Source organism: Desulfolithobacter sp. (genome assembly GCF_054025815.1).
On the sequence record NZ_JBPMMS010000034.1, the window covers coordinates 1 to 57,197 of the forward strand.

Here is a 57,197-nt window from a genome sequence, read left to right on the forward strand (position 1 = left end):
CCTACGATGACCTGATCGAGAACAACCGCCGCCGAGTCCGATTGCTGGAGCAATCGGCGCGGCTGCTCTACAAGGAATGGTTCGTCCACCTCCGCTTCCCCGGCCACGAACACGTCAAGATCACCGACGGCGTGCCGGTGGGGTGGGAGAAGAAACCGCTGGGAGAGGTCGCGCCGCTCAAGTACGGAAAGGCGCTGAAGCAGGACGACCGAATACCCGGCCCGTTCCCCGTATACGGGTCCAGTGGTGTTGTCGGAACCCACGAGAAAGCACTCGTTCCGGGACCAGCCATCATTGTCGGGCGCAAGGGGAATGTTGGCAGCGTGTACTGGTGCGAGGACGATTTCCATCCGATTGATACGGTTTACTTCATCGACCGGGAGAATTGCAGCCTCCTCCTCTACTACTCGTTACTCCATACGTCTTTCATCAGCACCGATGTGGCGGTCCCTGGATTAAATCGGGATTTTGCCCATAGCCGTAAGATCCTGATCCCGGAGGCCAAGATTCAACGGGTATTCGAGGAGACAGTCGCGCCAATTCACAAGCAGATTCATGGATTGCACAAATACAACCATGCGTTGGCCGAGGCCCGCGACCTCCTGCTGCCACGCTTGATGAACGGGGAGATAGCGGTATGAATAGCACACGGCCGCTGCCAACGCCGCCAGATCCCTCTGCACCGTCCGCCGACACGGTCGTGAGCGGTCCGCCGATTGCCCCGATTGACCGTATCCGACTATTCAGCCCTTCTGCGTGGGAAGATTTTGTCTTGGAATGGGCTCAATCACTGAAAGGTCAGTATGCTCGCGTCGAACGGTGCGGTGGTGCTGGTGACATGGGGCGGGATGTCATCGGGATTCTCGACGAAACAAATCCGACAGTATGGGACAATTACCAATGCAAGCACTATGACCACCCTCTAATGCCTTCGGACATTTGGTTAGAGCTCGGGAAGCTTGTGTACTACACCTTCCGGGGTGAGTTCACATATACTCGTCGATATTACTTTGTCGCTCCACAGGGCGTTGGAACGACGCTCGGGAAGCTCCTAAGCAAGCCAGAGGAGCTGAAAGCGAGTCTCATCGAAAAGTGGGAGAGTAAGTGTAAGAATTCGATCACGAGCACGGATGAAGTACCGCTGGAGGGTGCCCTTCGCAGCCATCTCGACGCCCTCGATTTCTCCGTGATCGGATATGTCCCACCTTTGACGCTCTTGGAACAGCATCGTAAAACACCATGGCATGTCGCACGATTTGACGGCGGCTTGCCAGCGCGCCCAACGACGCCTGAGCCTCCGGACACACCGACCGACCTTGAGACTGTCTACTTGCGGAAGCTCTTCGATGCTTACGCAGACGCTCGGGGACGTCCAGTCGCCAGCCTTGATGACATACGAGAAGATCTTGAGCTCAAGGGTCACTACGGCGACGCCCGCTTGGAGTTCTACAGTGCCGAGTCGCTACGGAGTTTCTCTCGGGACACTCTGCCCGAGGGCTCTTTTGAAGCGCTTCAGGATGAGATCCACGCTGGCATCCGCGACATTATTCGGGGGGACCATGAGAACGGTTATCGCCGATTGCTTGCGGTTGTACAGATGGCCCGAACGTTACAACTCACTGCCCATCCGCTTATTCCGCGGATGCACATGAGGGACCGCGGTGGCGTGTGCCACCAACTCGCTAACGATCGTGACGACGTAACATGGGTGACACCATGAGCAGAGACGAATTACACAGTCCTTCCCCGTTCAACGGCCCTGTTGAGAGCGGGCTCCGTGCTGCGGTGCTCCTTTACGCGATTCACCCAGAGTTTGCTTCTCTGCAGCGGCTGGTTGTCTTCGATTACTTGCTCATCCATTCGGACGATATCCCGGGGGGGCCGGCTGGCTTGCATCCAAAGACGCCGTACCGCAGCGGCGAGTTGCTCGTACGGCGAGACACTTTGCGTCGAGGCATGCTGCTCTATATGAGCCGTGGTTTGATCAGTAATCACTATCGTGAGTCCGGGATCGAGTACAGCGCCACAGAGCGCACCGGCGCCTTTCTGGATGCTTTGGCGTCAGAGTATACTCGCGCATTGTGTGAAAGGGCAGAATGGGTCGCTGAGAGGTTCGGCAGCAACTCCGATCAGGATCTAGACATGTTAGTCAAAGAGCACCTTGGCGAATGGGGCGCTGAGTTCGAGATGGACTCTGTTCTGTGGTCGGAGGATGCGTCATGAGCGAGCTCGGATTCCATCTCGCTAGGCTTGCTCTCACTGGCCCTGACGTTGAGGATGCAGAGGTACGTTTTGGTCCGGGCCTTAACGTCATCACCGGCCCGTCCGATACCGGGAAGACGTATATTTTGCAGTGCATCGACTTCTTGCTCGGCGCGCGAGACGCTCCGGAAGAGATACCCGAGGCGAGCAACTACGAAATAGCAATCCTCGATATTGTAGCGCTAGCTGACAACGCTACCTACACGTTGTCGCGCTCGCTCCGCGGCGGCGCGTTCGCGCTTCGCCTCCCAGATGGATCTGAAAAGGTGTTGGCGGAGAAGCACGCAGCGGATCGGGAGGACACTGTATCGCATTTCTTGCTCGACATGGTCGGGCTGACAGGTAAGCGCATTCGCAAGAATGCTCGAGGTGAGACACGGTCTCTGAGCTTCAGAGACCTCGCACACTTGGTCGTCATTTCCGAAGAGGACATTATCCGGCAACGATCACCGCTATTGTCCGGACAATACACTACGCAGACAGCTGAGAAATCGGTGTTTCGACTACTTCTATCAGGCATAGATGATTCGTCCGTGGTCGCCAGTGAGGAGCCGCGTGTATCGCGAGCCAGGGTTGATGCGAAAGAGGAAGTACTTCAGGAACTGGCCGAGCGTGCAGGCAATCAGCTCGCGGAGCTTGCCATTGGAACCGACGCCTCTGAGCTTCGGGAGAAGCACACTCGAATCGAAGCAGCATACGCGGATGCCGAGGCCCGATTGTCTGAATTGGGCGCGTCTGTCTCAGATGTCGAAGCCCGTCGGCGGACCTCGTGGAGGAAGTTGCGACAGGTTGAATCGCGCTTAGAAGTTCTTCGAGGTCTCTCTGAGCGATTCACGCTCCTTCGGACTCAGTACACATCGGATCTGCAGCGATTGGACGCAATCGCCGAAGCTGGTACTCGACTTAGCGATCTTGGCGTCGAGCGTTGTCCGGTGTGCGGCGCTCTTCCGGAGCATCATGACGAGGAGCATCGCTCTGAACAAGTGGACCCAACCATTGTGGCCGACGCGTCAAGAAATGAGGCACTGCGGATTCGCTCGCTTATGTCGGGTCTCGATGAAACGCGACGTGAAGTATCCGAAGAAACGTCAGCGTTAACCGCAGAACGCTCAGCACTTCAAAGCGAGTTGACGGACCTGGGCTCAACTCTTGCGGCAAGTTTGCGCCCGCAGGCTGCCGAGCTGACGGAAGTGCTTCGCAATACACGTGACGAGCGTGATCGGATTCATCAGGCACTGGAGCTAATTCGGCAACTTGAGGAGCTGGAGGCGATAGCCGAGGGCTTGGATGTCGGCACGCCCGCTTCTCGATTGCCATCTTCGATAGAAGTATCCGCGAGGGATTTGGAGGCGTTCGCACAAGAAACCGAACAGCGGCTACGAGCATGGAACTTCCCAAGGCTCGGCCGAGTCACGTTCAGCGAACAAGATTGGGACATTGTGATATCGGGTCAACGACGTGCTAGTCATGGCAAAGGCGTTCGAGCTGTCACCCACGCGGCATTTACAACAGCTCTGCTTGCCTATTGCGAGCGACAGGTCCTTCCTCATCCTGGATTTGTTCTGTTGGACTCCCCTCTCGTCGTCTATAAAGAGCCTGATGCAAATGATCCAGAGTTTGCGGCGAACGTGAAGAATTCCTTTTTTCGAGATCTTGCTGCAACGTTCGCTCGCCGCCAAGTCATCGTGCTGGAAAATGAACTGCCGCCTGATGATGTGATCGAAGGCGGCGCACTGACCTTGATTCGTTTTACGAAGACGAGCACTGGCCGGTATGGGTTTATTCCCAACGGAGGTGGCGAATGAGCCCAAGCGATTATACCGAGGACACACTTGTGCAACAAACCACTGCCGAGTACCTGGAAAAGGAACTCGGCTGGGGCTCGGTGTATGCCTACAACAACGAGGATTTCGGCCCGGACAGCCTGCTGGGGCGGCAATCAGACCGTGAAGTGGTCTTAACTCGGTATTTACGGCAAAAGCTTTGTGAACTGAATCCCGGCCTGCCCGAGGCTGCCTATGACGACGCGGTGCGCCGGATTACGGCGACGGTCGCAACGCAGACCATGCTGGCCACGAACCGTGAAAAGTACGCCCTGCTGAGAGACGGCGTGCAGGTCACCTTCCGCAACGATCATGGTGAGCGGGTGCGGGATCGGCTGCGCGTGTTCGATTTCACCGAGCCGGAAAACAACCATTTCCTCTGCGTCCGGGAACTATGGGTACGCGGCGACCTCTACCGCCGCCGGGCGGACATCATCGGCTTTGTGAACGGCCTGCCGCTGCTCTTTATCGAATGCAAGAACATTCATAAGAATCTGCGGACCGCATTCGACAAGAATCTCTCGGACTACAAGGACACGATCCCGCATCTCTTCCACCACAACGCCGTGGTCATGCTCGGCAACGGCGACAAGGCCCGCATCGGTTCCATTTCGAGCCGTTGGGGGCATTTTCACGAGTGGAAGCGTCTTGCCGAGGAAGAGCCGGGCGTGGTGGACATGGAGACCATGCTCAAAGGCGTCTGCTCCAAGCGGAACTTCCTGGACCTGTTGGAGAATTTCATCGTCTTCGACGACTCGTCCGGGGAGCCGCGCAAGATTCTGGCCCGCAACCACCAGTTCCTGGGCGTCAACCGGGCCATCGAGGCGGTGCGCGAGCGCAAGGCGCGCCAAGGCAAGCTGGGCGTGTTCTGGCACACGCAGGGCGCCGGCAAGAGTTACTCGATGGTGTTCTTCACCCGCAAGGTCCACCGAAAGCTCGGCGGGAACTTCACCTTCGTGATCCTTACCGACCGCGAAGACCTGGATACTCAGATATACAAGACCTTTGCCGGTTGCGGCGTCGTGGACAACGACCGCGATCCGTGCCGCGCCTCCGGCGGCAAGCATCTGGGGAAGCTGCTCGCCCAGCACAAGGCGTATGTCTTCTCCCTGATCCAGAAATTCAATCAGGATGTGGACCCCAACGAAGGATACACCAAGCGCGACGATATCATCGTACTGACCGACGAAGCGCACCGGTCACAATACGGCACGCTGGCGCTCAACATGCGGAATGCGCTGCCGAACGCCAGCTACATCGGCTTCACCGGAACGCCGCTCTTCAAGGAAGACGAAATCACTCGCCGGGTCTTCGGCGACTACGTTTCGACCTACGACTTCCAGCGGGCGGTGGAGGACGAGGCCACCGTGCCGCTCTACTACGATGCGCGAGGCGACAAGCTCGGCGTCGCAATCGGCAATCTGAACGAGCGGATCGCCGCCAGGCTGGAGGAGATCGAAACGGATGACGTGGATGTGGAACAGCGTCTTGAGAAGGAGCTGAAACGCGACTATCACATCATCACCGCCGGCAAGCGTCTGGATCAGATCGCCCGCAATTTCGTGCGGCATTATTCAAAGGCGTGGGAAAGCGGCAAGGCGATGCTGGTCTGCATCGACAAGATCACCTGCGTGAGGATGCATAAGCTCATTGAGTTTTACTGGCAAGAGCGCATCACGGAGCTGGAAACCGAGTTGAAGGCGGTAACCGACGAGCAGGAAGAAGTCTATCGTCGCCGACAGATCGAATGGATGCGCGAAACCCGGATGGCTGTTGTAATCAGCGAAGAACAGGGGGAGGTGGAAAAATTCCGGAAGTGGGACCTGGACATCCAGCCCCACCGGAAGCTCATCAAGGAAGGCATGGACCTGCCTCCCTCCATGCGGGAGAAGCCGCAGTTCCGAAACATGCAGCGCATGGACCTGGATGAGGCCTTCAAGGAAGAGGAGCATCCTTTCCGCATAGCCATAGTCTGCGCAATGTGGCTGACCGGATTCGACGTGCCCAGCCTATCGACGCTGTATCTCGACAAGCCGCTCAAGGCACACACACTCATGCAGGCCATCGCCCGCGCCAATCGCGTCAACGAAGGCAAGAACAACGGGCTCATCGTTGATTATTGCGGCATTCTCAAGAATCTCCGTAAGGCTCTGGCCACGTTTGCGGGCCAAGCCGACGGTGGCCATGGCGGCAAAGGTGGAGAGCGGGAACCGGCGAGGCCTGAAGGGGAACTCCTGGCGGAGTTGAAGGAAGCCATCTCCCTTGTACGGACGTTCCTGGCCGACCGGGGTGCTTCCCTGGACGACATCATCGCGAAGACTGGCTTCGACCGTAACGCTGCCATCGTGGCCGCAAAGGAAGCGGCAAACGAGAACGACGAAACGAGGAAGAGATTCGAGGTGATGTGCCGGGAAGTCTTCAAGAAGTTCAAGGCGTGCATCAACGTCAAGGGCGTGAACGCGCATCGAAAGGAATACGACGCGGTCAACATCATCTACAAGAGCCTCCAGCAAGACCGCGAGCGTGCAGACATCACCGACATCATCCGCAAGCTTCACCAAGTGGTCGATGAAGCCATAGTAACGCAGCCCAACATGGTGGCAGAAGAGCAGGCTCCCTATGACATCAGCAAGATCGACTTTGAGCGGCTGCGGAAAGAGTTCGAGCGGAGCCCTGCAAAGCGGACAACAGTCCAGAATCTGAAGCAGGCCATCGAGAACCGGCTTCGGCGGCTCCTGGAACAGAATCCGCTGCGCACGGACTTTCAGCGACACTACGAGGAAATCGTGGCCGAGTACAACCGGGAGAAGGACCGGGTGACCATCGAGAAGACCTTCGAGGCCCTCCTGAAGTTCGTCCAGGAACTGGATGAGGAAGACAGCCGTGCTGTCCGCGAGGGGCTGGATGAGGAATCCTTGGCCATCTTTGATCTACTGAAGAAGCCCGAACTCAAAGCCGCCGACATCAAGCGAATCAAGAAGGTGGCTGTTGATCTCCTTGAAATCCTGAAGGCCAAGAAACTCAAGGTTGACCAGTGGCGTGAAAAGGAAGCGACCCGTGACGCTGTGCGTGTCACCATCCGTGATTTCTTGTGGAGCGATAAGACCGGGCTGCCCGTGGACGCCTACACCGAAGAAGAGGTCGGCACCGTCGCCGAAGAGGTCTTTCGGCACGTGTACCGTGCTTATCCGACCGTGCCGTCTCCGTACTATTCAGAACCCGCATGTGCATAGGGATCAGGACAGAATATGACTGGTCTTCCAATTGACTGGAGCAAAATCAGACCCATAAAGGGATCACAAGCGGCCGGATTTGAGGAGCTATGCGCCCAGCTCGCCCGGTTGTTGCCTGCAGGATTCATATTCCTGCAGAATGCGCAGCTTGTAGGCGGCCGTAAAGCGCCGTCCGGGCTTTTTCCCGGTCACTTCCTGGTCTGGGGGAGAAAAGGTACTGGATACCGATGGACCTCCAGTCGCCCTGCGGGCTCCTTCCGTTCCATCGGTATCCAGGGTGCACTGTTCAGGCATTGACTCTGACTGTATTTGAATCGTTTTCATAGTGATAACTCCTACCCGCCCTACACTAATTTAGCAAGGGGTAGATGTCTCACTCTCATTGACATAGAGGGCATACAGATACTCGAACACGACTTGCGGTTGATCAAACGAGTCTCTAACCCCTTGTGATGTGGAGAACGGTTATGAAGAGGGTTGCAGGTGGGGAGCCAGATAAAACCATCCTTATGATGTTTGTATAAAGAAAGCCCGAGGAGATTTCTCTCGGGCTTTTGTCTTTTTTGTCCTCTATAAGCCGGTTTTTTTACTCGTCTGTCTCTCCTTTGGTTTTTTCCCTCCCTGTTTTTCCATCTCTTTTACCCCATAATCGCTTTGCAGGTCCATCAGGCCCCTGAGAATGATCCGGCTGATGATCTCCTGGTATTCCCCGGTCTCAAGTACTCCTTCCTGCTCCGGCCGGACCTGCTCCATCACCGGGGCAAAAAGGAAGCGGGAGGCCATCATGGAGGTCAGGATGGGTCCGATGACCACGGGTGAGATTCGTTCGCCGGTGTGGGTCGAGAGGTGGCGGCAGACCTCCTTTTCCATTATCTCCATGATCTGCCGGCCCCAGGTGGCTTTGTATTCGATGATTTCCGGATCGTCGTGGGGCAGCTCAGTGATGGTGACCAGCAGGTAGTCCCGGTGGCTGGCAAAGTAGGTTACCGCACTGCGGACAAACCGGTCCAGTCTGACTTCCAGTTCTTCGTTGCCTGTCAGTTCCCGACGGGCCAGATCCAGGTATCCAGCCAGGAAGGTATCGAGAATTTCTTTGAGAAGTTCCTTCTTGGAGCCAAAAAAATAGTTGATCATGGCCAGGTTGACACCGGCTGCCGAGGCCAGTTCGCGCAGGCCGGTACCGGCGAATCCGTGTCGGGCAAAAAGTTGAACCGCTGCCTTGACAATCCGCTCCCTGGAGGAACTTTTGCTCTGTTTACTGTTGACTTTTTTTTTCACGCCATTACTCTTGATTAAACGTTTGTTTAAGGCTGGGGTCTATTCAAGCAGAACTTCATTTATATGTCAAAGAAATTGTTATGAACCTGTTCAAGTTTGGTCTCTCGCTCTGTATCGTTGCCCAGATACTCTGCGCGGTTACACCCATTCAAGGCCAGGCCCTGACGCTTGATGCATGCATCAGTCTGGCCCTGAAAAATAATCCGGACCTGCAGAAACAACGCCTCGGGCTCAAGCTGGCCGACCAGGATGTTGTCGAGCAGAAAGCGCAGAATTTCGGCCGGCTGGATGTGGTTTCCTCCTACACCCACTACAACCTGCCCCGGACCCTCACCCCCATGATCCCGGCCACCATTGCCTCGACCGGGACCGGAGGAATACCCACCACCGAAGACCTGTTTTTCTCCGGGGTGGTCTACGAGGTGCCCCTCTTCACCGGCTTCGCCCGGACCAGGGCGGTGGAGATTGCTGCCCTGCAGAAGGAAGTGGCCGCGGCCACCCTGAAGTTGAACCGGGAGCAGCTGATCTACAATGTCAGGACGCTCTATATAAACATTTTGTCGCAAATGGCGCAAAAAGAGGCCCGGGAAGGGTATGTCCGGGCGCTGGCCCACCTGCACGACAAGATTGGCCGCGAGCTTGATGTGGGAACCAGAGCGAAAATTGACCTGCTCAAGGCCAGGGCGGACCTGCAGAACGCACGGGACCAGGTGGAGCAGCTCGGTGGCAACATCGCCATCCTGAAGGCCGGACTGGCTGCTCTGCTGGGCGTGGATGAGCTCGATACCCTGGAAAAGCTGCCTCCCTCCGAGCGGTCGGAGGTCGTTCTCCAGGACAAACCTTTCGGGGATCTCGACACTCTGGAGCGTCTGCGCGCGGCTCGGCTGGCGGTGGAGAAAAACGCACGACAGGCGGAAAAAACCAGCAGCGGTTTCTACCCCCAGCTGGTTCTCAATACCTCCTATGGCTGGAACTACGGTCCCAATGATTCCACCAATCCCGACAGCGGCGACTGGGAGAATCAGGAGGTGTGGCAGGTGGGGCTGAACATGAAGTGGACAGTTTTTGATTTCGGTACCATCCGGGCCAGGGTGCGCAAGGCAAAAACCATGGAACGCCAGAGTCGCTACGAACTCACCCGAACCAGGCTGGAGCTCCGGCGGGCCCTGCAGGAGGCTGTCGCCAAAATCAATATCGCCGTATCCAGCTACCACAGCGCCCGTGAGGAACTTGCCCTGACCCGGGAAACCGAAAAGATAGAACAGGTGCGTTACGATAAGGGGGCGGCGGACATCAATGATCTGCTCTATGCCAAGGCCCGCCGTCAGCTGGCGGAAAGCCGCCTCATAGAAGCCTCGTACAACTATACCTCAGCCAGGTTCTATCTTGATTATCTGCTTGAGAAGGGAGAAAACCGATGAAGAAAATAGTCCTTGTCCTTGTGCTTGTCGCCCTGGTGGCCGGCGGGGTCAAACTTGTCAAGAAACGGAAAGAGGCTATGGTCAAGACTCCGCTGCCGGCCCCGGTTACCTATCGGGTTCGCACTGTCCATCCGGAATCCCGCACCGTTGAGCAGGCGGATACGTTTCTCGCCCAGCTGGAATCGCGCCGCAGCATCGGGATCGCCTCCAAGCTGAGTGGGCGGATCAGCCAGCTGTCGGTCCGGGAAAAGCAGGCCGTTCACAAGGGTGATCTTCTCGTTCGGCTGGACGACCGGGAAATCCAGGCGTCCATTGCCGGACTGACGGCAACCCTCGGTTCGGCCCGGTCGCAGCGGGACTATGCCCAAAAGCAGCTTGACCGCAACAGGGACCTTTTTGAGGCCGGCGGCCTGGCCCGGGAAAAACTCGAGGCCTCGGAAGTGGCCTGGGCCACGGCTGTGGCCACGGTCGAGGACCTGGCACAGAAGATCCAGGGGCTTGAGAATCAGCTCAGCTACAGCCGCATCACGGCCCCGTTCGACGCCGTCGTCGGGACGGTTTTTCTGCACCAGGGCGATCTGGCCACCCCCGGGCGTCCCATCCTGCGCCTGAACTCCCTGCCGCAGAAACTCACCTTTTCCTTTGTGCCTGGTCCGGACAAGGTCCAGGCCGGCCAGGATGTTTTGTCGGGCGGTCAAAAAATCGGCACCGTGTCCCTGGTCTATGACGATGCCAGGAATGGTCTGTGGGTGGCCGAAGTGGCCCTGGACAGACGGCTTGGTCAGCCAGCGGGCAGTTACCTGACCATCGATGTGGTGACCAGGCGTGGCTCGGGCTGCAGTGTGCCGGTCCGGGCCCTGCTGCACCGGCCGGACGGGGAGAGTGTGATGCTCCATGAGAAGGGGCGGTTCCAGGAGCGCGCGGTGACAGTGCTGGCCCGTGACGCGCGTTACGCCCTGATCGAACCTTGTGTCGAAGGAGCGGTGGCCGTGGCCTCTGAAGCCAAATTGAGCCTGCTGCCCACCTCGGGTGTCCAGGTGCTTGCCGGGGAGACCAATGAATAAGAGCTGGATTGAGAGGCTGCTCGGGCGGCCCTATTTCATCTATTCGTTTCTGACCCTGTTCCTTTTCCTGGGGGTCCTGGGCTACAACCGTATCGACCGGAAACTCTTTCCCGATTCCAACTATCCCGAGATTGCCGTGGTTATCGTCCAGCCGGGCGGCTCGGCCAAGACCATTGCCGCCAACATTGCCGTGCCGGTGGAAGAGGAACTCTATACCCTGGACAAGGTTCGCCGGGTCTACTCCACAACCATCGACGAGGTCAGCGTGATCCGGGCCGAGTTCGAATACTCCAAGAACCTGGAGATGGCGGCCAGCGACGTGACCACGGCGATTGGCAAGATACGCTCCTCCCTGCCGGCCGATATCCTGGAACCGCAGATCCATAAGATATCCTCGGCCACCGCGCCGGTGGTGGTGATTGCCATAAGCCCGGAGAATGGTTCCATTCCGTTCGAGGATATCCGCCAGCTGGCGGAAAACACCTTCAAACAGGAGCTGATAAAGCTTCCCGGGGTGGCCAACGTGGATGTCTTTGGCGGTTATAAAAAGGAAATCCAGGTCATTGTCGACAAGGAAAAACTGGACCGCTATGGTCTGGGAATCGGCCAGGTGCTGGCCATCCTCCAGGCCAATAATCGGGATTACGCCATCGGCTTTCTGATCAACGAGTCCACTCGCTACCTGCTGAAATCCTCCGGGAGGGCCGACAGTATCGAGGATATCCGTGCTCTGCGCCTGACCCCGGATGTGATCCTGGCCGATGTGGCCCGGGTCTATTTCGGCCATTACGAGAACTCCGCCTCCTATTTCGGCAATGGCCGGGAGGCCATCGCCCTGGCCGTGCAAAGGGGGCTTGACGCCGACGTTGTCCGGACCATCAACCAGGTGGAGGCCGAGCTTGGAAAACTCCGGGCCCGCTATCCCGGCCTGCACTTTGAAATAACCGATACCCAGAAGGACACCATTGTCCAGTCCACCCAGAACATGTTCGAGTCGTTGCGCGACGCGATCCTGATGTCTATCATCGTGGTGTTTTTCTTTCTGGCCAGCTTTCGGCAGGTCCTGGTGGTTCTGTTTACCATCCCATTGGTCTATGCCGCCACCGTGGCCCTGATGTGGCTGGTGGGCATTGAGTTCAACGTGGTCACCCTGACCGGTATCATCCTGGCCCTCGGTCTGCTGCTCGACGACGCGGTGGTGGTCATGGAAAACATCGAACGCCATTACCGTGAACTCGGTTCGGAAATCCGCAAGGCCGTCATCGAGGGGACCAGAGAGATCATGTTTGCCGACCTCTCCGGCACGGTGACCACCATGATCGCCCTGGCGCCGATTCTCTTTGTCGGTGGCTATCCGCAGACCGTGTTCCGCCCCCTGACTTCGACCCTGCTCCTGGCACTGGCAGCCTCTTACGTGATTTCCATCACTGCAGTGCCGCTGCTGTCGCTGGCCATCCTCAGGCTGAATTATCCGTGGCTGCTCAAGGTCGAGGCCCTGTTCCACCGGCTGACCAGCCGGGTCAATGGCGCAATCCAGCAGTTTTTTGCCTCGGCCGTGGACCTGGCGCTGCGCCGCAGGGTGGTGGCAGTGCTCTATTTTGTTTTGCTGATCGGCCTGTTCGTGGTCAGTGTCCGGGGGGTCATGCCCATTGTCGGCCGGGAGCTGATGCCGCCCATGGATACCGGTGGAGTGCAGATCAAGGTGACCACTGATCCCAACCTGCCCATTGAGAAGAGTATCCAGGTGGCCCGGGAGGTGAGTCGGATCGTGGAGAAAAACGGTAAGCTGGACCGGCTCTCGGCGGCCATCGGCAGCGAGGCCGGGGTGCTGAGTATCGGCAGTGGCTCGGGTACCGATCATATTGCGGTGACCGCCACCTACGTCAATCGCTACGAGCGTGACGAGTCCGTCTGGGAGATCGAGCGACGGCTGCGCAAGCAGCTGGCCGGGATCGAAAACGTCAAGCGGATCGATGTGGCCGATTACGGAGCCACCGCGCTCTCCAGTATCCGGGCCAATATCGATATCATGCTTTCGGCCCCGGACTTCGAGGACCTGGTCCAGGCCGGAGATCTGGTGGAGAAGGTGCTCTACAGGACCCGGGGCGTGGTGTCGGTGGCCAGAACCTGGGATATCGACAAGACGGTCTACAACCTGGAGATCGACCGGGAGCGGGCGGCCCTCTACGGCCTGCGTAACTCCGACATCACCGGTCAGCTCCAGGCCCTGCTCCGCGGCTCCCTGGTGTCCAGCTTCCCGGCCGCCAACAGCAGAGATTTCGGGGTTCGGGTCTGGCTGCCCGCAAGCCAGCGGGACCGGCTTGAGCTGCTCTCCACCATCCTGATCGATACCCCCGGGGGCGAGAAGATTCCCCTGGCCGCCCTGGCGACCATAACCCGGGACTATGAACCCGGGGTGATCAACCGGGAGGGGCTCAACTACACCTTGAACGTCTACGGATACCGGGAGAAGGCGGCCATATCCCATATAATGGACAATTTCGAGAAGAATTTCGCCGGTACGGTCCTGCCCGCATCGGTGACCATGGAGCAGGTGGGCGATATCAAGGAGTTCAGGAACTCGGCCGGGCGCATGGTCACGGCCATTGGTTTTGCTGTGATCCTGATCTTTTTCACCCTGATCACCTTCTTCGACTCGGTCAAGGTGTCGCTGATGATCATACTCTCCATTCCTCTGACCATCATCGGCGCGGCCTGGACCCTGCTCCTGCTCAACTACCATGTCTCCATGCCGGCCATGATGGGTTTTATCCTCCTGTCCGGTATCATCGTCAACAACGCCATCCTCCTGATCCATTTTGCCCAGGAGAGGATGGACGAGGGCATGGACAAGCGGGTCGCCATGCTGGAGAGTATCCGTATCCGCACCCGGCCGGTCCTGATGACTGCCTTTGCGGTGGCAGTGGGCATGATTCCCATTGCCCTTGGCTCAGCCATCGGCCTGGAGCGGCTGGCCCCCCTCGGAGCGGTGGCCATCGGCGGACTCCTGGTGGGCACCTTTCTCACCCTGCTCTTTATTCCGCTGATTTTTATCTGGACCACCCGGGAGAGCGCGGCAAAGGGTACGTCTGTTTGACAACCGTGGCCGGATGCTCTCCGGTTCCAGGTCGATTGGGCGGCGCGGATCGGTCCAGGAGGGACTCGAGCAGGTTGATGAACGCCGGGCCTGTCCGGGAGAGCGGCTGGGAGTTGTCAAAGCAGATCAGGTTCCGGGCATGCACCGGGAGCGTGGCCCGGGCCAGCCGGTTGTCAATCTCAGCCGGTTCTTCCCTACCCCTCACGCGCAGCCGCCTGCTGAGTGTATCCGGGTCGGCCTGGACCTGGATGGTGACAGCCCGGGGATAGTGCGTTTCAAAATCTGCTATCGCTGTGCGGGAAATCGAGACCAGGGCCAGTCCGCCAGAAGGTACCTGCCGCAGATGGTCCCGGGCGACGCCGTAGCGGTGGCCGTGGGCCTGCCAGTGACTGATGAAAAAGTCGCCAGCCAGCAGATGTTCAAAGGCGCCCGGATCAAGGAAGTAGTTGGTTTCGTGGATGTCCGGGGGGCGGGTGATATAGCGCTGGAGGAAGCATATTCTGCGATTGCGGGCAAAGTAGCGACCGGCGGTCCTGAGCAGGGTGTCCTTGCCGGTGCCGCTGGCGCCGACGATGAGGGCGATATTCATAGTGGTTGTTCCGAAGAGAGGTGATCGTTCCATCCCGCTGACGGTGCATCCAGGCTCCGGTGGGCCGACGGCCAGTGACAGGGCCGGGAACTGTAGACCACCTCGCCATCCTTCAGGGTGGTGACCACCCTGGGGACATCCCGGTCGTCCACCACGGTCAGGTCGGCCAGCAGGCCCGGGGCGATACGGCCCCGATCGGTCAGGCCGGCGATGTCCGCCGGAATGGAACTGACCATGGCCATGGCTTTCGCAAAATCGAGACCCATTTCCCGGTGCAGAACAAAGGTTGCCTGGAGCAGGGAGCTGGGATGGTAGTCTGAGCAGAGAAAATCGCAGCATTTCTCCACAATCAGTTCCCGGGCGGACATGTTGCCGCTCTGGCTTTTTCCCCGCACCACATTTGGCGCTCCCATACCGGTGGAGATGCCCTGATCCCGCGCATAAACGGCCACGTCCACATCCAGAGGAAATTCCGAGACCGTGATTCCCATCTCCCGGATCAGGTCGATCTTGCAGGGGCGGTCGTCATCATGGGAAAGGAGAACCAGTCCATGCCGGCGGCCAAAGTCCAGCAGACTGCGGACACGGTTGTAGGCCAATTCCTGGTCGGCCCGTTTTTTTCTGATGATTGCGTCGGCCCGGGACTCGGAGAGATCGTAGGTGGGCAGGTGAAACCGTTTCCAGGTCTCGATTGATTTGAACTGCCCCTGGCCGGGAGTGTGATCCATGATAGAGAGCATGTGGACATGCCCCCTGGCGATCAACTCCATGATGACGGGTACCGATGAAAACGAGGTGATCTCGAAGCGGGCGTGGATGAAGTTGTCGATTCCGAGCAGGCTCTGGTTGGCATCACAGGTTTTGCGGATGATCGCTGCCGCCATTTCCGTGCCCCGGCTGCTGGTAATGGATTCATCATTGAAGGCCACGGCATGGAACATGGTGGTTATGCCGGCCATGGCCAGTTTTTTGTCCAGTTCGATCAGGCTTGTGCGGATGGGGAACGTGGCTCCTGGGCGGGGCTCGATCTCCTTTTCCACCGCATCGGAATGCAGGTCCACCAATCCTGGCAGGACAAGCAGCGTTCCCAGGTCAATGACTTCTCCCGTGAACGTGCCCCAGGGTGCCACTTCGTGAATATGCCTGCCTGCAAGAACGATATCTGCCGCCTTGACTGCATTCCCAACCAAGACCCTGGTTGAGCGGAATATTGTTGCCTGCATCAGGTCTCCTGTCCGACATGGTATTCGTTGTCCGCGACCTGGACCATGCGTTTCCGGTCGTGGAAGATGGCGATCATGCAGATTTTACGCCGTTTCATCTCCTGGAGCAGTTGCAGGACTCTGGAGGCGGACTGTTCGTCCAGGGAGGCCGTGGGTTCGTCCAGGAGAAGGAGCTTTTTGGGGGCAATGACTCCCCGGGCTATGTTGATACGCTGCTGCTCGCCGCCGGAAAAGGTCAGAGGGGAAATCGAAAAGAGTTCCTCCCTGATGTGCAGGGACCGGAGCATTGCAGCGGCCCGTTCCCTGGCCTCTTTTTTTCCGGTTCCGGTTTCGATGAGCGGGGCAGCCACCACATCCAGGGCCGGTATGCGGGGCAGGATCTTGAGAAACTGCGTGACAAAGCCGATGTGACGACGTCGATAGCCAAGAATTTCGCTTTCGCTGCAACAGGCCAGGTCCACAATCTTGCTCTGGTCCAGGTGCAGCCAGATGGTCCCGCTGCTTGGGGTGTAGGTCCGATATATGGTTTTCAGTATCGAGGATTTGCCGGCTCCGCTTGGTCCGGTCAGGGCCAGTAACTCTCCGGGCCGGGCCGAGAAGGAGACCCCGGAAAAACCGTTGATCTGCATACCGTCCCGGTTGTGGAGGGTGAACTCCTTGGCCAGGTTATTGACCTGCAGGAGAGGTGGATTTTCAACCTGGATATTCATGCGATGCTCAGAGAATGGAGGAGACCAGAAGCTGGGTATAGCCATGCTGCGGATCTTCCAGAATCTGGTCAGTGAGGCCATATTCGACAATGGATCCATGCCGCATGACAACAGTGATATCGGTAAGATGCCTGATGATGCCCAGGTCGTGGGAAACAACGATCATGGAAAAACCCATTTCCTGCTGCAGATTCTTGATCATATCAAGGATCCTGGCCTGCACCGAGACATCGAGTCCGGTGGTTGGTTCATCGAGCAGGAGAAGCCTGGGCGAACTGGACAGGGCCTTGGCGATCTGGATACGCTGCTGCTGGCCGCCGGAAAAGGTTTCCGGGTACTCGTCGATGCGGGAGACAGGCAGTTCGATCTTGTCGATAAAATGGCAGGCCTGGCTTCGGATGGTTTGATAACTCAGTTCTCCCGAGCCGAGGATCTTCTCGGCAATGTTTCCTCCGGCGGAAAAGAGAAAGTTCAGGCCCAGGCGCGGGTTCTGGTAGATCATCGACATCAGTTCGCTGCGCATCCGCGTGGTTTCCGGCAGGCTCAGTTCAAGAATGTTGACGGGTACGCCGCAACCGTCTTTCATATCCCTGAAAAACACCTTGCCCGAAGTGGCTTCGATATCCCGGTACACCAGTTGAAGAAGGGTGGATTTACCCGAGCCGGATTCGCCGACAATACCCAGGACCTCGTCCTCTCCGATTTGCAGATTGACCCGGTTGACCGCCACCACAGCCCCGCAGCTGGGACAGATGGAGCGGCCATGGTCGTCGCCGGTCAGGTCCAGGCACTGGCCGCACGAGGGGCCGTAGATTTTGCAAAGTGACTGGATATCAAGCAGCATTCTGTTTTCTCTTGAGCATGGAGTCGCAGTTATCTGTGTCGCTGCAATAGTAATGGGTTCCGTCTTCGCGCTGGACCTGGTCAAAGAAAACACCGCTGGTTCCGCATCGCTCACAGCAGATACCGGGAAAGGTTTCGATCCGGAACGGCCGGTCGCTGAAGACGAGTGGGGAGACAGAGGTAAAGGGTGGAATGGCATAGATCCTTTTCTCCCGCCCGGCGCCAAAGAGCAGTAGAGCGGGGTTGTTATGGAGCCGGGGAATGTCGTAACGGGGAATGGGGGATGGATCCATGACATAGTGGTCATGGACTGCGACCGGATACCTGCTGGAGATTCTCGAATCTCCGAATTGGGCCGTATCCTCGTAGAGCAGAACCCAGAGCCTGGAGTAGTCCCGGTGGGCGTGCATGTTTTTCTGTCGACCGGTGTCCGGTTCCACTGTGGTAAGAACCTCGGGCACAGGTACCTGTAGAACCAGGATCTGGTTTTCGGTAAGGGGCTGTTCCGGGATCCGGTGGCGGGTCTGGATCACTGTCGCATCGCTGGTGTGACAGGTGGTCCGGACTCCGGTGGTGGCAACGATGAAATCGCGGATATTCACCGCGTTGACCGAGCCGTCGCAACCCTGGTCGATGACCTTGAGGACGTCGTCTTCGCCGATAAGACTCAGGGTTATCTGCAACCCACCAGTGCCCCAACCGCGGGCAATGGGCATCTCGCGGGAGGCAAAGGGGACGGTATAGCCGGGCAGAGAGATCGCCTTGAGCAGGGCGCGGCGGATCTCTTTTTTGGTATCTTCGTCAAAAAAACCAAAGGTTGGCTCAGTCATGGTGTTTTTTGTCTTTTGCCTTGTTGAAGGTATGGAGGTCTGCCTGGAAGGTGACGTAGTGGGGCATTTTGAAGTGGTTGGTGAAGCCCATTGATTCGATACCGTCGATGTGATGCATGATCATCTCCGGGCTTGTCGCCACTCCGTTTTCGCCGATGGAGAAGCTGGGCCAGGTCATGGCCAGGTCAAGGATGGACATGGCGATGGCCTTGGTCTCGTTGAACCCGAAACAGAAGCCAAAACCGGTCGCCAGCCGCAGTTTGCCGTCCCGGGGATCTTTTTTGAAGCTGCCTACGCTTTCCACAGCTGTGACTCTGATCTCGCCCACGGTGACCCGGTTGTTGGTGAAAGGATGGGTGGTTTGCAGGGCCACCATGCCAAGACGCAGTTCGCCGATGGTCGGGTGGACGTCGCCGTAGCCGCGCAGGGAGGTGTAGGCAAAGGCGAGCATGGAGCCGGTTTCACCCCGGGCCATCATCTGCATGAGGCTTGACCGGGGATAGGGTGGCAGCGGTGTTGCCCTGGTGATGTCAAAGGGTTCTTCCCGATCCACCTCGAGTTTCAGGATTTTGTCCTGACGCCGCAGTTCATCCAGGGCCCCTGCCACCTTGTCCCTGGCTGTGTTCCCGGGAATTGTCGACGGTGCTGGAGCAGGTTCTTTTTCTGTCAGTAGCTTGAACAGGTAATCGCTGGAAGGGCCGAGGAGCTGGCCGCCGGGGATCTCCTTGAAAGCAGAGGAAATTCTGCGAACCAGCCTGATATCTTCGGTTCTGACGGTCTCGGCTGTCCCGGCCCGACGGCAGGTGGAGCGGTGGGCCCGGAGGTAAAAGGCTGCTTCAAGCAGGTCGCAGCCGGAATATTCGATGGCCCGGGAGCCCATTTGCTGCGAATAGAGGGCACCTTCGCTCATGATTCTGTCCAGGCCGAAGAGGAGCTGGCTCTGCTCGCCGCTGGTTTCCAGGAACTGTCCGGCAAGCATTTTTTTGTAGAGGGCTTTTGAGGCCGTTATGGCTTCGGTGCCGCCTTTGATAGCCACATAACTCATTGGATGATCTCCAACATGGTTGTGCGGGCAAGACCGGTCATTTTTCCGTCCCGGTCGAGGAAGAAACAGTCGACTCCAAGCGGAAAAGCCGAGTTTTTTTCCTGGAGCAGGGACAAAAATGCGCCTGACACCGGCAGGCTCCCTGCCAGGCTCCCATTGATACCGGGGCCGCTCAGCAGGACCCGGGTTGCCTCAGCTTTTCCGGCACCGGCCTGGATAAAGAGGGTGGCGGACTGTTCAGGATCCATCAGGGTGCCGGTTTTGGCACCAGTGAGGATTGTTGTTTCGTCCTGGTCGCAGAAGATGTAATCGGCCCGGTCGGGGGGTGCTTCGGGAGAACCGGTCAAGGCCCGGAGCTGATGTTGATCGCCCGGGGCGTAAAAACAGCTTGTGACTTCCGGATAGAGCAGGCAGTAGGCCAGGGCCAGCAGATGGCTGCCGCAGATTGGGAGGATCGTGCCTGTGGTCCCCGGCCGGGCAAGAGTTTCCAGGCAGACCCTGAAATTTCGGCGGTTGGTCTGCTCAAGCTGAATTTCCCGGCTGATCATGTCCTCTCTCCTGTTACTGAAATCTTTTTCATGCCTGTTACAGGAGATCAAAGTTCACCTCGGTCGCCGCCACCTCGTTTTGCTGCCGTTTACGGGCGAGGGTCCGGGTTCGGATTCCCTGCTGTATCAGGCGGGCAATGTCTTCCCTGAAGATCACTGCGCCCCAGGCTCCGTCTATGATCGCGCAGGCCAGGGCAAGTTCCGGCTGGTCATCCATGACCATGGACCAGCCATTGCAGCCATTCACCTGGACCACAGCCGAGGTGACCAGGGCTTCGCCACTGTAGAACCGGGACTGGCTTACCGGGTCGAACACTGGAACCAGCAGGGTATGCTGGGTGGGATGCTGGAGGATATGGATAACAGTGTTCCGGCTGATGTGATCAGCCAGATGCTGCACATCTTCCCGGGCGACTTCCTGCAAGAGATCGTTGAGGTCTTCTCGCTTGATTTGCATTTTTACTGCACCTCGCATGTCTCGATTTTTTCAAAACTTTCTGCGGTTACCACGGGCCCTGCGCTGGTGTGAATAAAGATATATCGCTTTGGCCCGGAAAGACCCTGGTGCCGGGACCTGCCTGCGGGCAGGTTTTCACTGCCTTCGCGAGAGTTGGTCGACTTGATCATTTTCTGAATTTCGTATGTGCTTTCTGGACGTACTAAATGAATTTTTCCCTGATAAAGGCGCTTAGTTTGTCGATCAGCCAGACTGTGACCACGATGATGATGATAATTGTGGTTACGTCGCTGTTTTCAAAGGACCTGACCTTGTCAAAGAGGTAGAAACCAATGCCTCCGGCCCCGACAAAACCAAGGATGGATGCGGACCGGACGTCGGATTCAAAGCGGTAGAGGACCATGGAGATAAAATGGGGCATGGTCTGCGGGACAACCGCAAAGGTGATGATCTTGAGAAAGCCGGCGCCCGTGGCGCTCAGGGCCTCCACCGGCCCGGGATCAATGGATTCGTTGCCTTCGGCCAGCAGTTTGCTCAGCACTCCCGACGTATGAACCGCCAGGGCAAGAATTCCGGCCATCGGGCCCAGGCCAACGGCAGAGACAAAAAACAGGGCCCAGACGATTTCATTGATGGAGCGAAAGACATTGGCCACGAGCGATGCCGCCAGATAGATCCCGGTCCGCAGGGTACGGGTGAGCAGAGAATGGCCGGGGAGCAGAATTCTGATGATGTTGCGTGAGGCGAAGAGCGACAGGGGAACCGCCACCATGATGGAAAAGAACAGGGCAACCACCGCCATCTCCAGGGTTTCCATCATGGCCATCACGTAGACCCGGATATCAGAGGGAATCAGGGCCGGCGGAAAAAAAGCAGAACCACTGATCTCCGGGTTGCCGACCAGGTAGTCCCGCATGAAACCAGCCCCGCCCAGCAGCGAGCCGATACTCATTTCAGTGTCGAACCAGCTGATCAGGAAGACTGCAGCGAGGATGGCGGCGACGAATAACGTCTGCCAGCGGAATGGGGTCGAGCCCCTTTTCAGCTCTGTAACCGCCAGGTCAGCAGAGGTGGATGCCTGGATGCTTGACATGATATCTCCTGAAACGGTTCGCGCGGGTTCAGGGAAAGGGTCTGTTTCGCCCGGATGGGTGGACGAAACAGACCGCTGGCAATCTTTCCTGAAAGTTCCAGCCTGTTGCCTGCCCTGTGACTGGCAGGCACAGACCGGTTATACTCCGCTGGAGGTCAGCTACTGCTTGGCGACCTTTGCCTTTTTCTTCAGTTCATTTTTCATGGCGATCAACTCGCGCACTCCATCGTACATGGAGTCGTTACCCGGGATGTAGCCGGCAATCTTCAGCTTCTCCAGTCCTTTCCTGTCATTGTAGGAGATGAAGGCTCCCTTGATGGCCATTTTCAGGGAAGATGGAAGGTCGCTGCGGACAGCGATGGGCGAGCCGGGTATCAGGTCGGATTTCCAGATGATGTTGAAGTCTTTTTCCTGCCAGTTTCTGCCAAGGCCGCGGGCAAAGTCCAGGTTGTTTGTCGAGGCTGCCGCAACCTTGCCCGATTTTACGGCCAGGATGGAGGCCTCGTGGCTTCCAGAATAGATCACCTTGGAGAAGTATTTATGCGGGTCGATGCCTGTCTCGTTGAAATAGATGGTCGGCACCAGGGTTCCGGAAGTGGACTGGGGATCCGTGAAGGCCCAGGTTTTGCCCCTGAGGGAGCTGAGGTTCGTCAGGCCGGAGTCTGCCCTGGTGATGATATAACCATAATAGCCGGCGGTTCCGTCCTGGCCGACCTCAACCGCTACCGCCTCGGCCCCGGCCCGCCTGGCGGCTTCGCAGTACGATTTTGGGCCAAGGTAGGCCACATCTACGTGCTTGTGCTGCATGCCGGTTATCACTGCGGCATAATCTCCAGCCACCTGCAGTTTGACCTTGATACCGAGTTGTTTCTGCAGGTAGCCGGTCAGGTCGCCAAAGGAGTCGCTCATCTCCCGTGACGAAGCCACCGGAATCACCCCGAAGGTTATCTCTTCGGGCCACTGCTGGGCCGCCAGGGCCTGGGACAGACTTACGGTCAGGGCGACACTGAGAACGACCAGTGCCAGAATCATCTTTTTCATCGTTTCTCTCCTTTCATGTGTATGAAGTTGCAAAACCCCGCTGTCAGGCAACATCCGAAATCGTTCAGATGGTTGCCGCCTCTTTCACGGGGACCAGGATATTCTTGTTGAACCGGGGACAGGACGGTGTCTCTCCGATGGACAACGGACTGTCGGCTTCTGCCATGTTTTCTTCAGGCCGAACATTACCTGTGTCGTGGTATATTCGTTCCAGGTGATCCTGAACCAGCTCTGCAGGGCTGCCGTCAAAGACGATTTTGCCCTGGGCAATGCCGATGATTCGGGAGCAGTACTCCCTGGCAAAGCTGAGGTGGTGCAGGTTGGTGATGATGGTGACACCGTAGCGGGAATTGATGGTGTTAAGGATGTCCATGATCCTTGCCGCGCTTCTGGGATCCAGGGCAGCTACGGGCTCATCGGCCAGCAGGATGTCAGGCTCCTGGGCCAGGGCTCGTGCGATGGCCACCCGCTGGCGCTGGCCTCCGGAGAGGGCGTCACAGCGCTGATGCGCGACATCGACCAGGCCCACGGTCTGCATGTATTCATAGGCCCTGGACAGGGAGGCCCGGTCGTAGCACTTGATCAGGGCTCTTGAAAGTGGCATCCGGCCGAGCATGCCACTCATGATGTTATGCAGGACACTCAGTCTGTCCACCAGGTTGTAGCCCTGAAAAATGAAGCCGATCCGGGAGCGCAGTTCCTTGAGCTGTTTTTTGGATATGTTATCCATCAGATATTCGCCCACCCGGTAGTGCCCGGCCAGGATATCGATACTGCCGATCAGCGACATGAGGAGGGTGGATTTCCCGGCCCCGGACAGGCCGATGATCCCGACAAACTCCCCTTGTTCCAGGTGGAGGTTTACGTTGTTCAAGACTGGTTTGCCATTATAGCCAAGCGTTACGTTTTTCAGACTGATCATGTATATTTCTCCCTGGCACGAGGGAGAGCCGGACCTGGTAACCGGTCCGGCTCTGGTAGGAGGAGTGGATGTTCTCCACTGGAGACATCATCCGTGCAACAAGCGGGAGACTACAGGGCCTTTGTTAGGTGCTGATTACGGGGTGGTTAGGGACGTGTGATTTCTCTGTTAGTGAAAGATTGTGTAAGTTCGGGGGGATGAGGTGGCCTGATCCTAATAGTCCTGTAATGGATTGGTAACCGTGCTGTAACAGGAACAGGATATTGAGAGCCCAGGATTTGTGGAGCAAACAGAGGGCCCTGGCCGGGACAGGGATCTACGGCGGCCAAAACAATGGTGTTTGGGTCTCAGAGGAATAATCCTGGGAAAAGAAACAAGAGAGGAAGCATGATGAAACCTGTTACAAGACGAAAGTTTATCGGAACCACCACCCTGTCCCTGCTGGGGGCGGCGTTGATGACGAGTGGCGGCAGGCATGTCTTTGCCGCCCCGGCCGGTACCCCGCTGCAGCCGGTACGTTTTGCGGTTATCTCGGATCCCCATGTGGATATCCGCGGGGTGAACAAAATGAAGATGGGTGCCCACAGTGTCGAATGTCTGCAGCGCACGGTTGATGATCTCAATCGGGAGGAGGAGCTGGCCTTTGTCATGGTCAATGGTGATCTGCTCCAGGATGGCGAGCTGGAGAACGCCAGGGTCGTCCGGAATGCCCTGTCCGGCCTCAATGCTCCGGTTTTTGTCATCAGCGGTAATCACGATTACCGGCCGGCCAATCCGAAAAAGCTGCGCCAGGGGTTTACATACCTGAGCGATGGGGAGTTCAGGAAGTATTTTGCCGGCTTTGGCTACGATGATTCCGGCCGCCGCTACTATGCCAGGCAGATCATTCCCGGTCTGCGTCTCATCGCCTTGGATGCCTGCCTGCCTGCTGAAGAGAAGAAGTGGGGCGGTCGGCTGCCCGATGAACAGCTTCGCTGGCTGGATCAGGAGCTTTCTTCCCACAGTGGCCAGGTGAACCTGATTTTCATGCACCATAACTTTCTGCCCTGGTCGGTTGATGAGCTGCGCGGTGGTCCCAAGCAATGGTTCTGTATTGATAATGCGGCAGAGGTCCGAGCTGTGCTCGAAAAAAACGTCCAGGCCACACCAATCGCCTTTTCCGGTCACCGCCATATCGGTCTGCGTACCCGGGAACTCAACAGTGTCCAGTATTTCGCCCTGCCGTCCCTGAACTCACACCCCATGCGTTACAGTATTTTTACCGTGACCCATGAACAACTCTCCTGGAAGACGCCCATGGTCGGGGTCAGCGAGGCCACCCACCTCGCGGCTCGCCAGGCCCTGCTGCAGGCATCCTGGTGGCGGGATCAGCAGTACCGTGAGGCATCTCCGGCAAACGATATGGCTGTTCTGGACTTCTATGAAAATAACGATAAGATAATTGGTCACCGCAAATTGACCAAGGCGTAGGGCTGAGTCTCGCCAGCCTGGCCTTACAGTGTAAATGGAGTGCCATTCCCTGTTTTCTGCCGGGAATGGCATTTTTTTTTGTCCATTTCAAAAATGGCCGCTCTTTTCTTGCCAGGGGTACAGGGTAGCACCTATACTGCAATTGTGCGGGTGCAAACTGTGCAATACAGGACAGGTGGTCAAGGATGACGCGTCTTCGCACGGTCGCGACTTTCCGGATAGATGGGCAATAGCGGCCAGTCTCGCCTGCATGAACCTGCGTCATCCCCGGCCACTTGCATTTTTGTGCAGGTGAGATCCCTTGTTTACAAACTCTGTGACGAAATACGATAACGGAGGTGGCCATGGCTTTTGGTTTGTGTCTTGCGTCAGAAGACTTTCGTCTGCGGCAAAGAAGATGGCTTTCCTTGTTGTTTGTTTTGCTGGTACTGACCAGTGCGACCGGTTGCAGTGGTCCGGAGCACAAGCTCACCTGTGAAGATCCTCTGGGTTGTGTGGAGATTCCCTCCGGGGCACCTGTAAGGATAGGAGTGCTTCAGGCCCTGAGCGGCAAAATCGCGCCTCTGGGGCGGGATCAGGTTCGCGGGCTGGAGCTGGCCCTGGCGGACAGTGGCAGGGAGATTGCCGGTCATCCTGTGGTTCTGCAGATAGAAGATACCGGTTGTACGCCGGAAGGAGGGGCCAACGCAGCTCTTAAGGTCATTGCCGATCCGCAGACCGCAGCCCTGTTTGGGACCACCTGTTCAGCTGTTGCAGCGACTGCCTCCCGGGTGATGTCCGACGCCGGGATGACCATGATTTCCGGCAACAATTCGGCCCCCTATCTGACTTCCATCGGCGGCAAGGCCGCTCCCGGGCATTACCCGGGCTATTTCCGTACCGCCTACAACGAGGAAGTTTCCGGTAAGGCCGCGGCCTGGTTTGCCTATCATCGGCTGGGTATTCGCCGGGCTGCCACCATCAACGATGGTGATATCTACACCATCGGGCTTACCGACGGCTTTGAGGCCGAGTTTGTCCGGCTCGGCGGGATAATTACGCTGGCGGCTTCGATCAACAAGGGAGATACTGATATGGAGCCGGTGCTGACCGCGGTACATGATTCAAAGGCCTCGCTCCTGTTTTTTCCCCTCTTTCAGCCCGAGGGAATCTTTGTCCTGCATCAGGCCCGGAAAATGACCGGTCTGGGTGGAATCGTACTGATGAGCGACGGGGCCCTGATCGAAAATTTCTTTATTCAATCGGTGGGAGACCTGGGACGGGGGATGTATTTTGTCGGTCCGGCCATTCCTGATACCCCAAACGGCAGAGAATTGCACAAGCGCTATGTGGACCGATACGGGGAGGAACCCTCTTCAAGATATTATCTTTCGGCCTATGATGCGGCCCGGTTGCTTTTTGATGCCATAGAACAGGTGGCGGTTCAGGGGCCCGGGGGAGAGTTGCTTGTCGGGCGCCAGGCCCTGCGTGATGCTCTTGGTTCCATGGACAGGGAAGACGGGGTGAGCGGTGGGCTCCATTGTGACGAGTTCGGCGACTGCGGTACCCCGGTTTTCAATATCCTCCGGCTTGACGATCCGGGCCTGGGAGTCGAAGGGCTGCGCAGCAACATTCTTTTCACCTATCCAACATCCTCGTAGTCCATTGTCTCGACCGGTGTCGGAGAGCTCCATGACAAGAAAGTACTGGCAGCGCCTCAGTGTTGGCAAAAAGATGACAGCCGGCCTGCTCGTCATGCTGCTTCTGCTGTTGTCCCTGGTCATTATCGGATGTTTCACGTTTTGGTATATCCGTCATGCCGAGCAGGAAATCAGCACCAGCAACGAGATCGTCCGGTTGGCCCTGGAAATGGACCGGAGTATGGAAAAAGCCCGGCGGTTGATGGATGATTTTCTGATTCACTATCCAGCCATTGGTTTCAGCGAGGCCCATGTCCGATATGCCCAGCCGGCTGTCCGGGAGTCGGCCCGGGCAATCAGGACCAGCGGTCTGTTGCGTACGAAGTTGAACCGTACAGACCTGACCAGCGAGTTCAATCTTTATCTCTCCCTGGCCAGGAGGTTCGCCCGGACTTCCATCGAGGTCGTTGAACTGGTCACCAGGCTGTCTGTGCCCGATCGTGGTCTCGAGGACCGGTTTCAGGCCATAGCCCGCCAGATTGACGAACGGGTGGCCGGTATCGAACCCTTGGCAAAACTGCATCACGAGATGATTTTGGCGGCAAAGGATTATTTGCTGACCAGAAAGCGGCCCTACATGCAGTCCTCCTTCAACGTCCGTCGGCGTCTGGTCGATGCCCTGGGGCAGGTAAACGGACTGGATCGGGATGACAGGCGCGAGATTGTGCATCTTCTTGACCGGTTTAAGGAGACAGCCGATGAGATCCTTGCAATTGATCTGGCTCTCAAGGGAAAACTGCGTGATTTTGCGCTGCAGGCCGAGACCGTGGCCCCGGTTTCGGTGACACTGGTCAACGAGGCCAAACAGCAGGTTGAACAGGCCGAGCGTCATATTGACCGGGTTTACAGGGCAGGGGTTGGTTTGATGGCGGCAATATTTTCTGCCGGGTTGGTTGCAGCCCTGATCATTGCCCGCGTCCTCCAGCACAGCATTACCGGCAGAATAGTTCGGCTGACCGAGGCAGCGGCTGGTTTGCGTCAGGGCAATATGGATGTGGACCTGCCAGTGGAAGGGATGGATGAGGTGGGTGAGCTGGCCCGGACTTTTTCCCTCATGGCGGCGCAGATCCAGAACCATGTCGATAAACTCGAGGAAATTATTTCCCGCCGGACGGCGGAGCTGGCAGCGAGTGAAACACGGTTTCGCTCACTCGTGGACAGCCTGCGCAAGGTGGCTGTCCAGGGTTATGACGAGAACCGGCGGGTTTTTTTCTGGAACAGAACCTGCGAGGAACTGTACGGCTATACGGCCGAGGAGGCCTGTGGCCGCCAGCTGGAGGACCTGACCATCCCCGAGGAAATACGGGACGAGGTCCTTGGTGCGATCCAGGACTGCCTGGACAACGGTACACCCATTGAGCCGGCTGAGCAGACGCTGAAGGACCAGGATGGGAATCCGGTGCCGGTCTACTCCACCCATGTCCTCTTGAGCAACCATTCCGGACAACGGGAGCTTTACCGTGTGGACGTGGATCTTCGCGATCTCAAGAAGGAGGAGGAGAAACGAAGACAGACCGAGCTGGTCTACAGGGAGCTGTTTGAGAATTCCAGTTCCGGGGTTGCTGTTTACGAGGCCGTGGATGATGGGGCAGATTTTGTGTTCCTTAATTTTAATCGGGGCGGCGAGCAAATCGAGGGTGTCCGGCGGGAGGATGTTATAGGCAGAAGAGTGACCGAGGTCTTTCCCGGGGTGGTGGAGTTTGGTTTGCTTGATGTCTTGCGGGAAGTATGGAAAACCGGTCGTCCCCGAAAACATCCTGTTGCCTGGTACCAAGATGACCGGCTTCAGGGCTGGCGCGAGAATATGGTCTATAAGTTGCCCTCCGGTGAAATTGTGGCGGTTTACGACGATTTGACCAAAGAGAAGCAGGAGGAGGCAGAAAAAGAAGCCCTCAGGCGCAAACTGCAGCAGGTGAAAAAAATGGAGGCCATTGCTCTCATGGCCGGGGGGGTGGCGCACGACCTCAATAATATTCTTTCCGGGATAGTCAGCTATCCTGAACTGTTGCTGAACCAACTGCCCAGGGATTCGGAATTATATGCCCCGCTCGAATCCATTCAGCGCGCCGGTCAGCGGGCGGCGGCTGTGGTGGACGACCTGCTGACTGTAGCCAGAGGTGCGGCCGGAGTCCGCAAGGTGGTGGATGTCAATGATCTGATCAGGGAGTATTTTGATTCACCGGAACACAGGCAGATCAGGGAACGTTTTCCAGGAGTGCGGTTTCATGTCCAACTGGCCACCAAACCGCTGGTGATCTCCTGCTCTCCGGTTCATGTCAGCAAGAGCCTTATGAACCTGGTACTGAATGCGGCCGAGGCTGTGGATGTGACAGGTTCCGTGGTGGTGAGCACAGGCAGCCGTTATGTTGGAGGACACGAGGTTGACGCATCCCTTGGCGAGGGGGAATATGTGGTCATTCGGGTTCAGGATAGTGGCAGTGGTATAGCGCCCGAAGATCGGGAACGTATCTTTGAGCCGTTTTATACCAGGAAGGTCATGGGCAAGAGCGGGACCGGACTCGGTCTGGCTGTGGTCTGGAATACAGTCCAGGATCATGGCGGCAGTGTGGTTGTGGAAAGCACGGACCAGGGGGCCTGTTTCAGTCTCTATTTCCCGGCCAGCAATGAAAATACCGCGGTCCGGAGCGATTCGGTTGCACTGGAAGATCTCCATGGTCATGGGGAATTGATCCTGGTGGTCGATGACGAGGAGATCCAGCGGGATATTACCAGGCAGATGCTGCAGTTTCTTGGCTACACCGTGCATGTGGTCCCCTCCGGGGAAGAGGCTGTTTCCTGGCTGCGTTCCCGGAGCGCAGCTCTGGTTCTTCTCGATATGATCATGGACCCGGGAATAAACGGTCGCGAAACCTTTGCCAGAATACTCGAAATCCATCCTGCCCAGAAAGCGGTTATAGTCAGTGGTTTCTCCCAGAGCGAGGAAGTCGGGAAAACCCAGGACATGGGGGCCGGCATGCTCCTGCGCAAGCCTTTCACCCTCCAGGAACTTGGGTTGGCGATTCGTCAGGCCCTGAATGAGGGCTGAAAGGACTCCCTCTGCTGCTCACCGTTCAAAGACTCTGTTTATTTTCCCGATAAAAGGAACCTGGTCATCCTTCCATTTAGCCCGCCCGGTCGATAGTTCGAAAAAAGGATTTGGCAGGTCGTGGCCCGGAAAAGTACCAGGTTCATGTGGTTTTACTGGACAGTGCTTGAGAAGCACTGTAGAGTTTAACCTGGTCTTGATTATTTTTATCAGTAGCTGGACGCCTGATTCGCACAGGTCGAACAGGGGTTCAGAAAAAACAGGAGCTTCGCAAGATGGTGCAACGAAAAATTTTGCTGTTTGTCGTTGTCGTTTCGGTCCTCACCTTTTCAGCCACAGGTCTTTTTGCCCGGGGACATGGCGCCTCTTCCGGGTCAAAGGGACAGTTGAAAAATTCGCCCCCTTTTTTGATTACCGGCAAAATGCCTCATTTGACCAAGTTGCTTATGAAGGAGTGGGACAACCCTGAGCTGAAATTGAGTGAGGAGCAGAAGAGCAGGCTGATGGTGGTGCGCAAGGAAACCATTGGTGCTGTCCGCCGTATCAGCCCGAAGGTTGCGGACCTTGAAAGGAAGGTTGTCGAGGGGATTTTTGCCGGACAGAGCCCAGCAGAGCTTCGGCCGCTGCTCGAGGACATAGCCGGGTTGAAAACCAGGGCAACCATGGTGCACCTGCAGTGTATCCATGATACCAGGGCCATTTTAACCGGTGCCCAGCTGGAATTTTTGAAAAACCTGTAGGCACGGAAAGTTTTTCAACACGTAGTCTTGTATGTCTCCTGCCCGGCCGCAAGGGAGAGTATGCGGAGAAACAGGTTCATTTGAGCTGAAAACGAACCGGAACCTGGACCAGCATGTCCGAGGGCTGGCCGTCGATGGTCCCAGGGTTGAAGCGCCAGGTGCGCACGCTTTTGAGTGCTGCCCGGTCAAGGATCGAATGACCCGAGGAGGTGTGGACACGTATCGTGCGGACCCGGCCGTCCCGGTCGACAAGAACCTCGAGGAGAACCGTACCCTCCAGGCCCCGGCGTCTGGCCAGGCGGGGATATTCTGGCGGCGGGTTGACCTTGTAAAGCGGGGTTGCCTTTTGGATGACCCGGGCGGCAACAGGATCTGCCTGGCTGTTTTCATCTTCTGTTTCTGTTCCGGGGCCATGATTTGTCAGTTCCTCAGGAGTTGCCTTCCCCTCCACCGGTTTCTGATGGGGCACAGAGGGCTGCGTGAGAACGGCTTGTTTTTTTGCCCGAGGTTGAACAGGAGCTGGCTGCTCCTTTCTGATCTGTTTTTTTATCGCTGACTTTTTCTTCTTTTCGGCAACCGGTTCTCCTCTTTTCTCCGGTTGAACCATTGGCGCTGGTTTTGGCTCTGACACAGGTGCCGGGGGATAGGGCTTCGGTTGCTCTGCCGGTTTTGGTTCAGCTATCTTTCCCGCGCCAATGGATATGGCAATACGCTGTACTGCCAGCGGTTCGGCCGGGGTCTGGCTCTGGCTCAGCTTGAGGCCCAGAAGTATTCCGTGCAGGGTCAGGGCCAGGATGGCAGCGGCCAGGAGCCGCTGCGCTGTTTTGCTCATGGTCCGGATCCCTCTGCCCTGGCCTGAAGGGAGATACGGGTCAACCCGGCCTGCCTGACCCGATCGAGCACCCGAAACAGCTCTGGTAAGAAACCGTTCTGTCCGCAAATATCTGTACCTCCTGCACCTGCCCGACCACCATTGCCGCCTTTTTGTCCTGCAACCTCTCAGCCAGCAGCTCCAGGCTGACCTGCTCCTCGTCCACAAAGAGGTTGATGTCCTGATCCATGTCCTGGATGGTGATGCTGATGGCTTCTTCAGGTTGCGGAGCAGTACTGCTGGATTTGGGCAGGTCCACAGGCTGGCCACGGTGTATTGCCATGGACAGCATGGCGTAGATGAAAAAAACCAGCAGGAGAAAAACGATATCAATCAGCGGCAGCATTTCGATACGTGGCGGCGCAATAGTTTTTCTTTGAATTTTCATGGTAACTTTACAGGTATAACTCTCGGGCGGGAACCATATTCCCACCTGATGGGGATGGTGCTCCCGATCCGGTTTCCCACATATTTTTTCTGCTTACCACAGAAACTGATGCCTCTTGTACCATGCAGGCTCCAGGCCGGAGCATGGTGAGCAGCAGATATCTCCTTCAATGTCCCAGGGTCTTCCGCTGTCTGACATAATAACATGTCCGGGACGGTCGTGCCGTCGTTTTAGAAAGGAGAGGGCCTGGACGGCGTCATCGTCACGGACTGCGGGCGATACCCACTTCCTCCAAACCATCGAAAAATTCCTCCACGTATTTGCCGATCCGCCAGCCAATCGCGAGTTCCGGGGTCAGATAACCCTTGCGCAGAGTCAGACACTGTGATTCCATTGGTACCAGCATTGGCCACACCTCCCTGTCGAAAGCACTTTGCTCTGGCCCCTTCCTGATCACGCCAGGGCCCTGGATCGTTGGCACAGGCTTATCAAACCAGGGGGACGTATCATTGTTTCCGACGGTATATGGCGGTGTACCGGTCTGTAGAGCCTGCTGAAGCGGTCTGTCCGCCTGCTTACTTCAGTATTGAAAAAAGGTTTCAATTCCACCCCGTTGCGTTTTGAATTGACGTACCTGCCAATCAGGTGTCAACTTCCTCATTTTCAGGGGGTTTCGGTCAACGAGGCCGAGCAACTGCTGATCAGAACCGGCTTTGCTCAACCGGTTCGCCATGAACACCATTTTCCACGTCATCCCTATCCGGCTGATTATGGCGCCCATTTTTTTGTCATGAGCGCCGTCCGTTCCTGATTATGAATTTATCTTGACCACCACCACAGTATTGTTGACCGGTGGCCGGGGACGAATGCGGCGATATTCGGTAAATCCTGGCGGCAGGGAAAAATTACCGTCCTGGTCGAGCAGGCGGCGCAATCCTTTTTCATAAAGACGGTAGGATACGAGGCTTCCGGGCGGCAGGTTGCAGGCCAGGTGATGGAAGATTTCCCGTTTGGGCCTGGCCATGGCCGCGATCATGAACAGGTGGCAATGTTCTTCCAGGGGCAGGGAAAAATGGTCCCCCTTTCTGATGGAAATCCGTCCGGCCAGGCCAAGGTGATCCACCACCTGTCGGGAAAGCTTTACAAAAGATGCGTCCTGTTCAATACCTATTCCTTTCAGGTCGTATCGGGAGCAGAGAAAAATGAGAGAAAGGGGCAGGGGCCCGCTTCCCAGAAAGACAGCGGTGTCTCCCGGTTTCAGTCCCGCACCCTGCATTTCCATGTCGGCCAGATGCTCATAGTTTGGGTAAAAGGTGAATTCGCGCAGGCGGTCCCAGGGGACAGAGGCGGCAAGGACACTGCGGGCCTGTTCGATTTCAAGGTACAGGCCGTAACTGTTACGTAACCGGCTGATGGCAGGGAGCAGCGGTTCCAGTTCAGAAGAATGATAAATTTCCTGCAGCACCCTGTCCTCTACTTCCATTGCGGCCAGCTTGTCCAGTCGCTGGAACGGGCGCTTCATGGCCCTGGCGTCCTCCATGAAAAAATCCTTGTCGCTCAAATTGCGGATTGCCTCGTGGATCTCGAAGAACTCCTTGTGTATCTTTTTAACGTCTGGTGTCATCTATAAGTTCGAGCTGCAGAAGGGTGTTGTTGACCCGTCCGCCAGGGTTGATTTCATATTTTACCTTGAACCCCCTGTAGTCACAGGCAGTCATTGGTGGATGCAACAGGCCGCGCAGACCGGAATAAGTGCGGCAGATGACCGGTCGTTTTCCGGTCGCAGCCATTATCCGGGCCAGATTGGCAAAGATCCGACTCTTGGGCTCTGCCAGAGCGGCCACCAGTACCAGATCCCACTCGATATCTCCAAGTGTTTCTTCGGTTCCCTCTATGATCTCGATCGCTTCATCCAGGCCCAACCGTGCGAGTCCTTTTCTGGCCAGGGACACGGCATGCGGATCACTGTCCAGGCCAATGGAGCTGATTCCGTAGAGCTGATGAAGAAGGATCAGGGACAGGGGTACCGGGCCGCAACCGACAAAGGCCAGTCGATAGGGGCGGGGCAGGTCAATGGTTTCGACCTGGGAGCGGATCAGTGCCAGATAGCGGGGATAGAGGCCAAAGACCTCAAGAGGGTGCCAGGGGTCGGGAGCTGTTATCACTTCCCGGGCCAGCGCGTTTTCATGAAGATCGAAAAACGTCGTATAGTACCTTCTTATTGCCGGCAGCAGTGTTTCGATCTCATGGTCGGCCAGGATTAGTCTGGCCAGATGGTTGCCGCAGTCAAGGTGAGCGATGTCATCCAGAACCAGGTAGAGCTGGTAGAGCTCCATCTGAGAAAGGGAACGTAATTCTTCCTGACTGTAGCCGCTGATCCTTTTGTGAAAATCACAGAGATGTTTTTTCACCAGCCGGTGACTGCGTTCGCAGTCTTTGCAGCAGCCAAGAAATTCGTGCTCTGTCAGCTCATGATCATGATCTATGGGGAAATAATGCATAGTACAGCCCGTCAGTTTGCCTTGTCCCTTTTTGTTGACCAGTGGTAAACCTGAAAAAACAGCCTTGATATTTCATCCCCCATGCCGGTGGGGCTGTTCGCCAAAGGGATGGGCGTGGTGGTGTTGATGAAGGCACGACTTGTCACACCTGGTCACCCGACCCTGGTCCATCACATAGATTTCCCTGCAGGTTTCCGCCAGAAAATCCCAGTCATGGGCAATGATCACATATCCTGGATCAAGCCCGGTCAGTATCTCTATGAGCCTGTCCCTGGTGGTCGGGTCCAGGTTGTTGGTCGGTTCATCAAGGAGCAGGATCTCCGGCTCCATGACCAGGATTGTGGCGAGGGAAACCAGTTTTTTTTCGCCACCGGACAGCTGGTGGGTAATCCGTTTTTCAAAACCGGTCAGTCCCAATCGTGCCAGGGTCTGCATGGCCCGCTCCCGGGCCTCGTCCGGAGTGGCGCCCAGGTTCAGGGGGCCAAAGGCAACGTCTTCGATGACCGTTGGCGAGAACAACTGATCGTCAGCGTCCTGAAAGAGCAGGCCGATTTTTTCCCGGACCTGGCGTAAATCATTTTTTGAGGTCACGGGCCTGCCCTTGAAAAGAATTTTTCCCGCCGTTGGTTGCAGCAGGCCCATGATCACATGAAAAAGCGAGGTCTTGCCGCAACCGTTGGGGCCGATGAGCCCCACGCGCTGTCCCGGGTCCAGGCTGAGACTGATCCGGTCCAGAACCCGACGTTCTGCGCCCGGATAACGAAAGGTAATGTCAACGAGTTCTATCAGTGGGGCCATGTATGGTCGGAATTGTCTTTATGTTTGGTGGGAACAAGCACATGAAAAAGGGAGAAGTCCGGGCAGGTTGTTGTTTCATCCCGGCTGCAGGCCAGCTGTTTTCGAGAGCCGGTATACAGTATCGCAAACCCGGTCCAGAAGCTGGTTGTCGTGGCTGATGGTCAGGATACCGAGGTTACGTTTTTTGCCCACCCTGAGCAGTACCTGCCAGATTTGTCCCTGTGTGATGGCATCGAGCATGGTTGTTATTTCGTCGGCTATGATATAGCGGGTACCGGGCCCAAGGGCACGGGCAACGGTCACTCTCTGAATTTCTCCTCCAGACAGCTCATGGGGATACCGGTTAAACCAGGCTTGATCAATTTGCAAGTCTGAAAGCAGTTTTTCGTCCGGCATCACTTCTTCCTCGAGAATCTGTCGTATTTTCCAGCGGGGATTTACCGAAAGCTCCGGATGCTGGTGCAGAAGCTGCACCGGCAAGTGTCCCCTCAATGGCAACCTGGTGGAGTCCACCAGCACCTCTCCCCTGTCGGGCGAGATATATCCGGCCATAATCCTTGCCAGGGTGGTTTTTCCCCTGCCGCTGGGTCCGTAAATCCCGACAACCTCACCCGGATTGATGGAGATGCTTATATCGGTGAACAGTGGCTCGGGCCGGGCCGGGTATCTGTAGGTGATTTTTCTGGCCTCAAGCATGCCAGCACCTCACCAGGCCGTGGCCTACCGGTGTTAACGGGGGTGGAGACTGTCTGCACTCATCTCCGCAGCGATCACAGGATATATGGAACAAACACCCTTCACCGGAGTTCTTTTTATCGGGCTGATATGAGTGACGGATTCCGTTTATCCTGAAACCATTGGCCGGAATGGCCTCCCACAGGGACTTGGAGTAGGGGTGGAGCGGCTTCAACTCTGCCTCTGTATTTCCTGGTTTCATTATCTCGACTATGGTACCTGCGGAAAAAACTGCTATCCGGTCAGCTACCCTGCGGGCCGCGTCAAGGTCATGGGTGATCAGCATGGCGGCCCGGCCCTCATCAGCTATCATCCGTAACAGCTTCAAGAAGTCAGCAATTCGTTCTGGATCAAGCCCGGTGGTCGGTTCATCGGCAAGAACCAGTTTCGCTCCGCCCACAGTGGCCATGGCTACCAGGACCCGCTGGGCCATTCCTCCGGAGAGTTGAAAGGGGTAGAGCTTTTGTATTTCAGGCCCGAGCCTGACCCGCGAAAAGGACATGTCCCTGGCCAGTTTCGCCTCTTTTTTGCTCAATCCGGCGACCACGGCGGCACGAAAGACCTGTCTGCCCACGGGAATAAGAGGGTTGAGAAATGACACTAACTGGGGGATGAGAGATATTTTTTTGCCACGCAGGAGTTTTGTACTCTCTGTGTCAAGTTCCTGGCCGCAAAAACGTATTTTTCCTCTTATTTCAGCATTGCCCGGCAGAAGGCCAAGGATGGCGTGGGCGAGCAAACTTTTGCCTCCGCCGCTTTCGCCAACAACGGCCACAATTTCACCTTCTGCTATTTCAAGATCAAGGTTATGCAGTGGAGTGAGGGTTGTCCGGGCCAGTCCTCCATGATAACGGTGGAAGGAAATGTGCAGGTCTTCAATCTCAAGCATGCGGTTTCAGCCTCCTAATACTGAGAGGTTTGGGGATCGTGCAGATAACGCAGGGTGTTGCCGAGAAGATCAAACATTTTCACCATCAAGACCAGGCAGATCCCCGGGATAACCGCCAGCCACCAGTATCCGGTGGAGAGGTGCTGCATGGATTCCGAGAGCAGAATTCCTATGGATGGATTGTGGGGTGAAAGGCCAAAGCCGAGAAAGGTGAGGCCGGCCGAGTGAAGAATGGCATGGGGAAACAGGAGAATCAGGCCAATGATCAACTGGGGCAGCAGGTGGGGAAGTATATGTTTCCGGGCAATCCATATCTTGCTTTTTCCAAGTCGGACCGAAACCTTGACATAATCACCACCTTTTACCTGTTGAACTTCTGCACGCAATATCCTGGCCAGCCTTGTCCAGTGGGTCAGGGCCACCGCGGTCACCACTCCCCGGGCCCCGCCGCCCACGGCAAAAGAGATAAGAATCAGCATAACCAGGTGCGGTGTGGACATAACTATATCTATCAACCCGGTGACAACGGTATCCACCTTGCCACCCAGTATGGCTGCCCCCACTCCAAAGAGGCCCGCCAGCACCGCGCTGCACAGGGCGGCAAGCATGCCGATCTGAAGACTGAGGCACAGTCCCTTGACAGTGCGGGTGAACAGGTCGCGGCCCAGCCAGTCCGTGCCGAACGGATAGTCGAGAGAAGGTGGCAGGTTGCGGTGGAGGAAATTGGTGCGCAATCCGGCTTCATCCAGCAGAAATCCACCACTGTAGAGAATGAGAAAAAACAGAATACAACCTGTACAGATAAGAATACTCTTTTTTCTCTGTCCGAATGTGAAACCGCTGCCTGTTTTTGTGATGATCCGGTGCATCATATCGCCTCTTCCATACGAATACGGGGGTCAACCAGCCTGTAGAGCAGATCGGCAAGGAGGTTACCAGTTACGACAAATATGGTGCTGAAAATGACAATTCCAAGCAGCAGGGGGACATCGCCCCTGATTCCGGCATCGACCGTGGCCTTGCCCAGGCCCGGGTAGGAAAAGACCACCTCCGCGAGAACCGAGCCGCTGAACAACTCGCCCAGCGAGGCGAACTGCAGGGTTATGGCCGGCAACAGGATATTCCTGAGGCCGTGAAACAAGGCGGTTCCGGAGCGTGTTTCTCCACAGGCCCGGGCATAGAGGGCGTGATTGCTCTGGAAAAAATCAATCATTTTTTCTCTGGTATGCAGGGTTATCTGTGCAATGCCGACAAGGGATAAGGTCAGTACCGGCAAGGCCAGATGGTAGATCCGGTCTGTGAAGCTGACATCTTCAGGTGCAACTCCAAGCGGCCCTGCACAGCAGATCGGAAACCATCCCAGCTTGACGCCGAAGAAGACCAGCAGGATCATGGCCACCCAGAATGTGGGCGTCGAGGCCATGGTGTAGGCATAGAGCCGGATGATCCGATCTGCGAGGCTGTCCCTGAAGGTTCCCGCAAGTGCCCCAAGGACAAAACCCAGCAGCCCGGAGAGCAGCCAGGCCAGGAACATCAACCAGAAAGAGGCGGAAAAACGCTTGGCGATGACTTTGGTTACCGGTTCGTTGAAAATAACCGACCTGCCGAAATCCCCTTTCACGATATTGGTTGCCCAGGCGGCAAATCGTTCCGGCGGAGACTTGTCCAGGCCCCAGCGGGAGATGATGTTTTCTTTCTGCTCCTGGCTGATCTGCAGCCTGTCGTATCCGAGGTAGGCGGTGACCGGGTCCAGAGGGGCAAAACTGACCAGGACAAAAGATAAAACAGCCACCAGGGTCACGATGAGAGACAGTCGAAATGCCTTGGATATCAGGTAGTTGAGAGGGGGCTTCATATGGTTTCCATTGTTACAGAAAGAGTCGTCACTGCAACGGCCCAGGCCACACCATACTGCGGGATGGAGCAAAAGCTGGCCGTTGCCGACTCAGGCTGGGAATGAAATCAATCGACAAGTTTCCACTCAGTGATATTGGCCGTGAGTGGCCAGCCGTGACCGTGCGGTTCTATCCTTGATTTTCCAATATCAAGCTTGTCGCTTACAAAGTAGACATGATCCAGGTTGACCAGCCAGGCCCAGGGAGCGTCGCCCCGTGGTCCGGCCCCGGTCTCGCCATCCCACTGGGCCTTTTTCCACCACTGCAGGGAATCTGCAAAAGAAGGCGCATTGATGGCCTTTTCCAGGTATTCGTCCACTTTCGGGTTATTGTAAAAGCCGGCATTTGTATGTCCCTGGCCAGCGTTTTTGCTGTGATAGAGACTGTACAGTTCTATGGGGTTGTGGGCCCCCCAGCCGTAAACGATAACATTTGCATGTCGCAAGCCTTTGATCTCATCCCAGCTTTTGCCAACCACATTGGCCTTGATGCCAATCTCGCGGAGCATGTCCGCACAGGCCAGGGCCAGCCCCTGGCGAATGGAACGGTCCGCGGGATAGATAATGGTGAACTCTGCCTTCAGGCCATTCTTTTCACGAACACCATCACCATCGATATCCTTCCATCCCGCTGATTCCAACAGCTTCCTGGCCCCTTCGGGGTCACCATCCTTGATCCGGTTGGCCGGATTATCCCAGGCCAGGTTGTCACAGACGAAATATGCCGGACGACCATAACCGTACAACACCCCTTCCACCAGCATCTTCCGGTCGATGGCCATGTTGATGGCCTTGCGGATGGCAATGTCTGCCGTAACATTGTTGCCAATGGGAGCCCCGGTGGCGGTTTTTTTGCCTTCATCAGGCACAACCGGAAACATCAGGCCCCGGTTATCGACACTTTTGACGGCCTTGACATGCATGCCCTTGATTTTCTGATGACCAAGGTGGGCCGGAACTACAACCACATCTACCTTGCCGGCTTTGGCAGCGGCAAACATGGTATCTTCCTTGCCGTAAAGAAAGGTTATTTTTTTGAACTGCGAAGGCTTGCCGTAATAGTAGGGATTAGGCTCAACACTCATCTGTTCGCCTTCAACCCAGGAAATCATTTTAAAGGGCCCGGAACCCACAGGATTTCTCCCGTATCCATCGCCGTAAAGATGCTGCGGAACGATTCCCAGGGTAAGCAGCTTATGGATAAAGGTGCTGTCAGGCCTTTCAAAATGGAATTCTATGGTGTCTGGAGCAGTGACCACCGCCTCCTTCATCTGGGTCAGATCAACCTTGCCACGGGAGGTTTTTGCCTTGTTGAAAGTAAAGGCCACATCCTCTGCCTTTAAGGGGGTGCCGTCGGAGAAACGGGCGTCCCTGCGAATGGTCACCGTCCATGTCAAGCCGTCCCGGGCAACGGTGTAGCCTGTGGCCAGGTCGTTGACAATGTTCAAGTCGTTGTCATACTTGAGCAGGGTGCTTTGAAACAGAGGATTACCGTATCTGCCCCATCCCATCAGGGGATCAAAGCCATCGGCCGGCTCCCCCCGCAGGGCGAGGGTAAGGGTGTCCTTTGCCAGGGCAGATCCGGGCGGAAGGGCCAGGGCGAGGAGCAATGGAGTCAACAGGAGCAGGAAACAATGTCTTTTTCTCATCAAAAACCTCCGAAAATTTCATGGGTACCACTAAGATGGTTCTTTCTGATAGCATGGCCGGAATTGCAAAGTCCCACCCTCCAGGGGGCAACAACAGCTTTCGTCTTTCGTTGTGCAGGCTGTGGGAGCCTGCATGGGGGTTGGATTCAGGTCATCACCGGAGCGTCGCCATGTTCGGTGCAGGACCATTGATGTTTGGGCTGTCTCTCCTACCGGACTCCCTCGACAATGCCCAGGCATAGTACCAGGGCCGACATTGTCGCAAGAAAGACCAGGTCTCGTCCCTTGAGGGTCTGATCGTCCAGGATGTAGAACCTGCCCTGAAAGCCGCGCAGCGTCATGGCCTGGGTGACTCTCTGGGCCCGGTTCCAGCTTTTGACCAGGGTCATGCCGAACAGGTGACCATAGGTCCGGTAGGTGTGCAGATTGGTGCCTGGTTTGAAGCATCGCAGGTGGGCCGCCCGCTGCAGCCGTTGGTATTCCTGGCTGATCACGAAGATATAGCGGTAGGAAAAAAGTAGCAGCAGGCACAGTTTTGCAGGTATTCTGAGCTGCCTCAGACCGTGTCCCAGTTTCGCCACTGTGGAGGTTGCCAGCAGGGTGATGAAAAGCAGAACGATCCCGTTGGCCTTGATAGTGATCAGGCCCACCAGCATAAGCCCCTGTCGACTCAGGTGCAGGGGGCCCATCGTCAGGGGATCGCCGGGATAGGTCAGGGGCAGGGAGAGCCAGAGCAGACCGATAAAGCTGTTCACCACCACCAGCCGCCACAGGACCTGCCTGAGAGGCAGCCGGGCCATGGCCAGCAGCACCAGTCCGAGGACCAGGCCGCCGGCGGCAGTCGCAAAACTGTGGCCAAGAGCGATCACCAGGGTCACGGCCAGGGTGCAGACCAGCTTGACCCTGGTGTCGATCCGGTGCAGCAGCGAGTCTCCCTGGCTGAACTCCTCGAAGGTCATTTGCCCTGGTACCTGTCCAGGTAGATCCACAGAACCGCTCCCAGTTCCACCGGTTTGGCATTGCCCTCGGGATCGGGGATGGTGTAGTCGGCCTCGTTCAATGCGGCAAAACCCCACCAGCCGGCCCGGGGGCAGGTGAAGGTGAAGACTCCGTTCTGGTCTGCCTTTATCACCTGAGTCACGTGGTAGTCACTGGGGGCGTGCAGCGCGCCGTCCTGGTTATAGAGCTCCACTTCGACTTCGGCATGGGGAACAGGTTTGCCGTTCATCAGGACCTGGCCGGTGAAGGAGTTGCCGGCATAGTTGCCAAACGGCCGGAGGAGGGGAACAATTTCCGTTGGCAACCCCACCGGTTCATCCCAGCCCTGATCGGCCCCGTAGGCAGCGATAATGGTTTTGGTGTAGTGGATTATGGAAAGATCCTCGGCTGGCTCCCAATATGGTTTTGGCTCCATGACAAACTGATAGACTCCAGGCCGCCTGACCTTGTATGTGGTTTGCCAGGCTGTATGTTTCATGACGGATGTTTGGTGGAGGCTGTTGAGGAGATCCGTTTTGCTGCCGTTTCGAACGACATAGAACTTTGCCGGTTTTTCCATCTCCATCCCTATGAGCTCAAAGGGATGGGAAAAGGACAGAGTCAGGTCGACGGATTTTTTTTCCTGGGTCACAATGTTGCCGGATGGAATGACCATCCCGAAGTGGGCCATGGCCTGGGCTGCCGCACCGAACACCAGGCCGGCCACACATCCTGCGAAAAGTGTTTTCCGAATCATTTTTTCTCTCCTTTGTTGGTTTTTGCTTTGAAATAGGCCAGCAATCCAGCTAGGCCGATGAGATAGCCGATGCCACCCATGATGTCCTGTATCCTGGGTCCCTGGTCCCGGTTTTCGATCAGCATCCGTTTGATCGGGCCAAGTTTTTTGTCCAGGGTTTCTTCCATAACCCGGCGCAGCACGGTTTCATCCCAAACGGTTATCTGTTGCCGGGCAGATGCCGCACCACCTTCTACTGTTGCCACAGGTGGGGCCGGTCCGACCCGCTGGACAGTCGTCGTGTCCGGGGTCGGTCCGGTGGCTTTGGAGGGGGATGGGGTGGGGGGCTGGTCGAGGTACTCGTCCGCGGTCAGTTTCCACTGGCCACGGTGCCCTTCACCGACGTTGATCACGATGAGCAGATCAAGACCTTTTTGCTTCGCTTCCCCGGGGATGGGGAAACTGAACTCGCCGTGATCATCGGTGCGTGTGGTGAGCAAGATCCGGCCCGAGGCCGCATCCTTGACAATTATTTTCGAGTCTTTGGGCGCTCGCCCTCCGCTGAATGCGGTTTCGCCGATAATGGTGTCTCCTTCGGCGTACGCGAATATCCGCACCTTGTGGGCCAGGGCCGGGCTTGCCAGCAGGCAGCAGGCAACCAGATAGCATGTGAAAACAATGAGTTGAGTTCCTGATCGTGACATGGCTTTTTCCTGTTTCATATTGTGATTTTCATGATGTCGGGTTGGACCCTGGCCAGAAAGGAGACCGTGAACATGGTGATGAATCCCTCTATGATCATGACCGGCAAATGGGCGGCGACAACGATTCTGGCCGTAGCCATGAAGCCCGCGTCGCTCAGGGCGAGTGACAGGGCCATGAGCAGGGAAGAGAGCAGGATGGAGAGAAAGCCGCCGGCAAATCCGGCCAGGGGCCTGAGCTTTGGCTGGGCCAGCCAGGGCCGCAGGATATAGAAGCAGAGCACGGCCGGGGCGGCCATGTTGAAGGTGTTGACCCCCAGCACCACCAGACCGCCGAACTGGAAAAAGATGGCCTGGAGGAGGAGTGCGATCAGGATGGCCGGAAAACTGGCCCAGCCCAGGATCACTCCAAGCAGGCCGTTGAGCACCAGATGGACGGAGCCTGGCCCCAGGGGTACGTGAATCAGCGAGGCAACGAAAAAGGCCGAGGTCAGGATGGCCACGGACATAACCTGGTCATAATCGATTTTTTTCAGGCCCAGGGCCGTCCCCACTGCGGTCAGGGCGCCTCCGCCGATCAATACCGGTGCAGACAGCACACCTTCTGAAATATGCATAATATGTCCTTTTTGTGTTACGTTTGTGCAAATAGTGTTACCGGTTGTCCAAAAAAAAATCCCCGCTTCCGTACGTCAGCGAAGGGATTTTCCAGTGCTGCTCATGGTCAGGCTTCCGTCTCGGATTCCACGCAGGGAGATGAGCCGGTCAGACAGCTCCTGTACTTCACCGGCCTTGCCGCGAACGATAATGACTTCCATGCAGTTGTTGTGGTCCATGTGGACATGGGTGGAAGACACAATGTGGTTATGGAAATCGTGCTGGGCTTCGGTAACCTTTTCCTGCAGCTTGGGTTGATGATGGTCGTACACCAGGGTTATGACCCCCATGACCTGTTTGTCGGCCTGCCATTCTTTTTTGACCAGGGCCTTTCGTATCAGGTCGCGGATCGCTTCGGAGCGGTTGTCATAATGACGGTTCTGGATATAGCGATCGAACCTGTCAAGCAGGCTGTCTTCCAGGGAAATCGAGAATCGTTTCAGCATGTCTGATCAGAGGAGCCGCCTCTTTCATGACCCTGTCTGCCGATCGGGACATATTTTTTCGTCCTTTGTATTGACCGGGTAACACGTTTTGAAATTTAATAATACTAAATGTTTTTTTTACCCTTGTCAACGGTAAATCAGTTTGCTTTAGATATCGATGTGTTTGGCGGACTGGTTGTTGCGTGTTAATCGATCTCCATAACCTTGATCAGGTTGGTTGTTCCCGGTACATCGAGGGGAGTGCCGGCGGTGAGAATGACCTTGTTTCCCTTGCGGGCAAGGGCTTCATCCTTCAGGTACCGGTTCACCTGCCAGAGCATTTCGTCCAGATCGTCGTACACAGGCACAAGGGCCGGGATTACCCCGTAGGAGAGACAGGACTGCCTTTGTGTCTTCGGGTCGGAGGTCAGGCCGATAATCGGTATCGGCAGTCGCAGACGGGACATGACCCGGGCGGTGGAACCACTGGTGGTCGCGGCAACAATGAGCTCAGCCTTCAAGTCGTTGGCCATCCAGGCTGCGGCCCGGCTGACCGCGGCAATATCCAGGGGCAGGTTTTCGGTAATATCGTCATCAATGAACCGTCTCGGATCAAGACTGGCCTCGGTCCTTATCGCAATGCGATTGAGCACTTCCACCGCCTGGACAGGATATTGCCCGACAGCGGTCTCTTCACTGAGCATGACCGCGTCGGTTCCATCAAGAATGGCGTTGGCGACATCAGTTACTTCCGCTCGGCTTGGCCGGGGACTTTCCACCATCGAGCCCAACATCTGGGTTGCTGTTATAACAACTTTTCCGGCAGTTCTGGCCTGAAAAATTATTTCCTTCTGGATCACTGGAACGTCCTCGAGCGGCATCTCCACTCCCAGGTCCCCCCTGGCGACCATCACCCCATCCACAGCCTCGATAATCGGACCAAGCCGGTCAACCGCCTGTGGTTTCTCTATTTTGGCAATAAGCAGCGGACGGGTACCGTTTCCGGCTGTTCTCTGTAGCAATGGTTCCAGATCTTTTTCATGCCTGACAAAAGACATGGCCACAAAATCCACCCCGGTACTCAGGCCGAATTCGAGGTCGGCCCGGTCTTTTTCGGTGAACGCCGGAATTCTCAGGTCACTGGCAGGAAGGTTGACACCTTTGTTTGCCATGATCATGCCGCCATTGACGACCCTGGCGACAATATGGTCTTTGAATACTTTAAGCACCTGAAGTTCAACCCGGCCATCTGCCAGCAGGATCGTTTCACCTTCGGACAGGTCTTCGCAAAGGTATGGGTAGTTCACAGGCAGTTCGTTGCCGGTGGCTGTGGTTCCGCTGGTCAGCAATATTTCTTCCCCTGTGGTCAGGTGTCGTTTTTCCACCTGACCGAGGCGGATTTTGGGCCCGGCCAGGTCCTGGAGTATGCCCACCGGACGGCCTTCTTCCCGGGCAGCCTGCCGGATTATTTTTATGGTTTCGGAATGTTCCTTATGGTTTCCATGGGAAAAATTGAGGCGCGCCACATTCATTCCCGCCCGTATCAGTTCTTTGACTACTTTCGGGGAAGCTGTCGCCGGGCCGATGGTGCAGACAATTTTTGTCTTGCGAATTACCTGTTGCATATAGGCTTGTAAATGTGAATTCAGCGTCTTTGGTTGAGAGTCAGGTCCGGGGATATCGGCACCAGCATCAGGTTGCTGTTGCCGGTTCTGGCCGAGGTAAAGAGCAGTCTCTTGCCGTCCGGACTCCATTGGGGATACATGTCGGATCCACCGGTGGTCAGCCTGGTGAGGCCGCTTTTATTCAGGTCATGGAGCCACAGGGTAGCGTTTCCGAAAGTATCCCAGGCCCAGAACGCGATTTTTTCCCCGTCCGGAGAAAACACGGGCCCCCGGTCACCCAGGGTTTGGTTCTGGGAAAGGATGATCGTGTTTTCGGCTGCGGCCTCGCCTTCTTTGAGCGCAATATCAGAAACCATGGCTGCATATGTTACCCGGTCTTCGCCGGAGCTGTCACGGATGATTTCAGCAGTATATGTTATTTTTTGGCCATCCGGGCTCCAGTCGCTCATCTGGACCGATTCAGGACCCCTCCAGCGGTATATGGTCGGCTGGTCATATCCGTTTTCAAAAGTCATGAAATATTCCCTGGTCAGGGAATATTCTCCTCCAGGGGCAACTTTGAAGGCCAGGGCTTTTCCATCCGGCCGCCATAGAGGGTTGGTTTCCATTTGCGGGTCACTGGTCAGGCGCCATTTTTTGCCGGTGTCTGCATTGACCAGCCAAATATCCCAGTTGCCGTCAGAGACTGCGGCATAGGCGATAAGTTCTCCATCAGGATGGAAGGTCGGGCGGTCAAGCATGCTGTGGCTCTGGACCAGGATTTTTCTGTTTTTATTTATCTTCTTACCTTCAATATCTATCTGTTCGATACCATGCATCCCTGTTGCCGGATCATAGGACCAGAAGACAATATGGCGACTGTCCGGGCTCCATTCGGGCCATGCTGCCACGGTCGGCCCGCTGGTGAGCTGGCGCTGGTTTTTTCCGCCCGCGTCCATAAGCCAGAGCTGATCACTGCCGCTGCGGTTGGAAACAAAAACAATCCTGCTGGCATCCGGGCTCCATTTCCCTGAAAAATCCTGTTTCGGATCCGTGGTTAACAGTGTTATTTCCGGAGGCAACCCCCCTTTTTCGGCAGCGGGCCTGAAAGTCTCTGTCAGATGTGCAGCCTCAGGTATGGAAGGATATTCCAGCCGGTGGCAGGTGTAACAGAACCGGTTTTTTCCAACAGGGACGATAAACCTGGTTGGCAGGGTAAGACGGGCAGGAAAGGTAAAATGAACTCCCGGTATATCAAGGCTGTAGCGGCTCCTGTAGATAATTCCCTGCCAGTCAACCTCGTATTTTTTTCCGTTTGGACCATGCAGTCCCCTGCCATAGATATCCTGATTTTTTACGTTTTTATTTCCCTTTACAGACAGGATTTCCGCCACAGGCCCGGTGGCATGACCGCCGAACCTGTCGCTGAAACGGTCAATGGATGTGGGTTGTTTGACACCTGTTGGCATGTCCTGTTCAACCTCTTTGTGGACATTGGGCACAGGCAGTATGTTCGCATCCCGTCCATGAATGAAATCCTGATCCGCAACAATGGTGCGATAAGCCTTGTTGAGCAGCAGGGCCCGCTCTTTTGACGGGTTGAGAAGTATGGAAACATCGTCATGCAGCCGGTTGAGCATATCCGGCCTGACAGTACCGTCCGGGGTGAAAAATTTCTTCTCCAACTCCGGATTCTCACGAAACTCGTTACCCGACCTGGTGTACATCAGATAATAGGAGTACTCGTAGTATACTCCGGCGCCGCGGATCTTGACCTTGGGCTCGTTCAGGTCCTTCAGCCCTTTCTGGCTCCAGTGATACCATCCTTCCTGGTACTGGCTGCTGTCGAGTTTGCGCGGAAAGGAGAATACGGAATCAGTGGTCGCTCCGATTCCGCCATGGCAGCCGATGCAGTATACAGTCTCTTCAAAGCTCTGCGGCCGCAGATTGCCGGAGCCATCCTCAATGAACCCCTGTAACAGCCAGCCATCATCATTGTTTATCCCCTGTTCCGGGTTGCCGATGAACAGGCGGGTACGGTCGGGAAAGTCATCCCTTTCCTTGATTTCGTTGATCGCTGATTCTTCCAGGGCGGCATAAGTCATCCAGGTGCGCTTTTTCATGTAACGCAACTCTTTCAGGCGCCTGGATAAACGAGTATTGCCTTCCGGGGTGAAATCCACATATCGGACACTGTGCAGAAACTCCGTGCCTTCAGGAAAAAGACCGGCTGCCAGGTGGACCCGTCCCTGCTCCAGGTCTGTTTTTGCCTGGCCCACATACGACATGTTTCTGTTTTCCCGGGGCTCCCAGGTAAAGGCTATTCGTTTTGCCAATCCGAGTTTGCCATTCCTGTCCAGGTCCACCCCGAATTGATGCTCATCAACCGGTTCCACGGCAACGTCGCGTTTTGTCACCAATGCTTCAACAATGGCAAGATTGGTCCGGTACACGGTCAGGTCGAACAGGCCCTGTTCATTGGTGCGAAAACTTTGCGGCAGCCGGATAAGCACATCGTCCGTGGAACCGTTGGTCGGCCAGAAGGTTCCAGGGAATGGATAGTAGGCAAAGGCGCGCCAGCCGGAATAGCCGCCATCGGGAGTATGGTCAAAACCTTCATCGTCAAACCGGAACCAGCAGTCCGGCGTGTACCCGTCCCATGAACCGTTGTTGTTGTAATCCCATGACAGGGGAAGGTTACGGAGCCGTTGGCTTAACATGATGTTGCCGTTCTCGTCCAGGTAATTGCTTTGACGTACATAGTGCTCAATTTCCCGGTCAGATATGGCCTGGATGCGTTCGCTGCGGTCCTCGAACAGGTTGCGCCACTGGTTCTTGAGTGCGGGTTCGGGAAAAGAGTACTCGACCTGCAGTTCCTGGTCATTGACATAATTTGGTTCCGACGACCGGGTATGGCAGACATAGCAGGGGTTATACACCTGCTTTTTTCCTTTATCCCGGCTTTCTGTCTTTGTGTAACACTGGGAAGGAATATAGGCTGTCTCGTTGAAAACGGTTTTGGTTTTCAGGTCAACCGTTATGGACTGGATACTTTCCGTTCCCTGGCTTTGCCGGGCAAACAGAATACAGATGAAAATGATCAGCAGATGAGCCCGCGTATTCATGGTTTTTTCCTGGAATACTTTGAAGGTAAGGGGACCAGAACGTGCCGTGGCGCCGCAGAACTGCGGCGCCACGGACAAGCATATGTTTGAAGGACTGCCGGCTTTTTAATCCATGGCCGGCAGAGGCCCGATGTAGCCGGTGTAGGCTTTGGCCTCGGCGGAATCCCGGAGCTTGTCCCCATCCGATTCTCCATACGGGTGCTGGACAACGCTCATCAGGTACGCGTAACCGTTGATGTTGGGGTAAAAGTAAGGAGAGGTGGTTTCCGAGCCATAAGGAGTGGTCTGGATCCGGGTCAGCTTGCCGGATGTGACATTGTAGGCCCAGATGGCGTCGTTCTGGTGCCCGGAGCCGGTGTCCTCGCCAATGATCAGGGTGTCACGGCCAGGCATGTAGGTGATGTTGTCCGGGTTGGCTATGGAGTTGACGTCGCAGGTGTTGTTCGCGAATGGGCTGTCCTGCGGATATTTCCGCATGGTGCCTGCAACCACGCCATACATGTTTGCCGCCACATAGTCACTGCCGATTGTGGCATCCGGACGGATATCCAGGCCATAGACCACCCCGCACTTGTTTTTGGTCAGCCGGACATGGTTGGGGCCGCCTTTATCGTATTTCCCACCATCTTCCATCCCCTTGGCCACCTGACTCATGGCGACGTACAGCCTTTTGTGGTCAGGATCGAAAGTGATACCTTCCTCTTTGCGAAATTCTGTTGTCGCGCCTTTCATGGCCGCATAGCGCCGCGCCTCGAGCCGGGAGGCCAGGGTTTCCATGCCCGGCCTGATCTGCAGGCATTCCAGGCCGGTGGTGGTATGGATCGGGGTGAAGCCCTGTTCGCAGGTTCCGTTTCCTTTCGGTTCGCTGACATCAAAGATGTCGGAAAAGGAAACCCCGCTTTCTATGGCCTTGCCGATGGTATCGTTATCGGCATGGCCAAGGTTTATCCAGTCCAGATCAGCGTATCCGCCACTGGCTGAATGGATCTGGTTCCATTTTGCCGCATACAGGGTCCCGCTGGAAAGGTCTTCCGGCCGGTCTGCAACAAACATGAAAAAACCGACATTGGTCCCGTCGTCGGAAATATAGACCGTGCGTTTATCCGGCATGACATAGGCAAGTTCCACTGCAACCCGGCCCATGGCATAGTGTTTGCTGACGGTTGGCTTGCCGTCCTCGGAGACGGCCACCTCGACCGGATATCCGTAACGGTACGGTTTGAACACCCTGCGGAAATCATCCACAGTGGTCGATGCTGCATATGGGTCCAGTCCGAAGTAACGGGCCATGGGTTTGTCATAGTCTTCTATGTCGTCCATGGATTTTGCATCTTCCGTAGCCCTGGCATTGTTGGGATACTCTTCGCTGCCAAGATGGGTTCCCCACGGGGTCACACTGCCTGCACAGGGAACCCACAGGCCGCCAACTTCAGAAAAATCAATATTTTCGGTTTTGATCGCTTTGAGTTTGCCTGTTTTTTGGTCCTGTTCAAGCTCGGTCAGGTACATGGCGCCGGGACGACTTTCAAAATGGGACACCATGAACAGTTTGTCGCCAACGGGAAGCAGAGAGCTGAAGTCGTTGTCCACGGAGATGTGTCTGGAACCATCCCTGTTCTGTATCGGCTGACCATTCCGGTCCGTCAGCAGACCAAAGGTTCCTTCGCCGGCCTTGTCGCCGCTGCGCAGAATGGTGTTGTAACCGATTCGATATGTTTTTCCATCTACAGTGACCTTTTCACTGGCCATGATCTTTCTTTTTTCTGCATCGGTCACCGGAAAGGGAACCTCTTTGAACTCTGGAACCTTAGTGTGCTTTTTCTGTCCGGCATCAACATGGTCGGCCTGACCCGTGAGGACTCCGGCAGTGAATAACACCAGCAGTGAACGGCCAAACAGTTTCTTCATGATACATCTCTCCCTTGATTTGGCTGGCTCGAAAATCATTCGAACCTGTTGTCATTTTCATGGATTGTGGCAGCTGAACGATTTCACTTTCGCCGCGCTACGTTTTTCAACAGCCTCTTGACCTGTATTGCCCGTGCAAGCAGGCTGTTTTTCCCTGGGATGAGAACGTATCTGATCTGTGTTTGGAAAGGGTTAATAATCCATCAGGCTTTCATGAGGCGCCTATGTTGAGCAAGAGCAACCAGGAAGAGCTTGAGAAGTGGTATCATCGGGATTTTTCATATACGACTTCAAGGCTGGTACCATATTTTTCCATAATGTGAATGGCGTGTTCGATCCGGCTTTTGAAGTAATTGTAAGGAAACACGGTGATGATGGAGATCGCAAGTCCTGTGGCGGTGGTGATCAGAGCCTGGGCAATGCCTCCGGTGACCAGTTTCGGGTCGGCAATTCCAGCGGAACCAAGCATTTTAAACGAGGATATAATGCCAAGTACTGTGCCAAAGATGCCCAGGAGCGGGGCCACGGTGATCATGGTGTCAAGCAGGGTCATGAAGCGCGACATTTTTTTTTCCATGTGTTTGGCCTCGGCTTCCATGGCTTTGCCCATGTCATACTCTCGATGGAGAATGCCCACCAAAAGGACCCTGATAACATAATCATCGCTGTCCCTGATCTTTTCCCTTATCCGCTCCCAGTCACGCTGTTCCGCAAGGTGGAGAATTTCATCCATCAGGGGCCGGTTCCGCTTGCGCTCGATGCCGACCCAGAAAAGGGTCCGTTCCAGGATCACGGTGAGTACGATGACGGAGCAGGCCAGCAGTGGCCACATCACCGGCCCGCCATTCTCCATCAGGGCATAGACAGTCATTGATCATCCTCCATGGCAATTTGCGGGTGGATAAGACGGGCAACAATCTGCAGGGCCCGGGCAAAGGTGGCTGGCGAGGGACTGCAGACCAGGTCGGGATCGACGATATGCACCCGGCCGTTTTGCACCGCCTTGATGACGGAAAAACGCTGCCAGTTCTTTTTTTCCTGCATCGCGATACCGGTTTCAGAGCCCATTATGGCGATAATGATAACATCTGGATTTTCGGCAAGCACCTTTTCGTAGTCGGTTGTTCCGGACAGCTGATCGGCAATGATATTCATGCCGCCGCCCAGTACAACATAATCATGGGTAAAAGAGCTTTTTACCGCGCCGAACAGTGGCTGGGACCCGACCTGGAGAAAGACCTTCTGCCGGGGAAGATGAGCGACCTTTTTCTGTACGTCCCTCACCTCATCTTTGGCCTGCCTAACGACCAGGGCCGCTTTTTTTTCCTGGCCAAGCAGGGCTCCGAGCCGGAGGAACTGGTCACAGATATCCGCAAAGGACGCAGGCTGGTCAAATTGCACTACCCTGAGCCCCAGGTCTCGCAGTTTTTTCAGTTGTTGCGGCTGGGTCAGGCCGGTGGCCAAAACCAGGTCCGGCTGCAGGCTGGCGATTTTTTCAATGGATACCTGCATGACCGAGCCGATCTTTTTTTTCTTTTTTGCGGCTTCGGGCCGCACACAGTAACTGGTATTGGCCACAAGGCGGTCTCCAGCGCCGAGAAGATAGACATTTTCGGTATTGATCGGTCCCAGGGAGACTATCCGCCGGGGATATTCTTTTGTCCCGGCAGGACACCAGCCCACTGCGAGCAACAGGCATGCAGCGATGACCAAGAGACAGTAAAATAGACTCTTTCGCATTGTTTTCGGTGATCTTGTTCTTTTGGGCTGCTGACTGTCAGTAACCCTTTTTCCTCACTCCATAAGCCATCAGGCCGATAATGAAGAGAATAACAAGGCCGGCCAGCCACTCCACCCCTGACGAGGTGACCTGCGTAGAATCATCCTGGCGCTTCATCTTTTCCATCCTGTAGCCCTCTACTTCGGTCATTTCCTGTTTCAGGGAGTCACTCTTTCGCTTTTTCGCTGCCTTATCGCGCCCGGGGGAATGGATCATCTTTTGCTGGGCTTTTCGCTCTGCCGCCTGTTCTGCCAGGGAGACCTGCGCCGCCTGTTCGATGGCCAGTTTGAATTTTTCCACCACGCTCAGCGCATATTCCACTGCCAGCTTTTTCTGTACCGGCTCCGGGGCCGACCAATACCCTTTACGTACTGTTTCCAGCATGCGTCCGGTGATGGACTGGTGGGCCCAGTGAGGCGGCATGAAAGAATTCTTTCATGTTCAGTTCGTATTTATCCTTCACATACATCTCATACGCCTGCAGCCACTTGGCATCATCCACCTTTTCCGGGGTGGTCATGGCCCAACCCCACAGGTATTCGACAAAATGGGTCATCTCTCTGGCTCCGGCGTAATCATCCTTTTGCATGCCCTTGATCCACAGCGGATTCAGATAACGGCTGCGCATTTCCCGGCCCAGGGTTTTGGCCATGTCCTCCACCGCGATCTGTCCAGATTTTTGCTGTTGGGAGACAAGGACCATCAGGAGCAGGTCTGCAGCAACCGCCTGTGCCGGCAGGAGTGAGAGCGAGAGGATCAGCAGTAAAAATTTCATCGCTGATATATCCGCTACGCTGCAACCGCCATTGCCGGGCGGAGATTTTTTGCCACAGCCATGAGATTTTTATCTCTGCAGTTCATGATGACCGCGTCAAGACCGGCCTTGGCAAACAGGGGCAGCAGACGGCAATGAAGAGCGGAACGTTCTCCTGCGGCAAGACAGACAGATGCATTGCTGATGGCGATAATGGTTTTCAGGTGGTGGTTGCTCATTTCTCCAATCAACCGGATGGTATCAAGCACCACGTCGATATCCGGCAGGCCGCCACTAAGACGCCAGGTTGCCGGATCCGGGCGGCAGGCGATGACCGGATCGATATAGAGTTGTTCATGGGGCAGACCAACCCGGTCGGCGGTGTCCATCACCTGCATGGCGAGTTGCAGCCGGCCATTGACATCCATGGGTGTAAGGTCGGCGCTGACCAGCAACACTACCAGGTTTGCCTTGAAGAACTTCGCCGTTTCCATGGCTCTGGAGAGTTCCTGTGGATTGGCCGTGACGGCATTGATAGTGGCTGTCCCCTTGTGGATCTCCAGGGCTCGTTGCTGATTCAGGACATGGCTGGAGAGAAAGAGCGGGACATCTGCGCCCTGCTGGATTGTCTCTACCAGCCAGAGCGTGAGGCGGCCAAGTGTCCTGTTCTGGCCAAGATTGATATCCAGTGCGGTTGCCCCGGCGTCCACCTGACTCCTGGCAAGATGCACCAGGATCTCTTCATCCAGATCTTCCAGGGCCTTAAGAAACCTATGGTTCATGATGTGCATGCTTTCACCGATTATTTGCATTGTTTACTCCTTGTAATTCTGTAGTTTTTTGTTTCTGCATGAGATGCGGTTGTCAGGGTTCCCTCAAGCTGTACAGGTCTCTCAATGCTGATCTATCTTCACGGAGGGCCCAGCAAGGAGCGCCCCAATCCCTTTGGCCAGTACCAGGGGCAGATCCTGGAGTCTCCCGGTGTCGATCGGGACTTCCTTATCTGCAAGGTGGTGGGCCACGGCCTGACACCAGAGATCCACATTGCTTAAGTCATCCACCAGCCCTTTCTCATAATCATCACTGATGGCCATGACCGTATTCAGTTCCATGGGGCGTATGACCCGCTGGCGCTTCTCCGCCGGGATTGTGGTAACCTTGCGGGCAATCAGCGCCAGCAGTCGCTCTTCTTCTTCAATGATTGCCGTCGTTTTTTCCTGTCTTTGAAAGATGCGGCCAATAAGCCTGATCAGATCAAAGCTTTCGTTAATGGAATGCGCTGAAAGATTGATGAGAATGGCCTGGTTCCGGAAGTGGGAAACCACTTCTTTTTGCAGATCAACATAAAAGATAACGTCTGGATTCAGGGCCGCCAGCCGTTCAGGATCAGGGCTGGCAAAGCCACCGAGGATAACCTTGTCTGCACTTTCAGGCGGCAGTAGGGAGTGATGGGTGATGCCGACCACCGCATCTGCCGCGTCGATGCGCAGCAGGATTTTGGTGACGGAAGGGACCGGGGAAACCACCCGTTGCGGGATGTTGTTCAGGGTAATTTCCCTGCCGCCCTGCTTCCCCCCTAACAGGGCTGTTCCCCAGGCAAGCAGCAGGGCGGCAAGCAGAAAATGGAGGGTCATGCCGTTTTTCAGCAACAGCATGATGGTGTCAAGGTGGGAAAGAAGGTCGGTCCTGCTGGCCAGAAACCAGGCCAGGAAGAATACGATACCGTAGCCGGCGATGAAACCACAGAGAACTGCAAGCCGCCCTGACAGTGTTGCCTTCCGTGCGAACAGAAAGGAAAGGCCGGCCCCGCTTTTCACGGCGAAGATACCCAAAGAAAAGGCGAGGCCAAGAACAAGGGATTTGATTTCCATGGCTAGAACCTGTACCTGTAGCTGGCATAGATTCCGCGGCCTGGTTTGGGGTAGCCCTTTTTTTCGTAATAATATTCATCAAAGAGGTTATCCAGCTTGAGGGTGAACCGGTGATGTTCCTTAAACGAAATCCCGACCACCAGGTCTGCCACCGTGAAGGAGGGATATTCTATTTCCGGATAACCGGCCGCGGTCCAGTCTGTATCCTTCATTGGGCCCTGGTTGCGGAAATTGAGCCTGGCTTCGAACATCTCGTCCGAGTACTGGAGGCCATAGTTTATCGTATAATCAGCCACGTTGTGGATATCGCCCATGGTTCCGCCGGGTTCTTCCTCTTCTGCCTTGAACATGTAAGTGGCGTTGACAAACAGCTCCAGCGAACGGTCCCAGTTCATCGGGGCCCCAATATCGAAGGATAACTCTGTCTCCAGGCCTTCCATTTCGGCGCTGAGACTGTTTTGGTAGGTGGTGGTGTTACCCGCGGTGACCGTGGTGATCTTGTCGTCCACGTCGGTGTGGAAATATGTAACGTCCATGAACAGGCCCAGCCTGGGTTGCGCATAGCCAAGGCCGATATCCCAGGTGATCGAGGACTCGGGGTCCAGGTCCGGATTGCTCCGGGTGATCATGGTAACCCCGCCAACGTCTGTTTCCGCGTAGCCTGCAAGCTGGGCCGCAGTCGGTGGAACAAAGGCCTTGCCGATGGTGGTGTGCAACCGGATTCCCAGGTCGAAGTTGTAGTTCAGCCCGGCCCTGGGACTGAAGGTGGAGAAATTTTCCGAGTTGGGCGTAAAATCGGTTTTGTAGGGCGTGGGTTTGGTTTCTACATCGAAAGTGTCGTACCGCCCCCCTACAGTGGCGGTGAGCCGGTCGTTCATGAAGCGCCAGATGGTTTCCAGGTATCCGGCCCAGTTTTCCCGGCCTTCATCCGGGGACCAGGGCGCCCTGCGTGTACCGTCCTGGTTGTAGCTTCGGCTTTCCCTGTCGATCTTCTGGTAATCGATGCCGACGACGAACCGGTGTTGGCCCCAGGTGTACTCGTTCTTGAGCTGGAAGCCGAGCCAGTCTGTCTCCGAGTCGTAGCTCCGGTACGGTTCCACCTGGACCAGGGCCGGATACCAGCCGGTATAGTGGCTGTAGTTTTCACTGGTTTCGTTGGTCCGGTAACCGGTGAGGCTCACTCTGCTCTTATCCCCCAGCGGCCCGCTGAGGGTAAAATCCATGCCCGAGCGGTCGATGTCCTTGTGGCCGGACATCTCGTTGCCATAGGCGATGTCACCCGGAGTTTCGATATCGCGGCCCTGGTAGAGGTCTCCGCTGACATCGATCCGCCATGCTCCCAGGTCACCGCCCAGGCGCAGGGATCCGTTCTGGGTCCTGAAGGCCGTGTTTGCCCTGGTCTCGCCGTTACCCATCTCGTAGTCATCGCTCTGTTCGAACCTCTGGGCAAAGATATCGAAGTCGAACCGGTCCCCCAGCCCGCCACCAAGTGCTGCTTTTTCAAAATTGGTCGCAAATGAGCCGTAACCGATTTCCGCAAGACCGGTGAGTGGTCCGGTATGTTTTTTGGTAATGATGTTGACCACCCCGCCCATGGCTTCTCCGCCATAGAGGGAAGAGGCTGGCCCTTTCAGGACCTCTATCCGTTCCACGTTGCCGGTGAGCACGGTCGCCAGGTTGGTGGCTCCGGCCGGCCGGCCGTTGATAAGAACCAGGGTGTGCTTGGTGATACCGGAAAATTCCGGCCGAAAACCGCGGATACCGATGCCGGCCAGGGCGCCGGGGTACTCGATCACGCCGACGGAACTGTTCTTCTTGAGCTGTTCGGTGAGTGTGTCCCCGGTGGTCAGCTCGATGGTCTCGCTCTCGATCACCTCGACCCTGGCCGGAATTTCCTGCACCGATTCTTCACTGCGGGTGGCGGTCACCACCACTTCGTCCAGGGTAACCTTGTTTGCAGGGCTGTCTTCATCCGCGCCCGCCAGGGCCGGTCCAGGCGTGGACACGAGACACAGGGCCAGGGCCGTTCGAATCTCCTTTTTCATCACACTTCTCCTTGTACCTTGTAATGACGTTGAGACGGGTCCGGGGCCGCCTGAAAAGGCAAAAAAAAATCCCCGGACCAATAAACAAAAGAGTTATTGGTCCGGGGATCCCTGATTTTTCCTCGAACAATTCGACAAGCACGTGACTGCTCTTTGTCCGCGAGAGCAGGCGCTTTATGTTTTTCAGACAGGTCTTCTGACTCCCGGATCATCCTCCTTTTGCGCCTTCCCAACCCCTAAGGAGGTCAGTGGCATCTTGCAAAATTCGTCCCCGGTCACAGCGGCGGGCCCGTCCCGGATTCGCACCGGGTTCCCTATTAAGCTCGGCTAAGAGCATCTGAAAATGTACCGATAACGTTACCTGAAAAAATGTGCTCCGTCAACCCGCTTTTGCCGGGAAGATGTGGCCCGTGCCCGCCAGGAGGTTAACGTTCCCGGGGTGTATCGTGAGCGCTGTTCAGCGAATATAGCCCC

General features: G+C 56.1%; 52 protein-coding genes and 1 riboswitch (1 of these 53 running past the window's edge). Of the genes, 13 read left to right on the top strand and 39 right to left on the bottom strand.

The window, feature by feature from the left end; genetic code table 11:
• From ACXJJY_RS08180 to ACXJJY_RS08200, 5 genes are all read left to right on the top strand, one after another.
• The coding region (locus ACXJJY_RS08180) for a restriction endonuclease subunit S (protein ID WP_456386876.1) at positions 1–641 on the top strand (641 nt) is incomplete at its 5' end.
• Positions 638–1,720, top strand: coding sequence for an ABC-three component system protein (locus ACXJJY_RS08185; RefSeq protein WP_456386878.1), 1,083 nt, complete (start codon positions 638–640; stop codon positions 1,718–1,720). The genes ACXJJY_RS08180 and ACXJJY_RS08185, both read left to right, overlap by 4 nt.
• On the top strand, positions 1,717–2,223 hold the full coding sequence (locus tag ACXJJY_RS08190) for an ABC-three component system middle component 2 (protein WP_456386880.1): 507 nt from the start codon (positions 1,717–1,719) through the stop codon (positions 2,221–2,223). Before ACXJJY_RS08185 ends, ACXJJY_RS08190 begins: the two co-directional genes overlap by 4 nt.
• Complete coding sequence (locus ACXJJY_RS08195; RefSeq protein WP_456386882.1) at positions 2,220–4,067, top strand: AAA family ATPase; 1,848 nt, start codon at positions 2,220–2,222, stop codon at positions 4,065–4,067. The genes ACXJJY_RS08190 and ACXJJY_RS08195 overlap by 4 nt, the downstream gene beginning before the upstream one ends.
• Positions 4,064–7,318, top strand: coding sequence for a type I restriction endonuclease subunit R (locus ACXJJY_RS08200; protein WP_456386884.1), 3,255 nt, complete (start codon positions 4,064–4,066; stop codon positions 7,316–7,318). Before ACXJJY_RS08195 ends, ACXJJY_RS08200 begins: the two co-directional genes overlap by 4 nt.
• A 570-nt stretch (positions 7,319–7,888) precedes the next feature.
• Here the strand turns inward: ACXJJY_RS08200 and ACXJJY_RS08205 are convergent.
• Positions 7,889–8,596, bottom strand: coding sequence for a TetR/AcrR family transcriptional regulator (locus tag ACXJJY_RS08205; protein WP_456386886.1), 708 nt, complete (start codon positions 8,594–8,596; stop codon positions 7,889–7,891).
• An 80-nt stretch (positions 8,597–8,676) separates the two neighbouring features.
• Here ACXJJY_RS08205 and ACXJJY_RS08210 point away from each other — a divergent pair, with 80 nt between their 5' ends.
• From ACXJJY_RS08210 to ACXJJY_RS08220, 3 genes are read left to right on the top strand one after another with little or no spacing between them, the layout of a single operon-like run.
• Positions 8,677–10,017 (top strand): TolC family protein, encoded by a 1,341-nt coding sequence (locus ACXJJY_RS08210; protein ID WP_456386888.1) that lies wholly within the window; start codon positions 8,677–8,679, stop codon positions 10,015–10,017.
• Complete coding sequence (locus ACXJJY_RS08215; RefSeq protein WP_456386890.1) at positions 10,014–11,081, top strand: efflux RND transporter periplasmic adaptor subunit; 1,068 nt, start codon at positions 10,014–10,016, stop codon at positions 11,079–11,081. Before ACXJJY_RS08210 ends, ACXJJY_RS08215 begins: the two co-directional genes overlap by 4 nt.
• On the top strand, positions 11,074–14,178 hold the full coding sequence (locus tag ACXJJY_RS08220) for an efflux RND transporter permease subunit (RefSeq protein WP_456386892.1): 3,105 nt from the start codon (positions 11,074–11,076) through the stop codon (positions 14,176–14,178). Before ACXJJY_RS08215 ends, ACXJJY_RS08220 begins: the two co-directional genes overlap by 8 nt.
• Here ACXJJY_RS08220 and ACXJJY_RS08225 read toward each other — a convergent pair.
• The 11 genes from ACXJJY_RS08225 to phnC all read right to left on the bottom strand — a co-directional run bounded on the left by ACXJJY_RS08225 (position 14,132) and on the right by phnC (position 23,479).
• Positions 14,132–14,767, bottom strand: coding sequence for a ribose 1,5-bisphosphate phosphokinase PhnN (locus ACXJJY_RS08225; protein WP_456386894.1), 636 nt, complete (start codon positions 14,765–14,767; stop codon positions 14,132–14,134). The genes ACXJJY_RS08220 and ACXJJY_RS08225 overlap by 47 nt on opposite strands.
• Positions 14,764–15,990, bottom strand: a complete 1,227-nt coding sequence (locus ACXJJY_RS08230) for an alpha-D-ribose 1-methylphosphonate 5-triphosphate diphosphatase (protein ID WP_456386896.1) — start codon at positions 15,988–15,990, stop codon at positions 14,764–14,766. Before ACXJJY_RS08230 ends, ACXJJY_RS08225 begins: the two co-directional genes overlap by 4 nt.
• On the bottom strand, positions 15,990–16,700 hold the full coding sequence (phnL, locus tag ACXJJY_RS08235) for a phosphonate C-P lyase system protein PhnL (RefSeq protein WP_456386898.1): 711 nt from the start codon (positions 16,698–16,700) through the stop codon (positions 15,990–15,992). Before phnL ends, ACXJJY_RS08230 begins: the two co-directional genes overlap by 1 nt.
• Positions 16,701–16,707: 7 nt before the next feature.
• Complete coding sequence (locus ACXJJY_RS08240) at positions 16,708–17,544, bottom strand: ATP-binding cassette domain-containing protein (RefSeq protein ID WP_456386900.1); 837 nt, start codon at positions 17,542–17,544, stop codon at positions 16,708–16,710.
• Positions 17,534–18,373: an alpha-D-ribose 1-methylphosphonate 5-phosphate C-P-lyase PhnJ gene (locus tag ACXJJY_RS08245; protein ID WP_456386902.1), complete on the bottom strand. Its 840-nt coding sequence runs from the start codon at positions 18,371–18,373 to the stop codon at positions 17,534–17,536. Before ACXJJY_RS08245 ends, ACXJJY_RS08240 begins: the two co-directional genes overlap by 11 nt.
• Complete coding sequence (locus ACXJJY_RS08250) at positions 18,366–19,418, bottom strand: carbon-phosphorus lyase complex subunit PhnI (RefSeq protein ID WP_456386904.1); 1,053 nt, start codon at positions 19,416–19,418, stop codon at positions 18,366–18,368. Before ACXJJY_RS08250 ends, ACXJJY_RS08245 begins: the two co-directional genes overlap by 8 nt.
• Positions 19,415–19,966, bottom strand: a complete 552-nt coding sequence (locus tag ACXJJY_RS08255) for a phosphonate C-P lyase system protein PhnH (protein WP_456386906.1) — start codon at positions 19,964–19,966, stop codon at positions 19,415–19,417. Before ACXJJY_RS08255 ends, ACXJJY_RS08250 begins: the two co-directional genes overlap by 4 nt.
• A gap of 37 nt (positions 19,967–20,003) precedes the next feature.
• Positions 20,004–20,423, bottom strand: a complete 420-nt coding sequence (locus ACXJJY_RS08260) for a phosphonate C-P lyase system protein PhnG (RefSeq protein WP_456386908.1) — start codon at positions 20,421–20,423, stop codon at positions 20,004–20,006.
• Positions 20,424–20,625: 202 nt separating this feature from the next.
• Positions 20,626–21,516, bottom strand: coding sequence for a phosphonate ABC transporter, permease protein PhnE (gene phnE / locus ACXJJY_RS08265; RefSeq protein ID WP_456386910.1), 891 nt, complete (start codon positions 21,514–21,516; stop codon positions 20,626–20,628).
• A 159-nt stretch (positions 21,517–21,675) separates the two neighbouring features.
• Positions 21,676–22,557 (bottom strand): phosphonate ABC transporter substrate-binding protein, encoded by an 882-nt coding sequence (phnD, locus tag ACXJJY_RS08270; RefSeq protein ID WP_456386912.1) that lies wholly within the window; start codon positions 22,555–22,557, stop codon positions 21,676–21,678.
• A gap of 64 nt (positions 22,558–22,621) precedes the next feature.
• Entirely contained in the window at positions 22,622–23,479 is an 858-nt protein-coding gene (gene phnC, locus ACXJJY_RS08275; protein ID WP_456386914.1) for a phosphonate ABC transporter ATP-binding protein, read from the bottom strand.
• Here phnC and ACXJJY_RS08280 point away from each other — a divergent pair.
• The 5 genes from ACXJJY_RS08280 (at position 23,478) to ACXJJY_RS08300 (ending at position 30,414) form a co-directional block, all read left to right on the top strand.
• A complete protein-coding gene (locus tag ACXJJY_RS08280; RefSeq protein ID WP_456386916.1) occupies positions 23,478–23,639 on the top strand; it encodes a hypothetical protein in 162 nt (53 codons plus the stop codon). The two genes, phnC and ACXJJY_RS08280, sit on opposite strands and share 2 nt — an antisense overlap.
• Positions 23,640–23,866: 227 nt before the next feature.
• Positions 23,867–24,949: a metallophosphoesterase family protein gene (locus tag ACXJJY_RS08285; protein WP_456386918.1), complete on the top strand. Its 1,083-nt coding sequence runs from the start codon at positions 23,867–23,869 to the stop codon at positions 24,947–24,949.
• Positions 24,950–25,356: 407 nt separating this feature from the next.
• Positions 25,357–26,589: a branched-chain amino acid ABC transporter substrate-binding protein gene (locus ACXJJY_RS08290; RefSeq protein WP_456386920.1), complete on the top strand. Its 1,233-nt coding sequence runs from the start codon at positions 25,357–25,359 to the stop codon at positions 26,587–26,589.
• Between the two features lie 31 nt (positions 26,590–26,620).
• The gene (locus ACXJJY_RS08295; RefSeq protein WP_456386922.1) at positions 26,621–29,674 is read left to right on the top strand and encodes a PAS domain S-box protein; all 3,054 of its coding nucleotides are present in this window, start codon (positions 26,621–26,623) and stop codon (positions 29,672–29,674) included.
• A gap of 275 nt (positions 29,675–29,949) precedes the next feature.
• Positions 29,950–30,414: a Spy/CpxP family protein refolding chaperone gene (locus ACXJJY_RS08300; protein ID WP_456386924.1), complete on the top strand. Its 465-nt coding sequence runs from the start codon at positions 29,950–29,952 to the stop codon at positions 30,412–30,414.
• A gap of 76 nt (positions 30,415–30,490) precedes the next feature.
• Here the strand turns inward: ACXJJY_RS08300 and ACXJJY_RS08305 are convergent, their stop codons facing one another.
• The 27 genes from ACXJJY_RS08305 to ACXJJY_RS08435 form a co-directional block, all read right to left on the bottom strand.
• Positions 30,491–31,246, bottom strand: coding sequence for an energy transducer TonB (locus tag ACXJJY_RS08305; protein ID WP_456386925.1), 756 nt, complete (start codon positions 31,244–31,246; stop codon positions 30,491–30,493).
• A 40-nt stretch (positions 31,247–31,286) separates the two neighbouring features.
• Positions 31,287–31,673, bottom strand: a complete 387-nt coding sequence (locus ACXJJY_RS08310; RefSeq protein WP_456386927.1) for an ExbD/TolR family protein — start codon at positions 31,671–31,673, stop codon at positions 31,287–31,289.
• Between the two features lie 262 nt (positions 31,674–31,935).
• Positions 31,936–32,079, bottom strand: a complete 144-nt coding sequence (locus ACXJJY_RS08315; protein ID WP_456386929.1) for a hypothetical protein — start codon at positions 32,077–32,079, stop codon at positions 31,936–31,938.
• 405 nt (positions 32,080–32,484) lie between these two features.
• Positions 32,485–33,297 carry a nicotianamine synthase family protein gene (locus ACXJJY_RS08320; RefSeq protein WP_456386931.1) on the bottom strand — a complete coding sequence of 271 codons (813 nt, stop codon included), beginning with the start codon at positions 33,295–33,297 and terminating at the stop codon, positions 32,485–32,487.
• Positions 33,281–34,174: a nicotianamine synthase family protein gene (locus ACXJJY_RS08325; RefSeq protein WP_456386933.1), complete on the bottom strand. Its 894-nt coding sequence runs from the start codon at positions 34,172–34,174 to the stop codon at positions 33,281–33,283. The genes ACXJJY_RS08320 and ACXJJY_RS08325 overlap by 17 nt, the downstream gene beginning before the upstream one ends.
• 72 nt (positions 34,175–34,246) lie before the next feature.
• A complete protein-coding gene (locus ACXJJY_RS08330; protein WP_456386935.1) occupies positions 34,247–34,972 on the bottom strand; it encodes an energy-coupling factor ABC transporter ATP-binding protein in 726 nt (241 codons plus the stop codon).
• A gap of 75 nt (positions 34,973–35,047) precedes the next feature.
• Positions 35,048–35,668: an ABC transporter ATP-binding protein gene (locus tag ACXJJY_RS08335; RefSeq protein WP_456386937.1), complete on the bottom strand. Its 621-nt coding sequence runs from the start codon at positions 35,666–35,668 to the stop codon at positions 35,048–35,050.
• Positions 35,661–36,596, bottom strand: a complete 936-nt coding sequence (locus tag ACXJJY_RS08340) for an ABC transporter ATP-binding protein (protein ID WP_456386939.1) — start codon at positions 36,594–36,596, stop codon at positions 35,661–35,663. The genes ACXJJY_RS08335 and ACXJJY_RS08340 overlap by 8 nt, the downstream gene beginning before the upstream one ends.
• Positions 36,597–36,610: 14 nt before the next feature.
• The gene (locus ACXJJY_RS08345; protein ID WP_456386941.1) at positions 36,611–37,468 is read right to left on the bottom strand and encodes an ABC transporter permease; all 858 of its coding nucleotides are present in this window, start codon (positions 37,466–37,468) and stop codon (positions 36,611–36,613) included.
• Complete coding sequence (locus tag ACXJJY_RS08350; RefSeq protein WP_456386943.1) at positions 37,465–38,451, bottom strand: ABC transporter permease; 987 nt, start codon at positions 38,449–38,451, stop codon at positions 37,465–37,467. Before ACXJJY_RS08350 ends, ACXJJY_RS08345 begins: the two co-directional genes overlap by 4 nt.
• A gap of 107 nt (positions 38,452–38,558) precedes the next feature.
• Entirely contained in the window at positions 38,559–40,139 is a 1,581-nt protein-coding gene (locus ACXJJY_RS08355) for an ABC transporter substrate-binding protein (protein WP_456386945.1), read from the bottom strand.
• A 209-nt stretch (positions 40,140–40,348) separates the two neighbouring features.
• Positions 40,349–41,098, bottom strand: a complete 750-nt coding sequence (gene cbiQ / locus ACXJJY_RS08360; protein WP_456386947.1) for a cobalt ECF transporter T component CbiQ — start codon at positions 41,096–41,098, stop codon at positions 40,349–40,351.
• On the bottom strand, positions 41,095–41,874 hold the full coding sequence (locus ACXJJY_RS08365; RefSeq protein ID WP_456386949.1) for a DUF4198 domain-containing protein: 780 nt from the start codon (positions 41,872–41,874) through the stop codon (positions 41,095–41,097). Before ACXJJY_RS08365 ends, cbiQ begins: the two co-directional genes overlap by 4 nt.
• Positions 41,871–42,575 carry a NikL family nickel/cobalt ECF transporter subunit gene (locus ACXJJY_RS08370; protein WP_456386951.1) on the bottom strand — a complete coding sequence of 235 codons (705 nt, stop codon included), beginning with the start codon at positions 42,573–42,575 and terminating at the stop codon, positions 41,871–41,873. Before ACXJJY_RS08370 ends, ACXJJY_RS08365 begins: the two co-directional genes overlap by 4 nt.
• Entirely contained in the window at positions 42,572–43,171 is a 600-nt protein-coding gene (gene cbiM / locus ACXJJY_RS08375) for a cobalt transporter CbiM (RefSeq protein ID WP_456386952.1), read from the bottom strand. Before cbiM ends, ACXJJY_RS08370 begins: the two co-directional genes overlap by 4 nt.
• Positions 43,172–43,246: 75 nt before the next feature.
• Entirely contained in the window at positions 43,247–43,657 is a 411-nt protein-coding gene (nikR, locus tag ACXJJY_RS08380) for a nickel-responsive transcriptional regulator NikR (protein ID WP_456386953.1), read from the bottom strand.
• Between the two features lie 185 nt (positions 43,658–43,842).
• Positions 43,843–45,261: a pyruvate kinase gene (pyk, locus tag ACXJJY_RS08385; protein ID WP_456386954.1), complete on the bottom strand. Its 1,419-nt coding sequence runs from the start codon at positions 45,259–45,261 to the stop codon at positions 43,843–43,845.
• A 20-nt stretch (positions 45,262–45,281) separates the two neighbouring features.
• A complete protein-coding gene (locus ACXJJY_RS08390; RefSeq protein ID WP_456386955.1) occupies positions 45,282–48,365 on the bottom strand; it encodes a TolB family protein in 3,084 nt (1,027 codons plus the stop codon).
• 105 nt (positions 48,366–48,470) lie between these two features.
• Positions 48,471–50,273, bottom strand: a complete 1,803-nt coding sequence (locus ACXJJY_RS08395) for a PhoX family protein (RefSeq protein ID WP_456386956.1) — start codon at positions 50,271–50,273, stop codon at positions 48,471–48,473.
• A gap of 265 nt (positions 50,274–50,538) precedes the next feature.
• Positions 50,539–51,144 carry a MotA/TolQ/ExbB proton channel family protein gene (locus tag ACXJJY_RS08400; RefSeq protein ID WP_456386957.1) on the bottom strand — a complete coding sequence of 202 codons (606 nt, stop codon included), beginning with the start codon at positions 51,142–51,144 and terminating at the stop codon, positions 50,539–50,541.
• Positions 51,141–52,013 carry an ABC transporter substrate-binding protein gene (locus ACXJJY_RS08405; RefSeq protein ID WP_456386958.1) on the bottom strand — a complete coding sequence of 291 codons (873 nt, stop codon included), beginning with the start codon at positions 52,011–52,013 and terminating at the stop codon, positions 51,141–51,143. Before ACXJJY_RS08405 ends, ACXJJY_RS08400 begins: the two co-directional genes overlap by 4 nt.
• A gap of 37 nt (positions 52,014–52,050) precedes the next feature.
• Positions 52,051–52,476, bottom strand: coding sequence for a hypothetical protein (locus ACXJJY_RS08410; protein ID WP_456386959.1), 426 nt, complete (start codon positions 52,474–52,476; stop codon positions 52,051–52,053).
• Complete coding sequence (locus ACXJJY_RS08415; protein ID WP_456386960.1) at positions 52,418–52,828, bottom strand: cobaltochelatase subunit CobN; 411 nt, start codon at positions 52,826–52,828, stop codon at positions 52,418–52,420. The genes ACXJJY_RS08410 and ACXJJY_RS08415 overlap by 59 nt, the downstream gene beginning before the upstream one ends.
• Positions 52,829–52,842: 14 nt before the next feature.
• Positions 52,843–53,619: a dihydropteroate synthase gene (locus tag ACXJJY_RS08420; RefSeq protein WP_456386961.1), complete on the bottom strand. Its 777-nt coding sequence runs from the start codon at positions 53,617–53,619 to the stop codon at positions 52,843–52,845.
• A gap of 81 nt (positions 53,620–53,700) precedes the next feature.
• Entirely contained in the window at positions 53,701–54,678 is a 978-nt protein-coding gene (locus ACXJJY_RS08425) for an ABC transporter substrate-binding protein (RefSeq protein ID WP_456386962.1), read from the bottom strand.
• A gap of 2 nt (positions 54,679–54,680) precedes the next feature.
• Positions 54,681–56,723: a TonB-dependent receptor plug domain-containing protein gene (locus ACXJJY_RS08430; protein ID WP_456386963.1), complete on the bottom strand. Its 2,043-nt coding sequence runs from the start codon at positions 56,721–56,723 to the stop codon at positions 54,681–54,683.
• Positions 56,724–56,892: 169 nt separating this feature from the next.
• A riboswitch (cobalamin riboswitch) is annotated at positions 56,893–57,079 on the bottom strand.
• Positions 57,080–57,180: 101 nt separating this feature from the next.
• A protein-coding gene (locus tag ACXJJY_RS08435; RefSeq protein WP_456386964.1) for a M48 family metalloprotease crosses the window boundary here: on the bottom strand, positions 57,181–57,197 show its 3' portion. 1,327 nt of this gene lie beyond the right edge of the window; the window shows 17 of its 1,344 coding nt (coding positions 1,328–1,344); its start codon lies beyond the right edge, outside the window; its stop codon occupies positions 57,181–57,183.

Excerpts from the sequence above, each read along its gene's own strand:
- ACXJJY_RS08185 (WP_456386878.1), top strand. The coding sequence starts at position 638 with ATGAATAGCACACGGCCGCTGCCAACGCCGCCAGATCCCTCTGCACCG.
- ACXJJY_RS08190 (WP_456386880.1), top strand. The coding sequence starts at position 1,717 with ATGAGCAGAGACGAATTACACAGTCCTTCCCCGTTCAACGGCCCTGTT.
- ACXJJY_RS08195 (WP_456386882.1), top strand. The coding sequence starts at position 2,220 with ATGAGCGAGCTCGGATTCCATCTCGCTAGGCTTGCTCTCACTGGCCCT.
- ACXJJY_RS08200 (WP_456386884.1), top strand. The coding sequence starts at position 4,064 with ATGAGCCCAAGCGATTATACCGAGGACACACTTGTGCAACAAACCACT.
- ACXJJY_RS08210 (WP_456386888.1), top strand. The coding sequence starts at position 8,677 with ATGAACCTGTTCAAGTTTGGTCTCTCGCTCTGTATCGTTGCCCAGATA.
- ACXJJY_RS08215 (WP_456386890.1), top strand. The coding sequence starts at position 10,014 with ATGAAGAAAATAGTCCTTGTCCTTGTGCTTGTCGCCCTGGTGGCCGGC.
- ACXJJY_RS08220 (WP_456386892.1), top strand. The coding sequence starts at position 11,074 with ATGAATAAGAGCTGGATTGAGAGGCTGCTCGGGCGGCCCTATTTCATC.
- ACXJJY_RS08225 (WP_456386894.1), bottom strand. The coding sequence starts at position 14,767 with ATGAATATCGCCCTCATCGTCGGCGCCAGCGGCACCGGCAAGGACACC.
- ACXJJY_RS08230 (WP_456386896.1), bottom strand. The coding sequence starts at position 15,990 with ATGCAGGCAACAATATTCCGCTCAACCAGGGTCTTGGTTGGGAATGCA.
- phnL (WP_456386898.1), bottom strand. The coding sequence starts at position 16,700 with ATGAATATCCAGGTTGAAAATCCACCTCTCCTGCAGGTCAATAACCTG.
- ACXJJY_RS08240 (WP_456386900.1), bottom strand. The coding sequence starts at position 17,544 with ATGCTGCTTGATATCCAGTCACTTTGCAAAATCTACGGCCCCTCGTGC.
- ACXJJY_RS08245 (WP_456386902.1), bottom strand. The coding sequence starts at position 18,373 with ATGACTGAGCCAACCTTTGGTTTTTTTGACGAAGATACCAAAAAAGAG.
- ACXJJY_RS08250 (WP_456386904.1), bottom strand. The coding sequence starts at position 19,418 with ATGAGTTATGTGGCTATCAAAGGCGGCACCGAAGCCATAACGGCCTCA.
- ACXJJY_RS08255 (WP_456386906.1), bottom strand. The coding sequence starts at position 19,966 with ATGATCAGCCGGGAAATTCAGCTTGAGCAGACCAACCGCCGAAATTTC.
- ACXJJY_RS08260 (WP_456386908.1), bottom strand. The coding sequence starts at position 20,423 with ATGCAAATCAAGCGAGAAGACCTCAACGATCTCTTGCAGGAAGTCGCC.
- phnE (WP_456386910.1), bottom strand. The coding sequence starts at position 21,516 with ATGTCAAGCATCCAGGCATCCACCTCTGCTGACCTGGCGGTTACAGAG.
- phnD (WP_456386912.1), bottom strand. The coding sequence starts at position 22,557 with ATGAAAAAGATGATTCTGGCACTGGTCGTTCTCAGTGTCGCCCTGACC.
- ACXJJY_RS08280 (WP_456386916.1), top strand. The coding sequence starts at position 23,478 with ATGTATATTTCTCCCTGGCACGAGGGAGAGCCGGACCTGGTAACCGGT.
- phnC (WP_456386914.1), bottom strand. The coding sequence starts at position 23,479 with ATGATCAGTCTGAAAAACGTAACGCTTGGCTATAATGGCAAACCAGTC.
- ACXJJY_RS08285 (WP_456386918.1), top strand. The coding sequence starts at position 23,867 with ATGATGAAACCTGTTACAAGACGAAAGTTTATCGGAACCACCACCCTG.
- ACXJJY_RS08295 (WP_456386922.1), top strand. The coding sequence starts at position 26,621 with ATGACAAGAAAGTACTGGCAGCGCCTCAGTGTTGGCAAAAAGATGACA.
- ACXJJY_RS08300 (WP_456386924.1), top strand. The coding sequence starts at position 29,950 with ATGGTGCAACGAAAAATTTTGCTGTTTGTCGTTGTCGTTTCGGTCCTC.
- ACXJJY_RS08305 (WP_456386925.1), bottom strand. The coding sequence starts at position 31,246 with ATGAGCAAAACAGCGCAGCGGCTCCTGGCCGCTGCCATCCTGGCCCTG.
- ACXJJY_RS08310 (WP_456386927.1), bottom strand. The coding sequence starts at position 31,673 with ATGAAAATTCAAAGAAAAACTATTGCGCCGCCACGTATCGAAATGCTG.
- ACXJJY_RS08315 (WP_456386929.1), bottom strand. The coding sequence starts at position 32,079 with ATGCTGGTACCAATGGAATCACAGTGTCTGACTCTGCGCAAGGGTTAT.
- ACXJJY_RS08320 (WP_456386931.1), bottom strand. The coding sequence starts at position 33,297 with ATGACACCAGACGTTAAAAAGATACACAAGGAGTTCTTCGAGATCCAC.
- ACXJJY_RS08325 (WP_456386933.1), bottom strand. The coding sequence starts at position 34,174 with ATGCATTATTTCCCCATAGATCATGATCATGAGCTGACAGAGCACGAA.
- ACXJJY_RS08330 (WP_456386935.1), bottom strand. The coding sequence starts at position 34,972 with ATGGCCCCACTGATAGAACTCGTTGACATTACCTTTCGTTATCCGGGC.
- ACXJJY_RS08335 (WP_456386937.1), bottom strand. The coding sequence starts at position 35,668 with ATGCTTGAGGCCAGAAAAATCACCTACAGATACCCGGCCCGGCCCGAG.
- ACXJJY_RS08340 (WP_456386939.1), bottom strand. The coding sequence starts at position 36,596 with ATGCTTGAGATTGAAGACCTGCACATTTCCTTCCACCGTTATCATGGA.
- ACXJJY_RS08345 (WP_456386941.1), bottom strand. The coding sequence starts at position 37,468 with ATGATGCACCGGATCATCACAAAAACAGGCAGCGGTTTCACATTCGGA.
- ACXJJY_RS08350 (WP_456386943.1), bottom strand. The coding sequence starts at position 38,451 with ATGAAGCCCCCTCTCAACTACCTGATATCCAAGGCATTTCGACTGTCT.
- ACXJJY_RS08355 (WP_456386945.1), bottom strand. The coding sequence starts at position 40,139 with ATGAGAAAAAGACATTGTTTCCTGCTCCTGTTGACTCCATTGCTCCTC.
- cbiQ (WP_456386947.1), bottom strand. The coding sequence starts at position 41,098 with ATGACCTTCGAGGAGTTCAGCCAGGGAGACTCGCTGCTGCACCGGATC.
- ACXJJY_RS08365 (WP_456386949.1), bottom strand. The coding sequence starts at position 41,874 with ATGATTCGGAAAACACTTTTCGCAGGATGTGTGGCCGGCCTGGTGTTC.
- ACXJJY_RS08370 (WP_456386951.1), bottom strand. The coding sequence starts at position 42,575 with ATGAAACAGGAAAAAGCCATGTCACGATCAGGAACTCAACTCATTGTT.
- cbiM (WP_456386952.1), bottom strand. The coding sequence starts at position 43,171 with ATGCATATTTCAGAAGGTGTGCTGTCTGCACCGGTATTGATCGGCGGA.
- nikR (WP_456386953.1), bottom strand. The coding sequence starts at position 43,657 with ATGCTGAAACGATTCTCGATTTCCCTGGAAGACAGCCTGCTTGACAGG.
- pyk (WP_456386954.1), bottom strand. The coding sequence starts at position 45,261 with ATGCAACAGGTAATTCGCAAGACAAAAATTGTCTGCACCATCGGCCCG.
- ACXJJY_RS08390 (WP_456386955.1), bottom strand. The coding sequence starts at position 48,365 with ATGAATACGCGGGCTCATCTGCTGATCATTTTCATCTGTATTCTGTTT.
- ACXJJY_RS08395 (WP_456386956.1), bottom strand. The coding sequence starts at position 50,273 with ATGAAGAAACTGTTTGGCCGTTCACTGCTGGTGTTATTCACTGCCGGA.
- ACXJJY_RS08400 (WP_456386957.1), bottom strand. The coding sequence starts at position 51,144 with ATGACTGTCTATGCCCTGATGGAGAATGGCGGGCCGGTGATGTGGCCA.
- ACXJJY_RS08405 (WP_456386958.1), bottom strand. The coding sequence starts at position 52,013 with ATGCGAAAGAGTCTATTTTACTGTCTCTTGGTCATCGCTGCATGCCTG.
- ACXJJY_RS08410 (WP_456386959.1), bottom strand. The coding sequence starts at position 52,476 with ATGCCGCCTCACTGGGCCCACCAGTCCATCACCGGACGCATGCTGGAA.
- ACXJJY_RS08415 (WP_456386960.1), bottom strand. The coding sequence starts at position 52,828 with ATGAAATTTTTACTGCTGATCCTCTCGCTCTCACTCCTGCCGGCACAG.
- ACXJJY_RS08420 (WP_456386961.1), bottom strand. The coding sequence starts at position 53,619 with ATGCAAATAATCGGTGAAAGCATGCACATCATGAACCATAGGTTTCTT.
- ACXJJY_RS08425 (WP_456386962.1), bottom strand. The coding sequence starts at position 54,678 with ATGGAAATCAAATCCCTTGTTCTTGGCCTCGCCTTTTCTTTGGGTATC.
- ACXJJY_RS08430 (WP_456386963.1), bottom strand. The coding sequence starts at position 56,723 with ATGAAAAAGGAGATTCGAACGGCCCTGGCCCTGTGTCTCGTGTCCACG.